The 57,671-nt window shown below is 52.4% G+C and carries 50 protein-coding genes and 1 pseudogene (2 of these 51 only partly in view); 38 read left to right on the top strand and 13 right to left on the bottom strand.

Features of this window, described 5'->3' with window-relative positions; all coding sequences use genetic code 11:
- The 7 genes from METLU_RS0111255 to METLU_RS25190 all read left to right on the top strand — a co-directional run.
- Window positions 1–1,721: the 3' portion of an AAA family ATPase gene (locus METLU_RS0111255; protein WP_027158291.1), read on the top strand. Its footprint begins 2,017 nt before the window's first position; the window shows 1,721 of its 3,738 coding nt (coding positions 2,018–3,738); its start codon lies beyond the left edge, outside the window; its stop codon occupies window positions 1,719–1,721.
- A gap of 207 nt (window positions 1,722–1,928) precedes the next feature.
- The gene (locus METLU_RS0111250) at window positions 1,929–2,366 is read left to right on the top strand and encodes a hypothetical protein (RefSeq protein WP_027158290.1); all 438 of its coding nucleotides are present in this window, start codon (window positions 1,929–1,931) and stop codon (window positions 2,364–2,366) included.
- A gap of 78 nt (window positions 2,367–2,444) precedes the next feature.
- Window positions 2,445–2,858 carry a DUF2147 domain-containing protein gene (locus METLU_RS0111245; RefSeq protein WP_027158289.1) on the top strand — a complete coding sequence of 138 codons (414 nt, stop codon included), beginning with the start codon at window positions 2,445–2,447 and terminating at the stop codon, window positions 2,856–2,858.
- 299 nt (window positions 2,859–3,157) lie between these two features.
- Window positions 3,158–3,628 carry a hypothetical protein gene (locus METLU_RS0111240; protein WP_027158288.1) on the top strand — a complete coding sequence of 157 codons (471 nt, stop codon included), beginning with the start codon at window positions 3,158–3,160 and terminating at the stop codon, window positions 3,626–3,628.
- 259 nt (window positions 3,629–3,887) lie between these two features.
- Window positions 3,888–4,091, top strand: coding sequence for a hypothetical protein (locus METLU_RS27915; protein WP_155920540.1), 204 nt, complete (start codon window positions 3,888–3,890; stop codon window positions 4,089–4,091).
- Between the two features lie 253 nt (window positions 4,092–4,344).
- The gene (locus METLU_RS0111220) at window positions 4,345–4,638 is read left to right on the top strand and encodes a GYD domain-containing protein (protein ID WP_027158285.1); all 294 of its coding nucleotides are present in this window, start codon (window positions 4,345–4,347) and stop codon (window positions 4,636–4,638) included.
- 502 nt (window positions 4,639–5,140) lie between these two features.
- Window positions 5,141–6,319 (top strand): cache domain-containing protein, encoded by a 1,179-nt coding sequence (locus tag METLU_RS25190; protein WP_051299881.1) that lies wholly within the window; start codon window positions 5,141–5,143, stop codon window positions 6,317–6,319.
- A 2-nt stretch (window positions 6,320–6,321) separates the two neighbouring features.
- Here the strand turns inward: METLU_RS25190 and istB are convergent, their stop codons facing one another.
- Window positions 6,322–7,071: an IS21-like element helper ATPase IstB gene (gene istB / locus METLU_RS0111210; protein WP_027157895.1), complete on the bottom strand. Its 750-nt coding sequence runs from the start codon at window positions 7,069–7,071 to the stop codon at window positions 6,322–6,324.
- Entirely contained in the window at window positions 7,061–8,575 is a 1,515-nt protein-coding gene (istA, locus tag METLU_RS0111205; protein ID WP_027158284.1) for an IS21 family transposase, read from the bottom strand. The genes istB and istA overlap by 11 nt, the downstream gene beginning before the upstream one ends.
- 116 nt (window positions 8,576–8,691) lie before the next feature.
- Between istA and METLU_RS25185 the strand changes: the two genes are divergently transcribed.
- Entirely contained in the window at window positions 8,692–8,907 is a 216-nt protein-coding gene (locus tag METLU_RS25185) for a hypothetical protein (RefSeq protein ID WP_036243050.1), read from the top strand.
- A gap of 77 nt (window positions 8,908–8,984) precedes the next feature.
- Complete coding sequence (locus METLU_RS0111195; RefSeq protein ID WP_027156585.1) at window positions 8,985–9,869, top strand: IS982 family transposase; 885 nt, start codon at window positions 8,985–8,987, stop codon at window positions 9,867–9,869.
- Between the two features lie 123 nt (window positions 9,870–9,992).
- Here the strand turns inward: METLU_RS0111195 and METLU_RS0111190 are convergent, their stop codons facing one another.
- The 5 genes from METLU_RS0111190 to putA form a co-directional block, all read right to left on the bottom strand.
- Window positions 9,993–10,466: a hypothetical protein gene (locus tag METLU_RS0111190; protein ID WP_155920539.1), complete on the bottom strand. Its 474-nt coding sequence runs from the start codon at window positions 10,464–10,466 to the stop codon at window positions 9,993–9,995.
- 242 nt (window positions 10,467–10,708) lie between these two features.
- Window positions 10,709–11,371, bottom strand: a complete 663-nt coding sequence (locus METLU_RS0111185; RefSeq protein ID WP_027158282.1) for a peroxiredoxin family protein — start codon at window positions 11,369–11,371, stop codon at window positions 10,709–10,711.
- Window positions 11,372–11,516: 145 nt separating this feature from the next.
- Complete coding sequence (gene bfr, locus METLU_RS0111180) at window positions 11,517–11,981, bottom strand: bacterioferritin (protein WP_027158281.1); 465 nt, start codon at window positions 11,979–11,981, stop codon at window positions 11,517–11,519.
- An 18-nt stretch (window positions 11,982–11,999) separates the two neighbouring features.
- Complete coding sequence (locus METLU_RS0111175) at window positions 12,000–12,215, bottom strand: (2Fe-2S)-binding protein (RefSeq protein WP_027158280.1); 216 nt, start codon at window positions 12,213–12,215, stop codon at window positions 12,000–12,002.
- Window positions 12,216–12,356: 141 nt separating this feature from the next.
- Window positions 12,357–15,467, bottom strand: coding sequence for a bifunctional proline dehydrogenase/L-glutamate gamma-semialdehyde dehydrogenase PutA (putA, locus tag METLU_RS0111170; protein ID WP_027158279.1), 3,111 nt, complete (start codon window positions 15,465–15,467; stop codon window positions 12,357–12,359).
- Window positions 15,468–15,673: 206 nt separating this feature from the next.
- Here putA and METLU_RS0111165 point away from each other — a divergent pair, with 206 nt between their 5' ends.
- The 8 genes and pseudogenes from METLU_RS0111165 (at window position 15,674) to METLU_RS0111125 (ending at window position 26,519) form a co-directional block, all read left to right on the top strand.
- A complete protein-coding gene (locus METLU_RS0111165; protein WP_027158278.1) occupies window positions 15,674–16,012 on the top strand; it encodes an STAS domain-containing protein in 339 nt (112 codons plus the stop codon).
- Between the two features lie 8 nt (window positions 16,013–16,020).
- Window positions 16,021–16,446: an ATP-binding protein gene (locus METLU_RS0111160; protein ID WP_027158277.1), complete on the top strand. Its 426-nt coding sequence runs from the start codon at window positions 16,021–16,023 to the stop codon at window positions 16,444–16,446.
- 10 nt (window positions 16,447–16,456) lie between these two features.
- Window positions 16,457–21,199 (top strand): NAD-glutamate dehydrogenase domain-containing protein, encoded by a 4,743-nt coding sequence (locus METLU_RS0111155; protein WP_027158276.1) that lies wholly within the window; start codon window positions 16,457–16,459, stop codon window positions 21,197–21,199.
- Between the two features lie 172 nt (window positions 21,200–21,371).
- A protein-coding gene (locus METLU_RS27320; protein ID WP_155920432.1) for an IS5 family transposase occupies window positions 21,372–22,161 on the top strand; the annotation gives its coding sequence in 2 pieces (ribosomal slippage) (window positions 21,372–21,634 and window positions 21,633–22,161; 792 coding nt in all).
- A 90-nt stretch (window positions 22,162–22,251) separates the two neighbouring features.
- Window positions 22,252–22,767, top strand: a complete 516-nt coding sequence (locus tag METLU_RS26720; protein ID WP_051299880.1) for a CHRD domain-containing protein — start codon at window positions 22,252–22,254, stop codon at window positions 22,765–22,767.
- Between the two features lie 278 nt (window positions 22,768–23,045).
- Window positions 23,046–23,937 (top strand): annotated as a pseudogene (gene nhaD / locus METLU_RS25175) (sodium:proton antiporter NhaD); the annotation flags it as partial.
- Between the two features lie 26 nt (window positions 23,938–23,963).
- The gene (locus METLU_RS0111130; RefSeq protein WP_027158275.1) at window positions 23,964–25,847 is read left to right on the top strand and encodes a potassium transporter Kup; all 1,884 of its coding nucleotides are present in this window, start codon (window positions 23,964–23,966) and stop codon (window positions 25,845–25,847) included.
- Between the two features lie 138 nt (window positions 25,848–25,985).
- Window positions 25,986–26,519, top strand: a complete 534-nt coding sequence (locus METLU_RS0111125) for a copper resistance protein NlpE (protein ID WP_027158274.1) — start codon at window positions 25,986–25,988, stop codon at window positions 26,517–26,519.
- 212 nt (window positions 26,520–26,731) lie between these two features.
- On the opposite strand, the gene METLU_RS0111120 is transcribed toward METLU_RS0111125, so the two are convergent.
- From METLU_RS0111120 to METLU_RS0111105, 4 genes are all read right to left on the bottom strand, one after another.
- Entirely contained in the window at window positions 26,732–27,844 is a 1,113-nt protein-coding gene (locus METLU_RS0111120; protein ID WP_027158273.1) for an inorganic phosphate transporter, read from the bottom strand.
- A 10-nt stretch (window positions 27,845–27,854) separates the two neighbouring features.
- Window positions 27,855–28,484: a DUF47 domain-containing protein gene (locus METLU_RS0111115; protein WP_027158272.1), complete on the bottom strand. Its 630-nt coding sequence runs from the start codon at window positions 28,482–28,484 to the stop codon at window positions 27,855–27,857.
- Between the two features lie 236 nt (window positions 28,485–28,720).
- Window positions 28,721–31,348 carry an MMPL family transporter gene (locus METLU_RS0111110; RefSeq protein WP_027158271.1) on the bottom strand — a complete coding sequence of 876 codons (2,628 nt, stop codon included), beginning with the start codon at window positions 31,346–31,348 and terminating at the stop codon, window positions 28,721–28,723.
- Window positions 31,349–31,390: 42 nt separating this feature from the next.
- Entirely contained in the window at window positions 31,391–34,213 is a 2,823-nt protein-coding gene (locus tag METLU_RS0111105) for a calcium-translocating P-type ATPase, PMCA-type (RefSeq protein ID WP_231383590.1), read from the bottom strand.
- A 245-nt stretch (window positions 34,214–34,458) separates the two neighbouring features.
- On the opposite strand from METLU_RS0111105, the gene METLU_RS0111095 reads away from it, so the two are divergent.
- The 3 genes from METLU_RS0111095 to METLU_RS0111085 all read left to right on the top strand — a co-directional run bounded on the left by METLU_RS0111095 (window position 34,459) and on the right by METLU_RS0111085 (window position 40,286).
- Entirely contained in the window at window positions 34,459–35,745 is a 1,287-nt protein-coding gene (locus METLU_RS0111095) for a TolC family protein (RefSeq protein ID WP_027158269.1), read from the top strand.
- Between the two features lie 136 nt (window positions 35,746–35,881).
- Window positions 35,882–37,153: an efflux RND transporter periplasmic adaptor subunit gene (locus METLU_RS25170; RefSeq protein WP_196806620.1), complete on the top strand. Its 1,272-nt coding sequence runs from the start codon at window positions 35,882–35,884 to the stop codon at window positions 37,151–37,153.
- A complete protein-coding gene (locus METLU_RS0111085; protein ID WP_027158268.1) occupies window positions 37,146–40,286 on the top strand; it encodes an efflux RND transporter permease subunit in 3,141 nt (1,046 codons plus the stop codon). The genes METLU_RS25170 and METLU_RS0111085 overlap by 8 nt, the downstream gene beginning before the upstream one ends.
- Window positions 40,287–40,437: 151 nt before the next feature.
- Here METLU_RS0111085 and METLU_RS0111080 read toward each other — a convergent pair whose 3' ends face one another.
- On the bottom strand, window positions 40,438–42,003 hold the full coding sequence (locus METLU_RS0111080) for a sigma 54-interacting transcriptional regulator (protein ID WP_027158267.1): 1,566 nt from the start codon (window positions 42,001–42,003) through the stop codon (window positions 40,438–40,440).
- Between the two features lie 174 nt (window positions 42,004–42,177).
- Between METLU_RS0111080 and METLU_RS0111075 the strand changes: the two genes are divergently transcribed.
- From METLU_RS0111075 to METLU_RS0111045, 7 genes are all read left to right on the top strand, one after another.
- Complete coding sequence (locus METLU_RS0111075; protein WP_027158266.1) at window positions 42,178–42,831, top strand: DUF938 domain-containing protein; 654 nt, start codon at window positions 42,178–42,180, stop codon at window positions 42,829–42,831.
- Between the two features lie 18 nt (window positions 42,832–42,849).
- Window positions 42,850–43,422, top strand: a complete 573-nt coding sequence (locus METLU_RS0111070; RefSeq protein WP_027158265.1) for a beta-class carbonic anhydrase — start codon at window positions 42,850–42,852, stop codon at window positions 43,420–43,422.
- On the top strand, window positions 43,423–44,157 hold the full coding sequence (locus tag METLU_RS0111065) for an SDR family NAD(P)-dependent oxidoreductase (protein ID WP_027158264.1): 735 nt from the start codon (window positions 43,423–43,425) through the stop codon (window positions 44,155–44,157).
- 9 nt (window positions 44,158–44,166) lie between these two features.
- Window positions 44,167–44,775: a DUF1326 domain-containing protein gene (locus METLU_RS0111060; protein WP_027158263.1), complete on the top strand. Its 609-nt coding sequence runs from the start codon at window positions 44,167–44,169 to the stop codon at window positions 44,773–44,775.
- A 5-nt stretch (window positions 44,776–44,780) separates the two neighbouring features.
- Window positions 44,781–45,542 carry a DUF2182 domain-containing protein gene (locus tag METLU_RS0111055; protein WP_231383589.1) on the top strand — a complete coding sequence of 254 codons (762 nt, stop codon included), beginning with the start codon at window positions 44,781–44,783 and terminating at the stop codon, window positions 45,540–45,542.
- 108 nt (window positions 45,543–45,650) lie between these two features.
- Window positions 45,651–46,511: a pirin family protein gene (locus tag METLU_RS0111050; protein ID WP_027158261.1), complete on the top strand. Its 861-nt coding sequence runs from the start codon at window positions 45,651–45,653 to the stop codon at window positions 46,509–46,511.
- Between the two features lie 130 nt (window positions 46,512–46,641).
- Window positions 46,642–47,268, top strand: coding sequence for a hypothetical protein (locus METLU_RS0111045; protein ID WP_027158260.1), 627 nt, complete (start codon window positions 46,642–46,644; stop codon window positions 47,266–47,268).
- Window positions 47,269–47,349: 81 nt separating this feature from the next.
- On the opposite strand, the gene METLU_RS27910 is transcribed toward METLU_RS0111045, so the two are convergent.
- On the bottom strand, window positions 47,350–47,523 hold the full coding sequence (locus METLU_RS27910) for a hypothetical protein (protein WP_155920538.1): 174 nt from the start codon (window positions 47,521–47,523) through the stop codon (window positions 47,350–47,352).
- Window positions 47,524–47,789: 266 nt separating this feature from the next.
- Here METLU_RS27910 and METLU_RS0111035 point away from each other — a divergent pair, with 266 nt between their 5' ends.
- The 11 genes from METLU_RS0111035 to METLU_RS25160 form a co-directional block, all read left to right on the top strand.
- Window positions 47,790–48,173, top strand: a complete 384-nt coding sequence (locus tag METLU_RS0111035; RefSeq protein WP_027158259.1) for a 4a-hydroxytetrahydrobiopterin dehydratase — start codon at window positions 47,790–47,792, stop codon at window positions 48,171–48,173.
- A gap of 68 nt (window positions 48,174–48,241) precedes the next feature.
- Window positions 48,242–48,448: a DUF6494 family protein gene (locus METLU_RS0111030; protein WP_027158258.1), complete on the top strand. Its 207-nt coding sequence runs from the start codon at window positions 48,242–48,244 to the stop codon at window positions 48,446–48,448.
- 132 nt (window positions 48,449–48,580) lie between these two features.
- Window positions 48,581–49,216 carry a DUF6781 family protein gene (locus tag METLU_RS0111025; RefSeq protein ID WP_027158257.1) on the top strand — a complete coding sequence of 212 codons (636 nt, stop codon included), beginning with the start codon at window positions 48,581–48,583 and terminating at the stop codon, window positions 49,214–49,216.
- Between the two features lie 15 nt (window positions 49,217–49,231).
- The gene (locus METLU_RS0111020; RefSeq protein ID WP_027158256.1) at window positions 49,232–50,914 is read left to right on the top strand and encodes an ABC1 kinase family protein; all 1,683 of its coding nucleotides are present in this window, start codon (window positions 49,232–49,234) and stop codon (window positions 50,912–50,914) included.
- Window positions 50,915–51,072: 158 nt separating this feature from the next.
- Entirely contained in the window at window positions 51,073–52,392 is a 1,320-nt protein-coding gene (locus tag METLU_RS0111015) for a sulfite oxidase (protein WP_027158255.1), read from the top strand.
- A 12-nt stretch (window positions 52,393–52,404) separates the two neighbouring features.
- The gene (locus METLU_RS0111010) at window positions 52,405–52,764 is read left to right on the top strand and encodes a hypothetical protein (protein ID WP_036243043.1); all 360 of its coding nucleotides are present in this window, start codon (window positions 52,405–52,407) and stop codon (window positions 52,762–52,764) included.
- A gap of 1,466 nt (window positions 52,765–54,230) precedes the next feature.
- Window positions 54,231–54,671 (top strand): hypothetical protein, encoded by a 441-nt coding sequence (locus tag METLU_RS0111000; protein ID WP_027158253.1) that lies wholly within the window; start codon window positions 54,231–54,233, stop codon window positions 54,669–54,671.
- Between the two features lie 155 nt (window positions 54,672–54,826).
- Window positions 54,827–55,111: a hypothetical protein gene (locus tag METLU_RS0110995; protein WP_027158252.1), complete on the top strand. Its 285-nt coding sequence runs from the start codon at window positions 54,827–54,829 to the stop codon at window positions 55,109–55,111.
- Window positions 55,112–55,168: 57 nt separating this feature from the next.
- Window positions 55,169–55,513 carry a hypothetical protein gene (locus tag METLU_RS0110990; protein ID WP_027158251.1) on the top strand — a complete coding sequence of 115 codons (345 nt, stop codon included), beginning with the start codon at window positions 55,169–55,171 and terminating at the stop codon, window positions 55,511–55,513.
- Between the two features lie 392 nt (window positions 55,514–55,905).
- Window positions 55,906–56,700 (top strand): C39 family peptidase, encoded by a 795-nt coding sequence (locus tag METLU_RS25165; RefSeq protein ID WP_196806532.1) that lies wholly within the window; start codon window positions 55,906–55,908, stop codon window positions 56,698–56,700.
- 88 nt (window positions 56,701–56,788) lie between these two features.
- On the top strand, window positions 56,789–57,671 hold the 5' portion of the coding sequence (locus METLU_RS25160; protein WP_231383588.1) for a hypothetical protein. It continues 290 nt past the right edge of the window; only the first 883 of its 1,173 coding nucleotides appear in the window; its start codon is at window positions 56,789–56,791; the stop codon falls past the right edge of the window.

Genomic DNA, 57,671 nt, shown 5'->3' with positions numbered 1-57,671 from the left:
CCGCGCTGGAACAACATATTGCTCAGGTCCAAGAGAAACTGGCAGACTGTCATGCCGAATGGCGCGCTTTGGCTCTGCCAGGCAAGCCCGATCTGACGCTTACCGATGAAGGGCTTTCACCGTTGCTGGAACGGCAGTCCGAACAACTTACGGCCGAGTGGGAGCGCGTCAAACAGCAGGAAAAACAGGCCATAGACCTGCAAAAGCAGATCAAGGCGGCCCAAGATCTGTACGATGCTGCCAGGCAGAAGCTGGAAAGTCTGGTACACCAGCAGTCCGCGCTCGACAGCCGACTGGCCGAAAGCAAAGCCAACCTGAACCATCTTTCCGACCAGCTTCAGGAGCTGGAAACTCAACTGAACGCACTGGCCGGACTGTTGCGAATGCCGTTCGGCCAAATCAGCAATTGGCAGTCTGATATGGCGCGCGATGCGGAACAGTTCAAACAAAACCTGACAGCCAAGGTAAGCCAATGGCAGCAGGCGGAACAGGATGTACAGGCCATCACCCAGGTCCTGGCCGATATCAACTACAAAGAAAAACTCGCTGCCCAGACCCTCGACCAATGCCGGCAATATTGCCAAGACAAGCAGAACGACATCACACAGAAGACGGGGGAAAAGCAGAAGCTGTCGGAAGAACGCAACGCCCTGCTTCCCGAAGCCAATGGGGGAACAGCCGACAGCTACGAGCAGGCGCTGAACCGCAAGGTGCAGGACGCCAGAGCCGCTTATGAACAGGCAGTCAACGTTGCCGGTCAGGCCGAAACCGATCTGGCAGCCCAGCAACAAAACCGGCGGCACTGGCAGGCCGAGACCGACCGTCGCTCAGGTAATCTGGACAAGGCCCAGGCCATGCTGAACGAGGCGCTGACCAAACAGGGCATTGATCTGGACGGCCTGAAACAACTGCTCGAAAAGGACGAAGCCTGGCTGAGCGAGCAGAAAGCCAGCCGGGCGGCGCTGGAGCACGCGCTGCGCGAAGCGGCCGCACTATTGAAAGTCAAAGCGGACGACAGACAGCGGCATGAAACCCATGCGCCGCTGGAGACCGAGGAACTCGCCAGTCAGATCGCCCAGGAATTGCGGCAAAAGCGGCAGATCCTGAATTCGCAGAAGGAAGAAAAACTGATACTGCTGCGCGAGGACGACAAAAAAATCGTCGCCGGCAGCCATCTGAAAACGGAGCTGGACAAGCAGCAGGCGCGCTGGCAGCAGTGGGAAAGCCTGAACGAACTGATCGGCTCGAAATCCGGCGCCAAATTCCGCAGCTTCGCCCAGAGCCTGACTCTGGAAGCCCTGCTGGCGCACAGCAACCGCCACCTCGAAGACTTCGCCAGGCGTTATCGGTTGCAGCGCGTGCCGGGCAGCGAACTGGAACTGCAGATCATAGACCGCGACATGGCCGACGACGTGCGCAGCGTGCACAGCCTGTCCGGCGGCGAAAGCTTCCTGGTCTCGCTGGCGCTGGCGTTGGGCCTGGCCTCGCTGTCATCGAACAAGACCCAGGTTGAATCGCTGTTCATCGACGAAGGCTTCGGCAGCCTGGACCCGGAAACCCTGGACATCGCCATCGCCAGTCTGGACACGCTGCAAGCCCTGGGCCGGAAAGTCGGCGTCATCTCGCATGTGCCGATACTGGTCGAAAGGATCGGCGCCAGGGTCGTGGTTGAAAAGCAGGGCGGGGGAAAGAGCCGTGTTTCTGTTGAAGGAAATGGTTGAACGTGCGGAAGGCACGATCTCAGGGTTTAAGGCGGCAGATCGGCTAAGCCATCGTACGAATAGCCATCGTCTTTAAAAAATGTGAACATTTTGAATTACAAGATTGTTTTTTTTCTGTTTTGCGGCAGACAGGGTTGTTTCTCTCCTTGAACTATCCGGCGGCTATCTGCGCCGGCCAATCATCAGTTTCACTTAGGAGGACAGTCTATGAAAAACATGCTCATTATGGCAGTTGCTTTGCTCATGCTCTCGGCCGCCACGACCAGTCCTGCAGACTCGGAAAATACCAATGGCTCAGAGCCGGGAAATGGCAATAGCTTCATTGGCTTATGGGAGGCGGTTGATCCCCGGGACGGGTCTCATCTGATCCTTTCGATTACGAGCAATGATGACGGCACAGTCAAACTGCTTGTTTATGATACGTTCTGGACTTTGTGTAATGGGGACAGAGGGATTGCCCAGGGCACGAGTGAAGTTTCGGCAGAGCAATCTTTAAAATCTGATGATTACGCCATTACCTGTTTTGAAACTGGCGATACCACGGTCGTGCCCATCGCTTTAACCAGAAATTCAGACGGCACTTTAGCACGGGTTGGCCCTGCGCCACTGACTCCGCTGATTATTTATCATCGAACCAGCAAATAACATTATCCGTAATTTGGTACTCGCCCATGCTTCATGTATATGAGGCATGGGGATTAGTCTGTCTCAGGAGGGCTAGCTATGAAAAACATAATCGTTATGGCTGTTGCTTTATTCATGCTCGCAGCCTCCATCATCAGTCGGGCGCAGGCGGGAGATGCCAGTAACTTCGTCGGCTTATGGGAGACAATTGATCCCGATGATGGCTCTCATCAGGTTCTCTCGATTACGCACAACGGTGACGGCGCATTCAAACTGCTCATTTATGACACATACTTCAATTCGTGTAATGGTGGCAGAGGTCTTGTTCAAGGCACAGGTAAAGTTTCGGCTGAAGGGACTTTAAAATCGGATGATTTCACCATTACCTGTTTTGAAAACGAGGATACCGAGACAGCATCCGTCATTTTTTCCAGAAATTCAGACGGCACTTTAACGCGGACCAGCACAGCGTCATTCTTTCCTTTGAAGATTTATCATCAAACCAGTAAGTGACAGCCTCTATAGTCGGAATTCTCCAAGCTATATAAACGCAGTACAGATAAGTAATGATGTGTCTCTCTCATTAGCGCTTCACTATAAAAACAGAACCCGAAATTGCTGTTTTCTGTTGAATTTCAGCAAGTTGAATAAGCCGTCGTACGAATAGTAATTGTCTTTAAAAAATGTAAATATTTTCAATTGCAAGGTTGTTTTTTATCTGTTTGAGACATACAGGATCGTGTCTGTCGTTGAAATCATGCAGCGCTATTGGAGCGCTGTTCAATCATCAGTTTCAATCAGGAGAACAGTCTATGAAAAACATACTTCTTATAGCGACAACCTTATTCATGCTTGCTACCTCCGTAATCAGTCGGGCCGAGATAGAAGATACCAGTACCTCAGGGTCAGGAAGTACCGATACCTCAACATCGGGAACTACCAATAGCTTCATTGGCTTATGGGAAGGGGTTGATCCCGAGGACGGGGCTCACATTATGATTTCGATTACAAACAATAATGGCGGCGCAGTAAAACTGCTCCTTTATGCCACATACATCACTATATGTAATGGCGGCAGAGGCATTACCCAAGGCACGGGCAATGTTTCGGCAGAAGGAGGATTAAAAGTGGATGAATTTGTCGTTACCTGTTTTGAAACCGACAAGACAGAGACACTTCCCGCCACTTTTACCCTAAATCCAGATGGCACTTTAACATGGGATCGCTCTGCAGAGCCCGCACCGCCTCCTCCGTCGATAATTTTTCATAAAACCAGCAGTTAATGTCGCTGTAGTCTTGTACCTGCCAGCGCTCCATGGATGCAGTGCTGGCAACAATCTCACTCAGGAGAACAGGCTATGAAAAACATACTTCTTAATGTACTGATGTTGCTCATGCTCGCAGCCTCCATGGCCGGTCGGGCACGGGCGGGAGAAGCCAATAGCTTCGTTGGTCTATGGGAGAGGGTCGAAACCACTGACGGGTCTCACGATATACTTTCGATTACGGATAATAGCGACGGCACATTCAAAGTGCTCCAGTATGCCACCTACTTCACTGTATGTAATGGCGGCAGAGGGGACTTTAACAGTGGATGATTTCACCGGTACCTGTTTTGAAACCGGCAAGACCGTGGCTGAGCCGCTTTTCACTTTTACCCTAAATTCAGACGGCACTGTAACGGAAGAGGAGTCCAATGATCCATCTGCTCCAAAGTCAGTTTGGCACCGCACCAGCAGCAAATAATGGCATCTGTTTTTGTGATCTATCCGTGCTTCGCGGACGCAACACGAAATGATGTAGCGAAAATGATGCTGACTTTGCTGAATAACGCGCGGAATAGAGCAAGCGCTCACATTTCAACATTGGTCAACTCTGCGCTCCACCCGATCCATGCAAGTAAGTTCGTTGACTTCTTCTGGCTTTCTGTCGGACACGGTCAAGTTAGTTTGTGCGTTAAGTTGTTATCCTGAATGCAATCATTCTCTGGAGGTTCATCATGGCTACTTACATTGTTCTCCTTAATTTCACCGAGCAGGGCATTCACAACATCAAAGACACTACCAAGCGGGCTGATTCCGTAAGAGAAATGGCGAAGAAGTTTGGAATCACTGCGAAGGATTTCTACTGGACGTTAGGGAGTTACGATGTCGTTAACGTATTCGAAGCGCCCGACGATACATCCATGGCGGCTCTTCTGGCAAGCCTCGGCACTTTGGGCAATGTTCGAACCCTGACATTACGGGCTTTTACCGAAGAAGACATGAATGGAATAATCGCAAAGCTGGGATAGGGCAAGCATACGGTGTGGGATCAGTTTCCATTCCGACTGGCTAATCCAGCGCTCCATCCTATCCGCGCCTGCAAGATTGCTCGGTTTTTTCAGGCTCCCGTCGGGCGCGGTTGGGTGAGCCTGCGCACCATCAATGTTTCAGCCGCTCCGGGTCCTGCTGAAACAAACCTGTCATTGTCTCGCCCCAGAATTCCTTTCAGAGGAAAGCAACAAGTGAACCCATGTCCCCGCGCCCGTTGCTTTCCTGACCTTTCATAGGAATCCGGACAGAATACGCCCTGGCATAAGCAGACCTTTGTCCCGAGATTCAGGCAGTTGAAAATATCTATATTGCCGGGCCTGGTCTCTGCCTGGAAAACCAAGCCGTCAAATCCATAGAACATGATCCACCGCAGGTAACAATACGCCACCAATTTTTGTTGAAACCTTTTAGCGACAGAGAAGTTCCAAAATAACAAGAAATGGCGGTGCGAACGCGTCATTAAAAGCAGAGGATTTTCAAATGTTCACACACTCCGAACAGTCTTACGAATATGAGGAGACACGCGAACTTGTCGCACTGGTGACTGACGCGGCAGAGTTGGTCCGCAGCAAAGGTGAAACGGCGTTTAGCGATTTCAGCGTCTCCGGCAGCCGCTGGCGACAGGAAGAAATCTACATCTTTGTGCTGGATCCTGAAGGGAACATGTTGGTTCATCCCGATCCAGAGTTGGAAGGCAAGAACGTGCTGGAATTGAAGGATATTAATGGAAAGCCGATCATCCGCGGACTTATCGATGCGGCAATGATGGTTCCCGACAAACCAACAGGCTGGTATCACTACCAATGGCCGGTGCCGGGCGGGATTCTGCCCCGCTGGAAAAGCACTTACGTGCGGCTGGTGACGGCGCCGTACGGTAAAGACTATGTGGTCGGCAGCGGCATGTACAACGACCGTATGGAACGGCCCTTTGTCGTGGATGCGGTGAAAAACGCCGTCGGACAGATCGAGCAGCATGGCACCGCGGCTTTTCCGCTCTTCTATGATCCGACCGGTCCTTTCATCGCCAAGGACGAGTATATTTTTGTGTACGACATGAATGGGTTCAATATCGTCCTCCCGGCATTTCCGAACCTGGAAGGGCGCGACCTTCTGGACCTGAAGGATACCCAGGGCAAGCAGTTGATCCGCGAGATGCTCGAGGTGATACAAACCAGTGGTTCCGGCTGGGTTGATTATATGTGGCCCAAGCCGGGGGAAAGCGTCTCTATGCAAAAGTCGGCTTATGTAACCAAGGCAAAGATGGGCGATCGATGGCTGCTGGTAGGCAGCGGCGTCTATTTGGCCGATGCGCCCAAGGCAGCCCCGGCCGCCAATACCATGACCGCGCCGGAACTGATGACACTGGTCCGGGACGGAGCGGCCGTCTTCGAAAAGCAGGGCGAGCAGGCTTATCCCGAGTTCCGCAAGCAGGGATCGAAGTGGTTCCATGATAATACCTATTTCTTTGTCTGGACGATGGACGGGACGCGGGTGTTTCATGCAGCGAACCCGGCCGGCGAAGGAGAAAATATGCGCGGCATGAAGGATATTCTGGGAAGACCCATCGACCAGATGGTTTTCAGTGCGATTGGTGGTTTGTCAAAGAGCGTTGAAAATTTTCCAGTAAAGAGCGTCGAAAAGTTTCCAGTCGTGTTGTAGGGTTATCGGCCTTCAGCCGCCTTTTTTCGCTGCTTGAACCGATAGGAATCATTACCTGTTTCCAGAATATCGCAGTGATGAGTAATTCGATCCAACAGGGCCGTGGTCATCTTGGCATCACCGAACACCTGCACCCATTCGGCGAAGTTCAGATTAGTGGTGATGATCAGCGAGGTTTTCTCGTACAGCTGACTGATCAGATGAAACAGCAAAGCGCCACCCGATGCCGGGAACGGCAGATAGCCCAGTTCATCGAGAATGACTGCATCACTATGCGTTAACCGCTTGGCCAGAGTGCCGGCCTTGCCCAACTGCTTTTCCTTGTCCAGTTGATTGACCAGATCGACAGCGTTGTAAAAACGCACGCGTTTGCCCTGGTGAATGGCTGCTACGCCCAGGGCGGTCGCCAGATGGGTTTTACCGGTGCCGGTTCCGCCCACCAGTATCAGGTTGGTGACCTGCTCCATGAAGCCGGCCGTTGCCAACTGCTCAATCCGCGCTTGCTCCAAAGGCGTTTCCTGCCAATCAAAGCTCATCAGATCACGGTGATGAGGAAAGCGCGCGGCTTTAAGCTGATAACTTAGGCTGCGGGCCTGTCGGTCAGCCTGTTCCGCTTCAATCAGGCGATCCAGCCAAACTTCCGGCATGACGGGCTTTTGCTGACCACTGTATTCGGCTTGCCACTCGCTCCAGGCCGCAGCCATGCCATAGAGATGAAGATCCTTTAGGCGCATTGCACGATCAATGGACATGGCGTGAACTCCGCAAGGTATCGTAGCGGCTGCAATCAGCTACCGGCTCCAGGGCCAATGTCGGCGTGGATGGCGATGTGTCAGTCAACGGTTTAGGCCTAGCTGCATCAGTTAACCGGCGCATTTCATTGAGCACAATCGCGGCGCTGATGATCCCGGTTTGCAAGGTCAGGTCGCACGCCACTTCCAGTGTCTCCAGGCCATCATCGCCTAATGACCTGGCCATCAGCAACAGATCGACAAACGCGCGATCACCTTGGTCTTGTTTGAGAATGCGGTCCCGGACCACTTTAACCGGTGCCGGCAGATCCCAGGCCTGAAACGGCGCACCATGCCGCAGTGCTCCCGGCTTTTTCTCTAATACCGGCAGGTAATGCCAGGGATCACAGACCAGCTGATCACGGCCAAAACGACGGATATGTTCGGCAATGACCTGACCTTCGGCCACCAGGCGCACACGATCGGCCGTTAAGCGCACTGACACCACCGCATTAGCCCATTGGGCCGGCACGCTGTAGCGATTACGGTCAATACGTATCAGGCACAACTGTGAGACCCGCCGTACCTCTTCCACGTAGCCATCAAAGCTGGCCTTGACTGGCATTAACAGCGGCTGTTCTTCGGCAAAGCAATCGGCGATAGTGCGTGAAGGTTGTTCGGGATGGGGCCGTCCCGCCAATTCCCGACAGCGTAGCGCCAGCCAGGCATTCAGGCTGGTAAAATCGGCGAATTTGGCCAAGGGCGTAAACAGCCACTCCCGGATATTACCCACCTGATTTTCCACTTGGCCTTTTTCCCAGCCCGATGCCGGCGTGCAGGCCACCGGCTCAAACAGATAGTGATTGGCCAAGGCCAGAAAACGGCGATTAAAGCGACGCTCCTTGCCGACAAAGATCGCGTCAACAACAGCCTTCAGATTATCGTAGATCATGCGTTTTGGTACGCCACCGAAGTAAGCGAACGCCTGGCGGTGTGCATCCAGCACCATCTCCTGGGTTTCTCGCGGATAGGCGACCACGAACATCTGCCGGCTGTAGGCCAGGCGAAAGTGAGCCACTTTAATGGTCTGCGTCACACCGCCGAGCTCGACGGTTTCCTGGCTCCAATCAAACTGGCAGGTCTCGCCCGCCGGAAAGGCTAACGGTACAAAGGCTTGTTTGACGGCGGGACTGCTGACTTGCTGTTTCTTCCAACGCCTTACATGGCGTTGTACGGCCGTATAAGAGCCGCGGTACCCCTCAACCTGGAGACACTCATACAGTCGGCGGGCAGTCCGTCTCTGTTTACGCGGCAAAACCGCTTCCTGCTCCAACCAGGTGTCCAGTTGGTCATGGAATGAGCCCAGCTTGGGATAAGGCTGATGTTGGCGCTGATAAACCGGCGCTTCAAGCGTCTTGAGATGCTTGCGGATGGTGGGGCGGGAGAGCTTAAAGGTCTTCGCCAGAGAACTGATGCTTTCTTTACCTACATGATGACGCCGTCTGAGTTCGGCAATAAGGTCCATTTCTAACACTCCAGGATGCTCCGGTCAAAAACCGGTCATTAAATAACCTGGGGTGGAAACTTTTCAACGCTCTTTTCCCCAGGGCCCTGGAAAGTTTTGCACGCTTTTTAACAAGCGTGGATAGCATAACTACTGAGACAATTGAAAAAATAGCCGCCTATTTTAAAATCGAACCCTACCGTTTGCTGATCCCTAATATGCCTATTGAAGAATTGCTGGATAACAAGATTGAACAGATTATCAAGTGTTATACAAAATCTGTAGAAGAAGGGCGAGAGAATATCAAGCGTATAGCTGAAATGGAAGCTAGATATAACCTGAGTTCGGGATAAAAAAGGGAGCAGGTTCTTGTTATAAAAGAGAAAATAAGTTTTCGACGCTAACTTTCTCCGAACAAAAACCTGCCTTTATGAAATTAACACACTTATTCTGCGATGTGGACGATTTTTGCCAAACCTTTATAGCGGACTGGCAAAAAAATCAATTAACCCAAGGTAAGAAGAAACGCCATCGTCTCCATCGGATGAGTGATAGCGAGATGATCACGATTTTAGTGGCTTACCATCAAGCCGGTTTTCGAACCTTCAAATGGTTTTATCTGAGGCATGTGCAGCGCTATTGGCGAGCTGAGTTTCCTAATCTGCTAAGCTATAATCGCTTTATCGAGCTGATGCCAAAACTGTTGGCGCCGCTCACCGCCTTTATGGCCAGTCGCCGAGGCGCTTCGGCAGGTATTGCCTTTATTGATTCAACACCGCTGGGCGTGTGCGAGAATATCCGTATTCCCCGGCACAAAACCTTCACCCAGGAAGCCGGGCGCGGCAAATCGTCGACCGGCTGGTTTTATGGCTTCAAATTGCATCTGATCGTCAATGACCAGGGCGAGATTCTGTCATTTTGCATCACACCGGGCAATGTCGATGATCGCAAACCAGTCCCCGATCTGGTGAAATCATTGACGGGAAAGCTGTTTGGCGACCGGGGCTATATTTCCAGGAAGTTAACTGACTTATTGGCCCATCAGAATGTCACGCTGATTACTACGCTGAAGAAAAACATGAAGCCGCAAGTGATGGATGTGTTTGACAAATGTTTGCTGCGCAAGCGTAGCATCATTGAAACGATCAATGATCAACTCAAGAATATTGGCGATCTTGAACACTCGCGGCATCGTTCTTTGAGCAACTATTTGTCCAATATCATCGCTTGTCTGGTGGCCTATACCTATCAGGAGAAAAAGCCGGCTCTCAATTTGCGCGATGTCGATTGGTTGCCTTTTATTTCGAATGCTTAAACCGAACTGAGGTTAGATATAGTGATCTATAGCAACGTTGAAATGTAAAATTTTGAACTTGATCTGATGTTTTCATTTTGCTGCCCAACTAGTGATTAAATAACTTTTTTAGATCATCTTTGTTTAGAAATAAAAATGAAATTGAAACTCCACTTCTAATATCGGAGCGTTCGACATGTCTTGTACGTTCCATATTATTTGATCCCCATCAGGCAGCGCGCCATATTCTAATTCCTTAACCGTAAAAAGCATTTGACTAGGTAGCCGTTTTGATTGCAAATTTACTAGCAGTTGGTTAAAAACTTCTGTTTTCAAAGCTACTGATGCAATGCAAGTCTCTTCTCTATACTCAGATTCTTGATAATATTTGAGAAATCCAATGGCTCCTTGCTGAACAGCGTTTTCGTTGTAGGACTCAGTATGATAAAAGCAAACTTCCCATTTTGATTTTTTTAGGCTTTCATTGCTGTGGGTAAGAACATCGTCATTTAATTTTACATCCATGCTTATTGTTCCAACTGATACGATTGACTGTTGCTGCTGACGGAAGCTATGTATGGCAGAAATCGGAACGAGAGAAATGATCGTAGAATTCATGTTCTTATTATTAGTAATGATGGGCGTAAATTTAGGTGCATAGTGAAGCGGCAGCCAGACAAAATCAAGCAATCGAAACTTAAAATTATATAACTACTTTTCGCCTTAGTTTTTAAACTATAAACACACGATCAATCAAGGCTGGCTATATGGTGGCCTTTTTTGTGTATGGGGATCAAGAAAAGCAGAGCCACAACAGAAAAATGCAGTAAGTTTTACAGTAACTTTTAATTATTATTTTTTTATTCCTCTGATAATAAGGCTTTCAATAGCACTTCCAGCTCCGGATAGGCGCCAAAGGCGCAATCCCTTAACACGCCGTGTTTGTCGACCAGAATATGCGAGGGCGTGCCTTTCAGGTCGAAACGCTCAAACGTCTCCGCCCGGTAGGTCAGGGATTGAAAATAGTGCTGTGCTCGCTTGCGGATTTGCTGTTGATGCGCTTCCGGCTGCTGATCGAAGTCGGGCACGCGCGCCCTGATAAAGGACAGGATGTCATCGTCGGTCATATTGTCCCCGCGCTTGTTCAGACGATCCATGGCCAGCGGGAAAGGGATGCGATAGGGCAGGCGACCGTCGATCAGCTCGCCGCGCTGGCTTAGCGCGAGCAGCGTCTCGCCGACAACTTCGCCTTTTTCGGCCAACCGAACCAGATTGTTCAGATTGTTTTTATCGAAGTCCTCAAACGCCGTCGCCACGCCCAGGACCGACAACCCTTGGTCCGCATAGCGTTGATGCAGGGAGATAGCTTGCGGCAGGGCATATAAAAAACAGCCCGGACAGTTGACCTGAAAGACTTCCACCAGCACGACCCGGCCCGGTAACAGATCGAAATTGGCCGGCTCGCCCTGAACCCAGTCGGAAACCGATAACAGCGGCGCTGGCTGGCCTATTTGTGCGGTCATTTTCGCTCTCCCGTAAAACTGAATAGTTTGTAGGGGCGATTTTAGTCGCCCTCATACATGAAGCTGGAGTAAATGAAATATTATACTGCCGCCAGGGTTTGCGGCATAAGAACGCTTCAGTATTAGACGATCGGGGAGAGCCGTTTTACATTTGCGATTGCAGGTAATTCTGCAACCCGACCTTGCCGATCAGTTCAAGCTGGGTTTCCAGCCAGTCGACATGCTCTTCCTCGCTTTCGAGGATGTGTTCGAAAATTTCCCTGGAGATATAGTCTTTAACGCTTTCGCAGTAGGCAATTGCTTCCCGGAGCAAGGGTATGGCGTTGTGTTCCAGTTTCAAGTCGCATTCAAGCATTTCCTGGGGATTCTCGCCGATCAATATCTTGTCGAGACTTTGCAGGTTGGGCAGGCCTTCCAGAAACAGGATGCGTTCGATCAATCGGTCGGCGTGCTTCATTTCGTCGATGGACTCGTGATAGACCTTCTCGTTCAGTTTTTGAAAACCCCAGTTTTTATACATGCGGGCATGTAAAAAATACTGATTAATGGCGGTCAGCTCATTAGTCAATGCCTTATTGAGAAACTCGATAACCTGGCTATCTCCTTGCATGCTACACCTCTGGTTTTTCTAATACGCGTTAAGAATGGGTTCGTTTGATGCTGCTTGCATTATAGATTGCTGCCGACGGTTTCCGTCAAGCAGTTCCTTGATCTGTTTATTGCATTTTCCGCAATTTCTGCCGACACCGAGGCAATCGAATATCTGTTTGCGCGTGCAAACGCCATTATCAATCGCGTTTTTTATCTGGGAATCAGTAACTGCTTTGCAAACACATACGTACATAAAGGGATCTCCTGTAGAGTAATCTTTTGCAAATGATAACAATTCTCATTTGAAACATAAAGCAGTTTTTGCAATAATTATTCGTAAGGCCGTTTTCGTCTGCAGTTTCGAAGCTCCTCATGCCGGGTTTATCAACCCGGCCTACCGCAAATCCTGAGTCAGCAAAGTCGCGTTGCCGCCGATCGCGGCGGTATTGGTCGTCACGGTCTGTTCCACAACAAAGCGGCGCAAATAATCGGGGCCGCCGGCCTTGGGACCTGTGCCGGAAAGGCGCATGCCGCCGAAAGGCTGCACGCCGACAACCGCGCCGATCATGTTGCGGTTGACATAAATATTGCCGACCTTAACGCCTTGCCGGATTTTTTCGGCCGTCGTTTCAATCCGGCTGTGTATGCCCAGCGTCAGGCCGTAACCGGTGGCATTGACGGCGGCGATCACCTGGTCGAGATCGGCGGCCCGGTAACGGATCAGGTGCAGGATCGGGCCGAAGACCTCCTGGGTCAGCTGCGACAGCGATTCGATCTCAAACAGGCTGGGCGCGAAAAAGCTGCCGTGCTTTAACTCATCATTCATGGGCAGTTGATAGAGCAGTTTCGCCTGTTGCTTCATCATTTCAAGATGCGCCGTCAGCGGCGCCAGCGCGGCATGGTCGATCACGGGGCCGATGTCGGTCGAGGTCAGACCGGGGTTGCCCAGCGACAATTCCTGCATGGCGCCGGTTAGCATGGCGATGGTTTTATCGGCAATTTCCTCTTGCACAAACAGCGCGCGCAGGGCCGAGCAGCGCTGGCCGGCGCTGTTGAATGCAGACAGCATGGCGTCCTGCACCAATTGCTCCGGCAGGGCCGAGCTGTCGGCGATCAGGACATTCTGGCCGCCGGTTTCGGCGATAATCGGCACGATGGCCTGATGGTGCTCGGCCAACTGCTGGTTGATAAACCGCGCCGTGGCCGTCGAGCCCGTGAAGGCGATGCCGGCCACCTGCGGATTGGGCAGGACATGTTGGCCGGTCGTGCGCCCATCGGCCGGCAGGAATTGCAGTACCGATTCGGGAACGCCGGCCTGATGCAGCAGGCGCACGCAGTGCATGGCCGTCAGTGCGGTCTGGCTGGCCGGTTTGGCGATGACGGTATTGCCGGCCGCGAGCGCGGCAACGACCTGGCCGGTAAAAATAGCAATCGGAAAATTCCACGGGCTGATGCAGACATAAACGCCTCGGCCATAGTAATGAAGCCGGTTGTCTTCGCCGACAGGGCCGGGCAGGCGGATAGGTTCGCCAAATAATTCGAGCGCCGATTGCGCATAATAGCGGCAGAAATCGACCGCCTCCCTGACTTCTGACAGGGCATCCCTGATCGTGCGGCCGCCTTCGCGGATACACAGCGAAACCAGTTCCAGGCGGTGCTGTTCGAACAGATCGGCGGCCCGCTTCAGGCAGGCGGCGCGCGTTTCGACAGGACAAAGACGCCAATCATTAAAGGCTTCGGCGGCGCCTGCCAGGGCCTGTTCGATCGTCTCCTGCCCGGCATGGCTGACCGTGCCTACCGCCTGCCGATTGTCCCACGGATTGACGATGATCTGTTCCTGGCCCGGGCAAGGCTGGCCGTCGACCAGCGGCACGGCTGTCCATTGCCGGTCGGCCAGGGCGTTCAGATCCTGCTGCAATTGATTCAACACCTCGGGATCGGCCAGATTGACGCCGCTCGAATTAAGCCGTTTTTCGCCATAAATATCGCGCGGCAGGACTATCGGTGATTTCAGTTCAGTCGCCTTTACCGTTGCCACGGGATCACAGATCAATTCCGTCACGCTGATGTCGGGGTGATCGATCTGGTTGACGAAAGAGGTATTGGCGCCGTTCTCCAGCAGGCGTCTGACCAGATAAGGCAGCAGTTCATGATAATGCCCGACCGGCGCATAGATGCGGCAGGGGATTTGCCAGCCCTGATGTTCCATGATTTCGTCATAAAGCGCCTCGCCCATGCCGTGCAGGCGCTGGAATTCATAGCCCGGATGTTGCCTGCCCATCTGATGGACGGCGGCGAGCGTGTGCGCGTTATGGCTGGCGAACTGAGGATAAAACGCCTCGGGCCGCGACAGCATGAATTGCGCGCAGGCCAGATAAGAGACGTCGGTCGCCGATTTATGGGTGAACACGGGGTAATCGCTGAGGCCGTTTTCCTGAGCCCGTTTGATCTCACTGTCCCAGTAGGCGCCTTTGACGAGCCGCAACGGAATCTTGCACTGCCGGGATTCGGCCAGCGCAGCCAGCCAGCGGATGACGGGCAGAGCGCGTTTTTGGTACGCCTGCACGGCCAGACCCAGGCCCGGCCAGCCGTTCAGTTGCGCCAGCACGGCGGCAAAGATCGTCAGGGACATATCCAGGCGCTCGGATTCCTCGGCATCCACGGTCAGAGAAATATTGGCCGCGCGCGCATGATTGGCCAGATGCAGCAGCCTGTCCGTGAGCTCCTTGACGGCGCGCACCTGTTGCAGCGGCTCATAGCGCGGGCACAGCGCCGATAATTTGACCGAAATGCCCGGATTGGCATAAATATCATCATTATGGGCATGCCCGGCCAGCGTGGCGATAGCCTTGGCGTATGACTGGAAATAACGCTCGGCATCGGCCGCCGTCAGCGCCGCCTCGCCCAGCATGTCGAACGAATAGCGGTAGGCGGGCTGCTGCTCGCCGCGCACAACGGCTTGTTCGATCGAATCGGCAATCACGAATTGCAGGGCCATATACTGCATGGCCTGATTCAGCGCGCTGCGAATGAGCGGCGCGCCCATTCTGGACAGCAATTGTTCGAAGACCGGAAACCAGTGCTGCGGCGATGGCGCCGCCAATTCTTCAAATTGCCGCGTAAGCAGCAAGGCGCGCGTCGATAGATTGACCCAGAAAGAGTCGCTGTGCTGGACATGGCGCTGCCAATCGGCTACGGTCAGCTTTTCCTGCAAAAACAGGTCCTGCGTCTGGCGGTCAGGAATGCGCAGCAGGGCTTCGGCGATGCCCATCAGCACAATGCCTTCCTGGGAGTTGAGCTGGTATTCGTGCAGGAAGGCTTCGATCGCGCTGTGCCGCTGCGCCCGGGTCCTGACCGCGGTCACCAGTGTTTCGGCGGATGCGCCGGCGGCAGCTGCATCATAGGTCAAAAGATCGGTCGACAGCGCCGCGATGATGTCTTTCTCATCGGTCAGATAAGCCTGACTGATCGCCGTGCGTAAGGTAGTTGTTGATGTTTCTGCCATGCGGGTTCCACCCATAAAATCATGAACTTTTTGCCGAATTTTAGACTAAATACATAAGTGATATTTCAAAATATATTGAATGAAAGGTTTTCGACAGCTAAATCAATTATCCTGATAACAGGGCAGGAACAGAGACGGCGTTGTTGACAGTGCCGGGCTTATGAGCCGGCAAATCCGCTGATTAAACCAAACTAAAAGAAAAACTGATGAAATTGAATCTGGAAAAACTAAATGGCTATAGCGTGCTGTTCATTCAAGTTGAAAGGATAGATGCGCATAACTCAGGGGACCTGAAGGAATATATTCTGGATATGATAGAGCAGGGAGAGGTAAATATTATCGTTCAGCTGGAGCGCGTGCGCTTTATCGACAGCTCCGGTCTGGGCGCCTTATTGTCCGGCTATAAAAACACGGCCGCCCGGTCCGGCAAGCTGGCTTTGTCCAATTTGCAGCCGCAAGTGCTGTCGATGTTTGAACTGACCCGCTTAAACCGGGTTTTTGAAATTTATGCCGATTTAGATGAGGCATTTGCAAGTGAGTCGTAGAGGGCCGTATGTGCAGTTCGGATATTCAGGTTGACTTAATCATTCCGACAAAGACCAAATATCTGGATTTGATCGGCAGTATAGGCGAGCGTATAGGCAAGGATCTGGAAACTTTTACCGGTGACCGAGAGGCGCTGGCCTACCACTTGAACCTGGTGCTGACAGAGGCGACCATCAATGCGATCAAGCATGCCAATTACGATAATCCTGAAGATACTGTCCGCATAGTGATTCAAATTCAGGAAAACGCCGTCATTATCAAGGTTTACGATCACGGCCAGGGGTTTGATCTCGAATCCGTTCCGTTGCCGGACTTTGAGCACCTCAAGGAAAACGGCATGGGCCTCTTTTTTATCAAGTCCTTGATGGATTCGGTGACCTACACCAGGCAAAATGGTTGCAACGTGCTAGAGATTATTAAATACCTGAAATGAGAGTGAACCTTTGGATATATTGCTGACCCGTGATGAACGTGCGGTTAAAGGGACGCGACAACGCCAGCAATTGGTAGCCGTCCAGTGTCTTCTTGACTCCCATCAAGACCATCAAAGTCGCCGGTTTTTAAGAAAGCTGGCCGATTATCTGCTGTTCCCCGACGGCTATTTGATCTCCCTTCCGGCTCCGCTGCTGGCCTGGCTGATAGATCAGACGCTGGACTTTATCGAAACGAAGTCCGAAGCCGTCGCGCTAAAAATCGTCCCGCTGGATAACAGCGACAATCGGCTGCTGCTGGTCAGTTGTCCGAATGTCCCGCATATCGTGGACTCGATCATGGCTTTGCAGACCAAGCTGGACATTGCCGTCGAGTTGCTGGCGCATCCGGTTTTAAGCGTCAGGCGCCGCGAAGGGCAGGTGGTTTATCTGGAGACCGACGTGCTGTCGGGCGGTACTGAACTGTTAATTGTGATCCGGCTGGATTATAGGGATGAATACAGTGATGCCCTGCTTTTACAGGGCATTACCAGAGCCATTGCCGCCGCGTTAAAGGTCGACCGCAGCCGCGCCGAGATTCACGGCAAGCTGAACGGACTGAAACAAATCGCCAGCCTGGAAAAGTTTGCCGCCTTTATCGACTGGCTCAGGAATGATGCGTTCGTCTTTGTCGCCTGGCAGCGGTTTTCTTCCGATTTATCGGCACAGCAAATGATAAGTCTGGCTGAGGACGCCTTAACCGATATCGCGTCTTACGCCTGCTATGACGCGGATTTCCCATGCGGTCTGAAAAACATACTGGCCCGGCAAACCGAAGTCATCGTTGAAACCATTCCGGTCATCAGCCCGATTATCCAGGCCCGTCCGCTGGTCTATCTGGGCTTCAGGCAGACCGGGCCGGACGGCGCATGGGTCGAGCACAGCTTTTTCGGCCTGTTCGACGAAGTGGAACTGAACGGAACTCCCAGCACAATTCCGGCGCTGAACGAAAAAATCGACCATATGCTGCATGCCATAAAGGTCTACCGCGACAGCCATGAATATTTCCAGCTCAAGGAAATCTTCAACCTGTTTCCCAAAATCGAAGTGTTTCTGTCCGATGATATTCAGCTGCACCTGATCGCGCAGTCGCTGAAACGCTATCTTTACCGTCCTGAAGTCATTAAGCTGCTGATACTGGCCAGCGCCAGCCCGAACAGGATTTCAGCCCTGATCATCGTGCCGATCGCGCTTGACAGGGAAGGCATAGAGGCGGTTCTGTTTGACTTGTTGTGCCGGGAACTGGCCTGCACCGTGGAAAACAGCCGTAAAACCATTCCGGGCGGCAGTTATGTCGGCCTGCAAGTGGTGCTGGTTCCCGAACGGGAACGGACCACGATCAATGTCGAAAGACTGGATAGCCAGCTGAACCGTCTGGCCCGGCCCTGGTCCGTGTCCTTCATGCAACTGGCGGAAAGAGCCTTCGGACGCAAAATCGACAGCCGGTTGTGGCAGAAATACCCGTCGCTGTTTTCGGCCGAATATCAGGCCCGGGTGTCGCCGCGTTATGCGATCAAGGATATCGTGGAACTGAAGCAGGTGCTGGCGTCAGGCGCTCAACGCGTCAATCTGCTGAGCCCTTATCGGGAAATCGAGCACTACCGGCTGCATTTTTACAGCCGGCAGGAACGTTTTCTCGATGAATATATTCCAATGCTGGAAAACATGAGCCTGAGAGTCATCGACCAGATGCAGTTTTGCGTCACGCTTGACGGCACCACGCTGTTTATCAAAAGCTTCACCATCAAGGCGGCCAAAAGCCAATACGCCAGTTTCAATCGCCTGAAATGCTGCATGCTGGAGATGGCTCAGGCCATACTGGACGGCAAGGCCGAAAATGATGCGCTCAACAGCCTGCTTATCACCACCGGCATGAGCTGGCAGGATATCGACGTGCTCAGGGCTTACCGCAATTACTATCTGCAACTGGGCTATCAGACTACGCTCGCCAGCTTGCATCGCGCCTTGCTGAATAATCCGCACGTCGCGCATTTTTTGTTTAAGTATTTTGAAGCCCGCTTCAGGCCGGACCCGGCCTGGCAAGATTTCATGGTCAGGGAAGACCAGGTGTTGTTTCCGCTGCGCCTGCAGCTGCTCGAAAGCTTTGCATCAGTGACCGATATCAACAGCGACCGGATCCTGCGCACGCTGTTCAATCTGATCGATGCCACCATGCGCAGCAATTTTCATCGGCGCCGCAGCCAGCCTGATTATTTTATCGCCTTCAAGATCAACAGCCTCGGCATCATCGATCTGCAGCCTCCCAGGCCGCAGCATGAGATTTATGTGCATGCGTACGATATGGAAGGCATCCATCTGCGCGCCGGCAGGATTTCACGCGGCGGCATACGCTGGTCCGACCGCCCCGACGATTTCAGGACCGAGATTCTGGGCCTCATGCAAACCCAGATCAGCAAAAACGCGCTGATCATTCCTACCGGCGCGAAAGGCGGTTTTGTCCTCAAAAAAAATGGCGTCCCGCTTGATCTAAAAGCGGCCGGCAAAAAAGCCTACATCACGCTGATAAAGGGGCTGCTTGATCTGACCGACAATTATGATGGGGATCAGGTCGTGAAGCCCGAAGGCCTCGTGACTTATGATGATGCGGACCCGTATCTGGTCGTGGCCGCCGACAAGGGCACGGCCCAGTTTTCGGATATCGCCAATGCGATCTCGGAAGATTACCGGTTCTGGCTGGGCGATGCATTCGCGAGCGGCGGCTCCAGAGGCTATAACCACAAGGCTTTGGGCATTACCGCCCGCGGCGCCTGGGAATGCGTAAAACGCCATTTCCGCGAGCTGGGCAAGGATATCCAGAAAGAGCCGTTCACGGTCGTCGGCATCGGCAGCATGGATGGCGACGTGTTCGGCAACGGCATGCTGCTGTCGCCGTGCATCCGCCTGCTGGCCACCTTCAGCGGGCAGCATATCTTTATCGATCCCGATCCGATGCCGGGCGACGCGCCGTTCAACGAGCGCAAGCGCCTGTTTGAATTGCCCGGATCGAGCTGGGACGACTACGACCGCAGTCTCATTTCCGAAGGCGGCGGCGTCTATCTTCGATCGGCCAAGGATATCCCGGTTTCGGCCAAACTCAGGAAATGGCTGGGCGTGCGCTACCAGACCCTGGATGGTGAATCACTGATCCGCTATCTGCTGGCCGCGCCGGTCGAGCTGTTGTGGCTGGGCGGTATCGGCACTTACGTGAAAGCCGCCATGGAAAAGCACGAAGAGGTCGGCGACCGCAGTAATGACTCCGTGCGCGTGAACGCGGTCGAGCTCGGTGCGCGAGTGGTCGGCGAGGGCGCCAATCTGGGCTTCACGCAGAAGGCGCGCGTTGAATACAGCCTGAAAGGCGGCCGCATCAACACCGATGCGGTCGACAATTCGGCAGGCGTTGATACCTCCGACCATGAAGTCAATCTGAAAATCCTGCTGACCGGCCTGCAAAAGAAAAACGTCATCAGTGACTATCAGCAGCTCTTCGTCAGCATGACTGATGAAGTCTGCCAATTGGTGCTGGCCGATAATTACGCCCAGAGCCTTTGCCTGTCGCTCGATGTCCGGCGTTGCGCCGACAACCCGGAGGTCTTCCTGCATCTGGCCGAGCGCCTGGAGGCCGCCGGCATTTTCGACCGCGTGGTCGAATCCTTTCCGCTGACCAAGCAGGTGCTGGCCAGACCGGGGCAAACCTTGACCCGGCCGGAACTGGCCGTATTGATGGCGGCCGCCAAAATGCAGCTGACCCAGCAGATACAGGAGCAGATCGCCTTGCTGGAGGAGGGCTGTTGCGAGCGTTATCTGCAAGCCTATTTTCCCGGGCAGGTCAATGAGCGCTACAAGGATTACCTGCCCGGCCATGCGCTGTCCAATGAAATCAGAGCCACCGTCGTCAGCAACAAGATCATCAATCAGGCCGGCTGCGGTTTTCTAAGCCTGGACATCGACAGGCAAAACATCAATACCATGGATAACGTCACCTGCTATCTGACCTTTGACCAGGTGCTGGATGGCGATACCTTCAGGCAGACCGTTTACGCGCTGGACAACCGGCTGGCCGCCGACAGGCAGTACTCGCTATTGCTTGAGCTTGAAAGCATCCTGGCCGGTTTCTGCCGGTGGGCTTTGATTCATGGCCGAAAAATCCGCCCGAACGAGCAGACCGTCAGCGGCTACCAGCGTTATCTAGCGGCATACAAAGCGCATTTCGACGAAACCGGCCTCACCGAAACCGAGCCGTTTCAGGCGCGGTTCGACGCCTGCCGGCAGCAGGGCGTTCCCGATGCGCTGGCTCGCCGAATCGTATTTATCACCAGCCTTCAGGATTTCCCTCAGATCGTGTCATTGGCTGCCGAAACGGCAAAGGACTTTATCGGTGTCCTGAAACTGTTCAACGACACCAGCGCTTATTTGGGCCTCTATGCCATCTATGAACAATTGGCGGCCATGCCGCTGCATGATCATTGGGAAAGAAGAGTCGCCAATGATTTGCAGGAGGGCATGAAGCAGACGGTAGGCAGGCTGATCAAGACGATGGCGCTCAAAAATGCCGAAACCTGCGCCGCCTATTTTGAGCAATCCCGCGAAAAGCAAAAGCTCAACCGCTACCGGCGCATTTATAAGGACATCGATATGACCTTACCGACCAGTTTATTGCCTTATATCGCCTTGAACAGGGAACTGGAAGGTTTGGTCAACCAGAATGGCTCATCATGACATGACAACGATGCTCGTTACTGCCAATTTTAGCTCGACAGATGGATGCGGCTTGCCATAAAAACAGTTTAAGCGATTAACTTCCAAACCCGGCAAGAAGCCCTGAGTGCGGCGCGTCGGGAGGAACTTAGAGCCTGTTCAATATCTGCTGAGTATGATAGATAATGAGGGCATGAGAAAAGTGTACCCCAGCGACATCAGTCGCGAACAATTTGAACCGATCAGAGCTCTGCTAGAAAATGCTCGCAAGAAAACCCGACCTCGTACAGTGGACTTGTATGAAGTGTTCTGTGCCATTCTGTACTTGCTGAAGAGCGGCTGCCAGTGGCGCATGCTGCCGAGCGACTTTCCGAAATGGCGCACGGTCCATCATTATTTTTCGTTATGGAGCGAGAAACCTGAAGGTGGAACCAGCCTGCTGGAGCAGGCATTAAAAAAATCAGGTTGGCGAGGCCCGTACCAGACAGGGGCGCAACGCCAGGACGAGTTTCTGCATCGTTGATGCACAGAGTGTCAAAAACACCGACTGCGCACGCAGCAAAGGTTATGATGCCGGCAAAAAGGTTTCAGGTATCAAGCGACATATTTTTGTCGACACGCAAGGGTTACCCCATGCAATTGCCATCACCACGGCGGACGTCAGTGATCGCCAAGGGGCGCTAAAAACCATTGAACAGAACTGGAAAGACTTAACTGAGGTCACTTCGCTGCTGGTCGATGGCGGCTATAGTGGCCAACCCTTCGCCGAAGCTGTTCAGAGTCTGCTTGGCGCTTCGGTGCAGGTGGCCAAACGCCATGAGCTTCATACCTTCGCTGTCATTCCGCAACGCTGGGTAGTAGAGCGTTCGTTTGCCTGGCTGGAGAAGTGCCGAAGATTATGGAAGAACACTGAGCGCTTGCTCAATACCAGCTTACAGTTCGTTAATCTGGCCTTCCTGGCGCTGTTGCTACGGAGATATTGAACAAGCTCTTAGGCCTTAATATTCAATCACAAAATTCAGGGGGTTTTTTCCATTCCACATATTGCAACGCATGTCAGGAGGAACTTAAAGATGAAAAAGATCTATATGAAAGTATCTCTGATAGTCGTTTTGTTCTTGCCCATCCTTGATACGCCGGCGACGGAATTATCGGGCGAGAGAAGCTTTGAGGCGACCCTAAGCGGGTTTGAGGAAGTCCCTGCCAATTCCACTACCGGAACAGGCGAGTTCAGCGCGCAACTCGATGATGCGGAAACGACACTGACGTATGAGCTCGAGTATTCGGGGATCGAAGGCACAACTACTGTCGCCCACGTTCACCTCGGCCAGAGAGACGTGAATGGTGGAGTCAGCTTCTTCCTTTGCGGTGGGGGCGGCAAACCGGCATGCCCTGAAACGCAGGGTACAGTGACCGGTACGGTAGTCGCCGCTGATGTCGTCGGGCCTGCGGGACAGGGCATCGAGCCCGGCGAATTCGCCGAGATCATCGCAGCCATGATGAGTGGCGTCACCTATGCGAATGTCCACACAGACAAGCACCCGGGCGGCGAGATCCGGGGGCAAGTCAATGTCCCAGGCAGCGAATGAAGCATCGTTGCATTTTGTTAAGGAAACCGCACGGGGTGCCATGCGATGCAGGCCGAGGTGCTTGACAGCCGAACCGAAAAACGGCTGAACGCTGATTGCAAGTAAATAACAAACCGTTCAATTCGTAAGGCGGATTCGCGCCAGCAATCCGCCACTATCGAAGCGGTTAATCCGAATTTCTCTCGAATCTTTCCGAACAGATGCTTTTCCGGCTTTCGGATCGTTGCTTTGTTCGGGCGGCAATGGCGGTTTGCTGGCGCGAAACCGCCCTACGTCGCTGCATCAATATCGTTATTGCCACTAATGCCGGCGGATCTTTCAGCCCGTTGGGCGGCATATCGACTCTGTTCGTCTGGCAACACGGCATGCTGGAGTTTCTTCAGTTTTTCAAGCTATTCGCGCCTTGTCTGGTGAATTTTTTAGTTCCCGCCATGGCAATGTATTTTGCTTTGCCCAAAGACAAACCGGTTGTCGAAAACGATCGAGTGAATTTGCCGTACGGTGCAAAACGCATCATTTTTCTGTTCGGGACGACCATCGGCCTGGCTGTGGTTTTTGACATGAAGCTTCATTTGCCGGCGGCGGCAGGCATGATGGCAGGCTTGTCATTGCTGCAGTTTTTCTATTTCTATCTGCACAAAACCTCGAAGTCGCGTGGCTTAAAACAGTTGGATTTTGACTTGTTTTCGGGCGCCGATGTGAGCGACATCGACATTGCCAGCGCGCAGGCCAGAAAACTCGATGTGTTTGAAAAAGTCGGCCGTCTGGAATGGGATACGCTGCTGTTTTTCTATGGCGCGATGATGGGCATTGGCGGCCTGGGCTATATTGGTTATCTGGATGCCGTTTCTCACATGCTGTACGGCCAATTAAGCCCCGGCCAATATCCTGATTGGCCTGTGCTCGGCATTCGTTGATAATGGCACTTTAATGTTTGCCGTTCTCACCATGAACCCCGACATTCCCCAAGGCCAATGGCTGCTGCCGACTTTGACGCTGGGCGTGGGCGGCAGTTTGCTGGCGATTGGCTCGGCGCCGGGCATAGGCTTGATGGGGCAAGCCAAAGGCCAATATACTTTCCTGAGCCATATGAAGTGGTTTCCGGCGATTTTGCTGGGGTACTTTGCAGCTGTCGGCGTGCATTTTCTGGTCAATGCCGATTCCTTTTAATTTTATCCAAATCCTGGAATCCATCCATGTCCCAGCAACAAAGTCATTCCAAACAGCAACTGGCCGGCTTGGCATTAGGCGCGATAGGCGTGGTGTTCGGCGACATCGGCACCAGTCCTTTGTATGCGCTCAAGGAAGTCTTCCACGGCGGCGTGCCGATCGATAAGATCCATGTGCTCGGCGTGCTGTCGCTGGTTTTCTGGTCCTTGACGCTGATAGTCACGACCAAATACGCGATCTTCATCATGCGTGCCGACAACAAAGGCGAAGGCGGCATCATGGCGCTGATGGCGCTGGCGTTGCACGGCTCCCGGGATAATCCGGGCAGTGCGCGCTTCATCGTCCCCATCGGCTTGCTTGGCGCGGCGCTATTTTACGGCGACGGCATGATCACGCCGGCCATTTCCGTGCTCAGTGCGGTCGAAGGACTGAGTATTGTTGCTCCGCCATTAGCGCAGTACGTGGTGCCGATCGCCATTGCCGTGCTGGGCGGGCTGTTTGTCATACAGGCCAAAGGCACCGGCCAGGTCGGCAAGCTGTTTGCGCCGATCATGTGTTTCTGGTTTGCGACACTGGCGGTTTTGGGCGTCATCAATATCGTTCATGTGCCCAGCGTGCTGGTTGCGATTAATCCTTATTTTGCGGTGCACTTGCTGATGGAACTGGGCTGGCATGGCTTTCTGATCATGGGGGCCATTGTCCTGACGATCACGGGCGCCGAAGCGCTGTATGCCGACATGGGGCATTTCGGCCTGAAACCGATACGTTATGCCTGGTTCAGTTTTGTATTTCCGGCCTTGCTGCTCAATTATTTCGGCCAGGGCGCGCTGCTGATCGGTCATCCCGAGGCGATACAAAATCCATTCTATCTGCTCGCACCGACCTGGGCGTTGTATCCGCTGTTGCTGCTTTCGACGCTGGCCACCGTCATCGCCTCGCAGGCGGTCATTTCCGGCGCCTTTTCGGTGACCCGGCAGGCCATACAGCTGGGTTACTGCCCGCGCATGCAGATCCGGCACACCTCGGGCGAGGAGATGGGGCAAGTCTATATTTCAGTCGTCAACTGGCTGCTGATGATCTCGGTATTCGTGCTGGTACTGAGCTTTCAGTCTTCATCGGCGCTGGCTTCGGCCTATGGCATTGCCGTCACGGGCACCATGATTGTTGATACCGTCCTGGCATTCATCGTGATTTCAAAATTGTGGCAGTGGCAAAAATCCACCAGCATCACCTTTTTATCGGTTTTTCTTATTATCGATTTCCTGTTCCTCTCGTCCAACAGCCTGAAAATTCCGACCGGCGGCTGGTTGCCGTTGATCGTTGGCGCCGTATTGTTTCTGACGATGACCACCTGGATCAAAGGGCGCGAGCTATTGGCGGCTTATATGGATGAAAAGCGGGTATTGTTCGAAGAACTGGAAGAGAAAATACAGGATCAGTCCCTGGCGACGGTGCCAGGTTCGGCCATGTATTTAGCCAAGAACCTGCATGGCGTGCCGCAGGTCATGGCGCACAATCTTGAGCATAACCACGTTCTGCACGAGCAAATCATCGTGTTGACGGTCGTGACCAAGGAAGAGCCTTACGTGGATGAAGCGCACCGCGTCAAACTTCGGACCTTTGGGCAAGACCGTAATTTCCACCGCGTGAAGCTTTACTTCGGTTTTCAGCAAAGGCCCGATGTGCGCCGTGCTCTGGAATTATGCGTACAGCAGGGTTTGGCGATTGATCCCAAACAGGTTTCATTTTTCATCGGCAGAGAGCGGGTTTCTTTTCGGCGAAAAAGCCCGATGCCTCAATGGCGCCGGCCTCTGTTCAGCTTTTTATTCCATAACTCATCCAGCGCGATAGAATTTTTTAAAATTCCTGTCGATCAGGTCATTGAGTTGGGCATCCGGATTGAACTTTAAGGGAAAAGACGTTATAGCCGCATTGTATAGCTAAACCATTCGTAATACTTTTCCAGGGCCGGTTTGCTGACAAATTTAGAAGCTCTTTTGGGGTAAATCTGGTAAATTTTCCACTTGTTACTTTTCCGGGAGGTCATCATGCAACCATTAAAAATACAATTAAAACACAATCTGGCCTTGTTTCTTTTTAGCAGTCTGCTTTCCGCTGTTCCTGCCATGGCGGTAACGGACCTCGAAGCTCAGGAAGGTTTCGCCAGGGCCCGTGCGAAAATCCACCAGGAGGAAACAGATCATTCGGCACATGAAAACCACGCCGATAAAAGCCAGGAGTTTCGCGGCGTTTTTTACGGCTATCTCCCTTGCAACGATTGCGCAGGGGTTAAAACGACGCTGTCTTTGAAACAAAAGAACAATTATCTGTTGGTGACTCAGCCCGCAAGAGAGTCTTCAAGGGAGTTTTATGAAAAAGGAAAATATAGCTGGGATGATGAAAATCAGACCGTTGTTTTAACTCCCAAAAAGGGCGGAACGAAAACACGGCGCTATCATATTGAAGATGAAGGGACGCTCATTCAGCTTAATGACGATGGCACGAGGATAACCGATGAGGCGGATCGCTATGCCTTGCGAAGAAGCGATACGGTAAAATCGCGGGAAGTACATATTCACTAACGCATGACAAGCTCGAAAACCTAAAGCGCATCCCGCTAACCTGCTTAACAAAAAACCGCCTCCTGCAAAAGCAAGGGCGGTTTTTTATTGCCAACACAGGATGTCGAACACGGTATGGATCTGTCGCAAAGTTAGTTAAGGCGCTTTGGCGACGCTATCATTATAGGGGATTTTAAATAGCTGTTCCTGACAGAGCGCGCGGATTCCCGCTGCTAATGCAGCATGGACAACAAGCTAACCATGCCCCAGGCCAAACCGCCCGCTGCCGGAATCGTCAAAACCCAGGCCCAGACAATCCGTTCAATGACGGTAAGCTTAAGCGCATGAGGATTTTTGGCGAAACCTACGCCCATAATCGCGGTTGAAATGCTGTGCGTGGTGGAAACCGGCATACCGAAGTGGGCTGCGGCTACCAGAATTGTCGCCGAGCTGGTTTCCGCCGCGAAACCGTTTATCGGGTGCAATTTCACCATTTTATGGCCGAGCGTTTTAATGATACGCCAGCCGCCGACTGCGGTGCCCAGCGCCATGATCAGCGCACAGGTAAAAATAATCCAGGTATCGATGTCTTTTTCTCCCCCATCCGGCCGCAGGAATTCAGCCCAGGCGGGCAATTGATCGAGCGTACCGGCGTTATTGGCGGCCAAAATCGCGAGGGCGATAATGCCCATGGTTTTCTGGGCGTCATTGGTACCGTGGGCGAATCCCATGTAACCGGCTGACAGAAGCTGGGCTTTGCCGAACACAACATTAATCCATTTCGGACGCACCATGCGCGCCATGACCCCTCCCACGGAACTCATGCCGCTGATGATGGCCATCAGGCCGCCCATGATGATGACGCCCAAACCAAAACCGGCAATCGGCGAACTGATCATGGGGACCACGACTTTCCAAAGCAAGCCTTTGTTTTCTGTCCAGACCGCCGCGGTTTTTGACCAGATCAACACATCGAAGTTATTGTGTCCTGCCGCAACCGCCGCACCGCATAAGCCGCCGATCAAGGCATGGCTGGAGGAGGAGGGCAATCCCAGTGCCCAGGTGATCAGGTTCCAGATGATCGCGCCGGTCAGCGCGCAGATCAGGACTTCGGAGGTGATATTCACCATACCGGTATCCACTAATCCTGATGAAATGGTTTTGGCCACCGCCGTACCTGAAAACGCACCGACCAGATTGGTGGCGGCGGCGAGGATGACCGCTTGTGTCGGCGTCAATACTTTGGTGGCAACAACCGTGGCAATCGAGTTCGCGGTGTCGTGGAACCCGTTGATGAATTCAAAAACAAGCGCTGCCAGGATGACAAGCAAGAGCAGAGTCAGCATAGCAACCTTTTTATGAATTTTTCAGGACGATGTGATAGATGACATTGCCGGCGTCCCGGCAGCGGTCAATCGCTTTTTCCAGGATTTGAAACAAATCCTTTTTTACCAGATAACGGATCGGGTCAGATTCATTGGTATAAATATCCCGATACAAATCAAGGATTTGGCGGTCGGCTTCAGCTTCAATGGCTTGCAGCTTATCATTTAATTTTTTGGTTTGATCCAGATCCATTCCGCTACGCAACCGTCTGACCATTTGTTCCAGGACTTCGCAGGCTTGTTCCAGCATGACGGCGCGGGTAGTGAAATCCACATCGCCAATACGAGCCAAGGCTAATGTATAGCGCTCCGCGAACTTTTCCACGACTTTAGGGATTTTGTAAAGTGCGCCGTTAAGGGCTTCAATATCTTCACGATCGAGCACGGTCACAAAAGTATTGACCAGTTCTTCGCTGATTTGCGCGAACAAATCCTTTTCGCGGCGGCGAGCCTGTTTAAACTTTTCCAAAGACTGTTGCGACGCCGGCGTACTCAGAAGCTCGATCAACGCCCTGGTCGACAAAAGCGCGGATTCCGCACTGGCTTCGAGAAGGCCATAGAATTTATCACCTTTGCCGAAGATGGTTTGCAATGAAAACATGTATTTTGTTCCTACTTTTTAAAAGCCATAAGGCATTTGTTATGTATTTATCAGTCAATTATCGCATAGCTTCTGCATTAAAACTTAGAAGTTTTGAGCCGGAATTCCTGGCGGCGAATTGAATAAATTTGCCGATACAGGCTATGTTTCGTTGTGTTGGAGCAGGTTTTTGCAGCTGATCCAGAGTCCGGCATACCTTAGCTCATGGTTCGGTTATCGCCGTATCGGTGGGTCACTCAGCCATGTGCCCTATAAGCAAACGCCGGCAATACAAGCAGTGTGCAGATAATCGTCAGGAACAATCCGATGGACAGCAGTTGCCCCATGCTCGCAAGGCCCAGATGCGGCGTGAACGCCATGCTGACCAGGCTGCACATTGTGGTCAGTTCGCTGAAGACCACACCTCTTGCGGTGCTGGTTCTCAGTACGCTGTCCTCCTGGTCGGGATTGCGCAGGCGATTCATGATATTGATGCCGGCATCGACGCCCAGTCCGAACAGTATCGGAATGACGATGATATTGGCGAAATTGAACGGATTGTCCATGAGCACCGTTGAAGCGCCGGTCAGGATGGCCGTCATCGTCAGCGGCAGCAGAATCAGCAGCGCATCCTTGGCATTGCGCTGCGTCAACAGCAAAACCAGGATGATAGCCGCTACCGCGCTGGCCAGCGCCTGTTGAAAGGCACGCACTATCGCGTTGCCCGATTCCAGATAAATGACCGGCAAATCCGTGGCATTGGGCGCCACCCGACGGACTTCGGTGATGAACTCCTTCAGATTTTTTTCATCGTTGAGGTCCTTGCTCGGCGATGCCATGATCCGGTAAATGCCGTCTTTACTGAGCCAGCGTTCGGCCAGGTCGCGGGGTAGCGTATCGATCGTGACCGGGTCCGGGTTCAGTCCTTTCAGCAAGGTGTTCATGGTGTCCGGCAGCGTGTCCAGCAGGCTGGCTTGCAATTTGTCCAGCCTGGCCTTTTTTTCCGGTTCGGATTCGGATTGCAACAGGGCAATAAGCGACTCCACTTCCTGGAGCAACAGGCGCAGGGTGGCCGATAATTCGTTGTCCGGCTTTTCCGTCAAATGCCGGTTGATGGCTTGTCTGAATTTTTCCAGCGCCGCCATGTTGTTCTCGACGCTATCCTGATGCGGGGCCGGGAACGTCGTCAACTGGAGCCCCATGACCAGGGACAAGTCTTCGATGATGGACAGCTTGGCTTCCTGGTCCGCGGGAATATAGTCATAAATCGTGATCGCGTTTTCGACCGATTCCAGCTTTTTCAGCTTTTGTGCGGCGGCCAGCGCTTCGTCTTTACTTTTCGCCAGCACGGTTAGCGTCATGGGCGACGTATCCTTGGTTTTCAGCAATTCCCTGAACGTGGCGACGGACTCGCTGTCGGGGTTGCGCAAATTGAGCGGGTTGATATCGAACCGGGCCTGGGTCAGCAAGCCCAGCCCCACCAGTATCAGCGCGGCAGTCGTCCACTTGACCAGCGTCGCATGCCGGATCGGAAAGAGGTAAACCCAGTCCGGGAACAAGTGGTCGGATTTTTCTGCCGGCCCCGAATTCAGCGGGAACAGTCTCAACAGCGCCGGCAGCACCGTCAATGTGATCAGCAACGAGATGAAAATGCCCGCGCCGGCGATGAGGCCCAGCTCGGAAACGCCGGTATACTTGGTCGGGACGAAAGCAAAAAAGCCCGTCGCCCCTGTGATCGCGCACAGGGTAATGGGGGGCGCGACTTTTCGCACGGCCTCGATCAGCGCCTGCCACCGGGACATGTTTTTCCGCGACAGTTCCCGATAGCGCATGCAAACCTGAACCGCGTAGTCATCGCCGATACCGATATACAATGCCGCGAATGACACGGAAATAATGTTCAGATGCCCGATGGCAAGTGAGGCGAAGCCGAAAGTCAGCAGCAGGCCCATAGTCAGGACGCCTAGCGTGGCCAGCGTCAGTCTGAACGACCTGAAGCCGATCAGCAAGGACAGGAAGACCAGGATAAACGAAAACGCCGAAGCCATCTCGGCGCTGTAAGTCACCGTGGCCAGTTCGTCGTGTTCCAGCACGACTTCGCCGGTCAGCCGGATGTTGAGGCCGGGAAACGTTCGCTCGGCCTCTGCCACAGTAGCCCTTACTGCCGCCAGCGGTTTCTCGGCCGGCATCAGTTCGTTATAGTCCAGATGCGGCTTGAGCAGTATAAAACGCCGGGTACTCAACAGATCATGGTCTTCTCCCATCATCATCTGCTGCCAGGACAACTGATAGCTTTTGCCGTCCAGCACGGCCCGGATCGCCGTGCGTATTTTATCCAGCAGGGGGTTCAGATCGACCGGCAGTTCATGCTCGTCCGTGGTTATGGCCTGTCCGAGAATGGACAGCAGACTTTTCAGGCTGTTGTCCCGAGACAGCGTGCCGATAAAGGGCTGGGCCTCCGCCAGTTTGGCGGCCAGTTCCTCAACGTCGTCAAGATCGGGGTAGAGCAGGCCGTGCCGCTCGAAAAAATCCCCCGCGCCGGGGATGTAGACCGATTGTATCTGCTGTTTTTCACGGCTGAACCGTGCGCCGAGATAATCCAGCGCGTGCGCGGCCTGTTCCGGCGTCCGGCCGTCGACGACAACCAGGATCGCCTGGTCATCCTGTGGAAAGGCCTCGATGAAGCGCTCCCGATCCTTTTGGAAAGGCAGGTCCTCCGACAATATCTTGGTCGTGTCGGCGTCAATGCCCAGATGCCCGGCCGTATAATACAGACTGAGTCCGCAGGCCAGCAGGGTCAGCAGAATCAGTGTCTTCGGATAACGTAACAGTCTGTTGTCCAACTTGGCGATGAATTGACCGTAAACTTCGGTAACTTTTTTCATACGGCACCTTTGTTTTTTTGTTGGCCGGGCAGAATCAAGAGACTACATTCGGTGTTTGAGCCATTTACCTATAGACTGCAAAAGTTTGCGTAATTCCTCAAGCACCAGCACGGACGAGGCAACACCGACCGCAATAAACCAGTCCGTTGGCGTCAGCGCCGTGGTGTGGAAGACAGCTTGAGCCGGCGGCCAGTGCACGGCCAGTATCTGCAGCAGCACGACGCTGGAAATGGCGAGCCAGAGCATGCGGTTGGAGAAGAAATGCCGGTTGAATGCTGTGACTCGTTCGGCGCGCGCGTTGAACACATTGAACGCCTGGAACAGCACAAACGTCGTAAAAGCCAGCGTAGCCGCGCGTTCCGCCTGGCCGTTTTGCCAGTCGTAATAAAGAACGGCCAGCGTGCCGACCGCCATGGTCAGTCCATACGTGAACAAATTGCCCAGGCGCCGCCAGGAGAGGATGCGCGCCTTGGGATCGCGCGGCGGCTCCGACATGCTGCCCGGCCGCGCGGGATCGACGCCGAGGGCCATGGCCGGCGGCCCGTCCATGATGATATTGATCCACAGCAGTTGCACGGCCGTGAACGGAGCCGGCAGGCCCAGCAGCGGGGCGCTGGCCACGGCCAGAATGGCGCCGATATTGGTCGAAAGCTGGAAGCGGATGAATTTGATCATGTTGTCGTAAATGCCGCGTCCTTCCTTGACCGCCCTGACGATGGTCGCGAAATTGTCATCGGTCAGCACCATCGTGGCCGCTTCCTTGGCGACATCGGTGCCGGTGATGCCCATGGCGATGCCGATATCGGCGCTTTTCAGGGCCGGCGTATCGTTGACGCCGTCGCCGGTCATCGCGACGATATGGCCGTCGGTTTTCAAAGCCTTGACGATGCGGACTTTCTGTTCCGGCGCCGTGCGCGCGAAAACGGCGATATTATTGATGCGGCCGGCCAGCGCTTCATCCTCCATATCGGCCAGTTCCCGGCCCTCGACCACATCGCCTGTCAGGCCCAGTTCCCGCGCGATGGCATTGGCCGTCACTTTCTGGTCGCCTGTGATCATCTTGACTTCGATGCCGGCCAGCCGGCACAGTTCGATCGCGTCGCGGGCTTCGGGCCGGGGCGGGTCCATCAGGCCGATCAGCGCCACAAAGGTCAGTTCCGCCATGTACTGGAACAGATCGCTGTCCGCCGCAAACTGGTCGGCCGGCACCGTTCTTTCGGCCACGGCCAGTATGCGCAAACCGGTGCCGGCCATCGCTTTGTTGGCAGCCAGCAGTTCGTCTTTATGGAGCGGGGCGGGCTTGCCTTCGGTATCGAGTATCGTGGTGCAGCGGTTCAGGATGACTTCGGGAGCGCCTTTAACAAACACCTTGACGTGGTCGCCGTCGCGATGAAATGTCGCCATGAATTTATGCTCGGCGTCGAAAGGCAGTTCGGCCAGACGCGGCAATTGCGCGAGCGCCTCGTTTTTGTCGATGCCGCCCTTGGCGGCCAGCACCAGCAGGGCGCCTTCCATCGGATCGCCGACGACCTGACCGTCATGCAGGTGGCTGTTATTGCACAGCGCCAGCGGCAGCAGCAGGTCCGACAAATTCCCGTTATCGCCGGATTCGGCCGAAATAGCGCCGGCAAGGTCATAGCCTTCGCCGCTAATATGATAATTTCGGCCCTGATAAAAGACCGACCGCGCCGTCATCTGGTTGACGGTCAGCGTGCCGGTTTTATCGGTGCAGATGACGGTCGTGCAGCCCAGCGTTTCGACGGCGGCCAGGCGCTTGACGATCGCGCGCTGCCGGGCCAGGCGGTGCATGCCTAGCGCCAGCGTGACCGTGACGACAGCCGGCAGGCCTTCCGGTATGGCGGCCACGGCCAGTGCAATGGCCGTGAATGCGGTCTCTATCAGCGGTTCGCCGCGCCATAGCGAGCTCATGAACAGGCCGATAATCACGATCAAAGCGATCAGCGCCAGTCGTTTGCCTAGACTGTCGAGCTGTATTTGCAGCGGCGTCTCGCCGTCTTCGGCCTGCGCGAGCAGTCCCGCCAGCCGGCCGATTTCGGTGTCCATGCCGGTCGCGGTCACGACCATTTCAGCACGGCCGCGCGTGACGGCATTGTTCATGTAAACCATGTTGTTGCGATCGGCGAGCGACGATTTCCGGGGCAACGTCTGAATCTGTTTGGCGACCGGTATCGATTCGCCGGTCAGTGATGATTCATCGATCTCCAGCGCGTGCGCGGCGATGATGCGGCCATCGGCCGGGATTTTATCGCCGGCATCGAGAATCACGATATCGCCCGGCACGAGCTGCTCAACCGGCAGATTCCGGTTATGGCCGTCGCGGCGGACTTCGGCATATAGTGCCAGCATTTTTTTCAGCGCCGCCAGCGATTGCTCGGCCTGAAATTCCTGATAAAAGCCCAGTAAGGCATTGATGATCACGACCACCAGAATCACGGCGCCATCCTTGACATCGCCGATGGCTGCAGCCAGCAGCGCGGCGGCGATCAGCACGATGATCAGAAAGCTCTTGAACTGCGACAACAGCAGCAGCCAGGCGGGTTTGGGCGGTTTCTCGGCCAGCTTGTTGGGTCCGTAACGCTTCAGTCGTTCCGTCGCCTCTGTCTGACTGAGACCTTCGGATTGAATGGAAGCCAGTTCCTGTAGCACCTGTTCGGCACTCATGCCGTGCCAGGCGGCTGCTTCGCTCTCGATCGAAGCAGGTGCCACGGCCCGATGACGCCGCCGACTGTAAATGAATAAAATTCCGGCGATCAGTATAAGTAAGGCGGCCGCCATGGCCCAGGCCGGCATCGGTTGACTCAACACATCGCTGAGCAAGAACATTAATTTATCAGTTGTGATCATTCAGACCCTTGTTGTTCTTTTTGGTAAAGGTGATTTTTAAGCAATATTAAATTGGATGATGGCTTTCCGCGAAACGTTTCCAAGCCGTGCCGGGAGTTGCATCAGGCTGGCGGCGGCTGGTAAACCCGGCATTTCGAAGCTGCTCATGCCGGATTTGCGCTAAAGCTTCAACCCGGCCTACAAGCGCTTGCGTAACATCAGTTAAACTAGGTACATTGGCTTAACGGATTTACTATGAGGATATCATGCCGCCGCCCACTCTATTCAAGCATATTGCCTTAGCCTCGCTTTTATTGGCCGGCGGAACTGTCTGTGCGGAAGAGCCGACCGTTTTGACGCTGCAAGCCGCAGCCGAACTGGCCGTCCAGGATAACCCCGATCTGGCGCAGATGCTGGCCCGGGCCAAGGCGATGGCGGATATTCCCTCGCAGGCCGGCACCTTGCCGGACCCCGAAATCAGCTTTAGCGCCATGAGCCTGCCCGTGGACAACTTCGATACCCGCCAGGAGGATATGACCCAGCTTCTGGTCGGCATTACGCAGGCGATTCCTTTTCCGGGCAAGCTGGCTCTGCGCGAGCAGGCGGCCGCCTATGAAGCGGCCGCGGCAACGCACAACGCGCAGGAAGTGCGCCGGCGTCTGCTCAGCGACGTCAAGACCACCTGGTGGCTGATCTTTTATCTGGACCGCGCGCTTGGCATTGTCGATAACAACCAGTCTCTGCTGCATCAGTTCGTCGATATCGCCCGGACCAAATACGAAGTCGGCGAAGGCCTGCAGCAGGACGTGCTATTGGCCCAGCTTGAATTATCAAAGCTGCTCGATCAGAAAATAAACCTGACCGCATTGCGGCGCAATGCCGCCGCCAGGCTGAATGCGTTACTGGACAGGCCGGCCAATAGCGAACTTAAACTGCCGGCCGATGCATCGATGCAACTGCCGGCCGTGCTGCCGGAAGACCGGCTTTATGAGCAGGCTGAAGCGTCGAGGGCTGTGCTGGAGGGCGGACGCCAGGATATCAATGCCGCGCAGTCGCGGCTGGAGTTGGCGAAAAAAGACTATCTGCCCGACTTTATGGTCGATGCTTCTTATGGTGCGCGCGACGATATGCCAACGGGTGACAGGCGCTCGGATCTGCTGAGTCTGGGCGTGCGCGTGAACGTGCCGATTTTCGCGGGCCAGAAACAGGCCAGGGCGGTAGATCAGCGTACCAGCGAACTGATGCAGCAGAAATATGCATTGCAGGATCAATGGAACAATGTCCGCTCGCAGATTTCGCAAAGCTACAGCGATTACCGGCGCGCCAGGGAGCAGTTTGTGCTGTTTGAAACCGGCATCGTGCCGCAGGCGCAGCAGACCGTCGCTTCGATGCTGAGCGGCTATCAGGTCAACAAGGTCGATTTTCTCAACCTGGTGCGCAGCCAGATCACGCTGTTCGATTATGAAACCCAATACTGGAAGGCTTTCACTGAGGCTAATCAGTCATTGGCGCAATTAAGCGCCGCCGTCGGCAGCGATGAGATTTATGAATAATCGGGTTTATAGGGGCAGTGTAGGCTGGGTTGATAAACCCAGCTTTGGGCGCCGCCCATGCCGGGTTTCCGCTAAAGCTCCAACCCAGCCTACACAGGCTTAAGCCAATATGGATTCAACTAACCGCGTAGCATCAGTGACTAAACAAGCAATAATAGCTATTTTAATGCTGGCATTGGGATTAGGTGCCGGCTACTGGCTGGCAAGCCGGCAAATGGTTCATGAACAGCCGGTCAGTACACCGGCAGAACCCAGAAAACCGCTGTTTTACCGCAACCCGATGAATCCGGACGTGACCTCGCCGGTGCCGGCCAAGGACAGCATGGGCATGGACTATATTCCGGTCTATGCCGACGAAGAGCAGGCCGAAGAAAAAGCCGGCACCGTCAAAATCGACCCGATGACGACGCAGAATATCGGCGTGCGCACCGCCAGGGCGAGCCGGCAAACGCTGTCGCAGGGAATCCGCGCGGTAGGGCGCGTGGCTTACGACGAGGAGCGCATCGTGCGCCTGCATCCGAAAACGGAAGGCTGGATCGAGGCGATGTCGGTCGACAAAACCGGCCAGTGGGTCAAGAAGAACACCGATTTGCTGAGCGTTTATTCGCCGCAACTGGTGGCCAGCCAGCAGGAATACGTGCTGGCCCTGAAGAATCTCGAAGTACTCAAGAAAAGCCCGATAGAGGAGATCCGGCGCGGCGCCGAGGAACTGGTCAACAGCTCGCGCGAACGCCTGAAACTGCTGGACGTGCCGGAGCATCAGCTGCATGACCTGACCCATACGCATGAAATCAAGAAGAGCCTGCACATTCACACGCCGGCGGCCGGCATCGTGATCGAGATTGGCGCACGTGAAGGGCAGTACGTCACGCCGGCCACGCAATTGTATATGATCGCCGACCTCAGCAAGGTCTGGGTATACGCCGATATTTACGAGTATGAACTGCCCTGGGTCAGGGAGGGCGATCCGGTGGAAATGCGGCTGGCCGGCGTGCCCGGCAAGGTTTTCAAGGGGCATCTGGCGTTCATCTATCCGTATGCCGAGGCCAAAACGCGCACGATCAAGGTGCGGCTGGTCTTTGATAATACCGAGCTGCTGTTGAAGCCTGACATGTTCGCCGAAGTCACGATTCAGGCCGGCAGGCGGCAGGAAGCCTTGGTGATTCCGGCCGAGGCCGTGGTTCGTTCCAGCGCCGGCGACCGGGTTTTCGTCGTGCAGGGCGATGGCCGGTTTGAGCCTCGCACGGTCAGGCTGGGGCTGGCTTCCAATGGTCACATCGAAATACGCGAGGGCCTGGCCGAGGGCGAGGAAGTCGTGACATCGGCGCAGTTCCTGATCGATTCCGAGTCCAATCTGCGCGAAGCGACAAAAAAAATGATGGCGCCTGAGCCGCATCAGCATGATTAGTCGCATTATCAGCCTGTCGCTGGCCAACCGCTTCATGGTGCTGATAGCGGCTCTGATCCTGGCTGTTGCGGGGATCTGGTCGTATCAGCGCATGCCGCTCGATGCGATCCCTGATTTATCCGATGTCCAGGTCATCGTGTTCACGGATTACGCCGATCAGGCGCCGCAGGTCGTCGAGGACCAGGTCACGTACCCGCTGACGACGGCCATGCTGGCCGTACCGCATGCCAAGGTCGTGCGCGGCTATTCCTTCTTCGGTCTGTCGTTCGTCTATATCATTTTCGAGGATGGCACGGACATTTACTGGGCAAGGTCGCGCGTGCTGGAATACCTGAATTACGTACGGGAGCGGCTGCCGCAGGGCGTGACGCCCACATTAGGTCCTGATGCCACTGGCGTCGGCTGGATTTACGAATACGCGCTGGTCGACAGGAGCGGCCGCCATGACCTGGCGCAACTGCGCTCGATTCAGGACTGGTATCTGCGCTATCCGCTGCAGACCGTGCCCGGCGTCGCCGAGGTGGCGTCGGTCGGCGGCTTCGTCAAGCAGTATCAGGTCGAAGTCGACCCGAACGCGCTGCAGGCTTATGAAATTCCGCTGTCGACCGTCATTACGGCCATCAAGCGTTCCAACAACGACGTCGGCGGCCGTCTGCTGGAGATGGGCGAGACCGAATACATGGTCAGGGGACTGGGCTACATCAAATCGATCGCCGACCTGAAAACCATCCCGGTCGGCGTCGACGCCAACGGCACGCCCGTGCGCCTGCAGGATGTCGCGCGCGTCCAGATCGGCCCGGAATTGCGGCGCGGCCTCGTGGAACTGAACGGCGAGGGCGAAGTCGCGGCCGGCGTCGTCATCATGCGTTTCGGCGAGAACGCGCTGGCAACCATTGAAGGCGTGCGCGCCAAGCTCGAGGAACTCAAGAAAGGCCTGCCCGAAGGCGTGGAAATCGTGACCGTTTACGATCGCGGCAACCTGATCGAACGGGCCGTCGATACGCTCAATGAAGCCTTGACCCAGGAGTTGATCATCGTCTGCCTCGTGATCGCGCTGTTCCTGCTGCACCTGCGTTCGTCGCTGGTCATCATTGTCAGCCTGCCGCTCGGGATTCTGGCCGCGTTCATCATCATGCGCTGGCAGGGCCTGAATGCCAATATCATGTCGCTGGGCGGCATCGCGATCGCGATAGGCGATATGGTCGACGGCGCGATTGTCATGGTCGAAAATGCGCATAAGCATCTGGCCGACGCGGCCCACAGGAAACAGGCCGAACTGACCGCTCGCGAGCGCTGGCAGGCTATCGGCAACGCCTCGCGCGAGGTCGGCCCGGCGCTGTTTTTCTCGCTGCTGATCATTACCGTCTCGTTCATACCGATTTTCGCGATGGAGGCGCAGGAAGGGCGGCTGTTCAGTCCGCTGGCCTTTACCAAATCCTATGCGATGGCTGCGGCAGCCATTCTGACCGTCACGGTCGTGCCGGTGCTGATGGGCTATTTCATTCGCGGCCGGATCATCCCCGAGCACCGGAACCCGGCCAACCGCTTTCTGCATTTTCTGCACGGGCCGGTTTTGAGAGTGGCGATGCGCTGGCGCGGTCTGACCATACTGCTGGCCGTGCTGTTGATGGCGACGACGCTGTACCCGTTGTCACGGATCGGCAGCGAGTTCATGCCGCCGCTCGATGAAGGCGACATCCTGTACATGCCGACCACCTTTCCGGGCATTTCGATCACCAAGGCGCGTGAACTGCTGCAACAGACCGACAAGATTCTGAAAACCTTTCCCGAAGTCGAACGGGTGTTCGGCAAGGTCGGGCGCGCCGAGACCGCTACCGATGCGGCGCCGCTCATGATGATCGAGACGACGATCCAGTTGAAGCCCAAAAACCAGTGGCCTGATCCCGACAAAACATCCAGACAGCTGATGGACGAGATGAACGGGGCGATCACGTTTCCGGGCATGGCCAATGCCTGGACCATGCCGATCAAGAACCGCATCGACATGCTGTCGACCGGTATCAAGACGCCGGTCGGCATCAAGGTGTCGGGGCCTGACCTGAATGTTCTGCAATCCCTGTCCCAGCAGATCGAGCAGATCATGAAGACGCTGCCTGAAACCTTGTCGGCCTATGGCGATCGCGTGGTCGGCGGCTATTTCCTGGATTTCGATATCAATCGCGAGGCGGCGGCCCGTTACGGCCTGACTGTCGGCGATGTGCAGGATGTCATCCAGAGCGCGATCGGCGGCATGAACATCACCGAAACCGTGGAGGGCTTGGAGCGCTATCCGGTCAACCTGCGCTATCCGCGCGATCTGCGCGATAACATCGGCGCCTTGCGGCGCGTGCTGGTGCCGACGCCTACGGGCGCCCAGATACCGCTGACGCTGGTGGCCGATCTGACACTCAGGCGCGGCACCGATGTCATTAAAAGCGAGGGTTCAAGGCCCAATGCCTGGGTTTATGTCGATATCACGACGTCCGATATCGGCGGCTTCGTCAGTCGCGCCAGGCAGACGCTGGCCGAAAATCTGGAGATCCCGGCCGGCTATACCGTCACCTGGTCCGGCCAGTTCGAGTATATGGAGCGCGCCGCGGAGCGTCTGCGGGTTGTCGTGCCGGTCACGCTGCTGCTGATTTTCCTGTTGCTGTATTTCACGTTCCGTAATTTTGTCGAGCCCCTGCTGGTCATGTTGACTATCCCGTTCGGCCTGATCGGCGGCATCTGGCTGATTTACGCTTACGGGTTCAATCTATCCGTTGCCGTCTATGTCGGTTTTATCGCGTTGGCCGGCACGGCCGCCGAAACCGGCATCATGGTGCTGAGTTTTATCGACATGGAAATGGAGCGCCTGCGCGCGCTGAAAAAAGCCCCGCTGACGGCCGAAGAAATCAAGAATGCCGCCGAAGCCGCGACAGCTTTGCGCGTGCGGCCCGTGGCCATTACCGCGATCTGTAATATCGTCGGCCTGATTCCCATCATGTGGGCGACGGGCAGCGGCGCCGATGTCACGCAACGCATCGCCGCGCCGGTGCTGGGCGGCATGCTGAGCGTGCTGATGCTGAGTCTTCTGGTGTTTCCGGTGCTGTACAGTCTGGTGTTGCAGTATCAGGAAAGGCGCGCCGCATAAAAACCACGAAATATGTGTAGGCTGGGTTGGAGCTTTAGCGGAAACCCGGCATGGGCGGCGCCCAAAGCTGGGTTTATCAACCCAGCCTACAGCGCTACAACTTCGTGTTCTTCGTGATCTTCGTGGTGAAAAATTCAGAGTCTAACAACGGTTAAGTTTTCAGACTCCGGTACTCAGCCAGATTAATCTCATATTTCTTCAGTTTGCCGTAGACGGCGCGTGAAGTGATGCCCATGCTCTCGGCGATTCTGTTGACGTCGCCCTGATGGGCTTTTAGCGCCGTTTCCAGATAGGCTTGCTCGACTCTGGCCAGGGCGCTTTCCTTGATATCTTTCCAGTCGTTGCCGGAGTTTGCCGAAGCCGGAAGCGCCAGATCCAGTTCGGTGATTTCCGTGCCCCGGGCGAACAATAGACTGCGTTCGAGGATGTTTTCCAGTTCGCGGACGTTGCCGGGCCAGGGATAGGCGCGTATCTTCTGCATGACTTCGCGGCTGACCGATTCAATCTGTCTGTTGTACTTCTTGTTCAGACGCTGAATGATCAGTTGCACCAGATAGGGCAGGTCTTCGGGGCGTTCGGCCAGAGGCGGAATGCCGAGCCGGACCACGTTGATGCGGTAGTACAGGTCATGGCGGAACCGACCCTGCCTGACCAGTTCTTCCAGGTCCTGGTTGGTTGCGGAGATGATGCGCAGGTCGACCGACAGGGTTTGCTTGCCGCCGACCCGTTCCAGTTCTCCTTCCTGAAGCACGCGCAACAGACGGGTTTGCGCGGCCGGCGACAGGGAATCGACTTCGTCGAGAAACAGCGTGCCGCCTTCGGCGCGCTCAAAATAGCCTTGATGCACTTCCACGGCGCCAGTAAAGGCGCCTTTTTCATGCCCGAACAGGGCGCTTTCGATCAGGCTTTCAGGGATGGCGCCGCAGTTGATCGGAATGAACGGTTTCTGGCAGCGCTCGCTCATGGCATGAATGGCGCGCGCGACCAGTTCCTTGCCGACGCCGGTCTGACCCTCGATCAATACCGTGGCCAGCGTCGGCGCAATCACTTCGATGGATTGCAGGACTTTCTGCATGGCCGGCGATTTCGCGATGATGGCCGGCGGCTGGTGCTTTTTGGCGGGCGCCTTGGCCTGCTTGCGCCAGATTTGCTGCATGCTTTCCTCGATGCGCTCCTGCAGGTTGTCGATGTCCTGTTTTTCCTTGATCGGCGTCGTATCGGTGTATTCAATGCCGGAACGGTCCTTGCCGGCATCGTGGTTGGTGTAGACGCAAACTTCGCAGCTGCCGTGATTGCGGGCGATGCTCTTTTTGATTTCAACCTTGGCGTAACCGAAGTTTCTGGCCGCGATGCCGCCAAACACGCTCGAGGTCATGCCGCATAATTCAGGAAAATTGGTCACGCGGTCGCCGAAAGGGCAGCTGGAACTGGTCACGGTAATACAGTCCTGGTTGCTCGAAGCCAGCGAAAATTTGCCGCCGATATTGTTCTTGAGCCCCAGAATAAGCTCTATGTAGCTTTCCCGATCGAGCAGGCCGTTTTTGCCGGTATCGCTGCGATAGGTTTCCTCAAAGAAGCAGCCGGCCGTTCTGGCGATGTGTTCGATCAGTTGCTCGCAGTGCTTTTGGCCCTGTTGCTCGCTGGCATGCATCAATTCAAGGATGAAAGTCTGCAGAAAAAACACGGGGGTTAAATCGGAAAGAGAGTTATTACTCATTGCTTGACCGCTTTGTGAAATGAATTTTCACTCATTGAAGCATGACTTCACTAATTGGGTAAAGTAAAAATTTAAGTCATTGTATCTAAAAGTAAATATTATATAAATTAACTGGCATGGCATTTGCTGATTATTGAATCGCACCTTAAAACTAAAACAAATGAGAGATTAACCATGAATCAGCAAAAACCGCCTTTAGATCCGCATCCTTTAAGTGAATATGTCGCCTGGGCCGGCAGTCGTAACCGCGAACCGCTTTTAGGCGTACTAAAAGACAAGCTGCCTAAAGATCCAAGCCGCGTACTGGAACTGGCCAGCGGCAGCGGCATGCATATCAATTATTTTGCGCCGCATTTCGAGCATTTGCATTTTCAGCCGTCCGATAAAGACCAAAGCGTTTTCGACAACATCAAGCAACTGTCGGTCGATCACAGCAACGACAATATCGCCGATCCGGTCCATCTGGATTTGACCGACCCAACTACTTGGTTCAATCCCGGCAAAGCGGGTTCGTTCTCGGCCATTTTCTGCATCAATATTTTTCAGGTCGCGCCGATTTCGATAGCCGACGGTATGATGGAATGCGCTTCCTATCTGCTCGATGACAACGGTTTTCTACTGATCTACGGGCCTTTCCGGGTCGAAGGTCAATTCACGACCGATTCCAACAAGGAGTTCCATGAAACGCTGAGTTCCGCCGGCGTCTCGGAATGGGGGCTGAAGGATGTAGCCGACCTGAAAAAGGCAGCCGAAAAGCATGGCCTGGAGTTAAAGGAACAAATCGATATGCCGTCCAATAATTTCTCGCTGATATTCGGCAGAAAGTAAGCAGGAGCGAGGTAGCTTATGAGCAAAATATTAAACGAAGTGATTGCCGCGAACCGCGACTATGCGGCCGGATTCGACAAAGGCGATCTGCCGATGCCTCCAGGCCGCCATTTCGCGATCCTGACCTGCATGGATGCGCGCCTGGACCCGGCTAAATATGCGGGACTTTCCGAAGGCGATGCGCATGTGATCCGCAATGCAGGCGGCCGCGCCAGCGACGATGCGATCCGCTCGCTGGTCATTTCGTATAAACTGCTCGGCACGCGCGAATGGTTCGTCATTCATCATACCGATTGCGGCATGGAGACGTTTAACGACGAGATCATGCGTGATCTGCTGAGCAGCAGCTTGAAAACCGCCTCCATCGACGAAAACGGCTGGCACGACTGCTGCGAAGGTCCGGGCTCGGTGGAAGGCAAATATATCGACTGGCTGACGATTAAAGATCAGGCACAAAGCGTGCTCGAAGATGTCATACGTATTAAGTCGCATCCCCTGGTGCCGTCCGATATTCCGGTTTACGGTTATATTTATGACGTCAAATCAGGGAAATTAATCGAAGTGCCTGAGGCAACCAAAGCGGGAAAGTAAATAGTGCAGCCATGTTCAGCCGTTATTATTGGTGTTGGTCCAGAGCAAGGACTCGGCGCGACACTCGCCAAGTATTTTGCTTCAAAAGGGTTACACGTTTTCATCGCCGGCCGCAGTGAAGATAAGCTGCGGCGCGTTGCCGACGTGATCCGGCAAAAGGGCGGCGCGGTCACCTCCGTAATTGCCGATGCCACCGTCGAGCGCGATGTCGAGCATTTGTTCAAAATGGCGCAGCTTGGCGGATTTCAGGTCGATATTGCTGCCTATAACGTGGACAGCAATATTCCGGGGCCTTTGCTGGAAACCGATGAGGAGACTTTTACCAAGCTCTGGCAACAGAATTGCCTGGGGGCGTTCCTGTTCGGCAAAGCCGCCGTAAATGCCATGAAGGACCGGCACCAGGGCACGCTGTTCTTTACCGGTGCGACGGCCTCGTTACGGGCTAAACCGCCGTTTACGGCCTTTGCCTGCGCAAAGGCCGGTGTGCGGGCCTTGGCCCAGGGCATGGCTCGGGAATTCTCGCCGCATGGCATTCATGTCGTGCATGCGGTGATAGACGGCGTCATAGACGGCGATCGCGCCCGACAGCAATTTCCCGATTACGTCAAGGCCAAGGGCAAGGAGGGTCTGTTGAAACTGAATGCGATAGCCCGGACTTATTGGGCTGTACATAAGCAGCATCCGAGCGCGTGGACGCACGAACTGGATCTGCGACCGTTCAAAGAACCGTTTTAGGAGAGCGTTATGCCGCAAATAAAGAACTGGTCCTTGCAAGGCGATTATTTTGAAACCTGTAACTGCGAAACGGCGTGTCCATGTGTCTGGCTGCAACCGCCGACCGAGGGCGATTGCAAGCTGCTGGTGGCCTGGCATATCGACCAGGGGCATCTGGACGGTCAATCTCTGGATGGCTTGAATGTCGTCTTGGCCTGTTATGCGCCGGGACTGATGATAGACGGCGGCTGGCAGGCGGCTTTGTATGTCGATGAGCGCGCGACCGAAAGCCAGCTTGATGCGATTGTGCAGATTTTCAGCGGCCAGCAAGGCGGGCATCCGGCTGTTCTGACGAGCTTCGTCGGCGAGATGCTGGGCGTTAAAAAAGTAAAAATCGATTACCAGGGGCAGGGCATCAGCCGGCAACTGACCATTCCCGGCATAGCCCAGGCCGAGATAGAAAGCATCGCGGGCATTACTGGCGGGCCGGCAACGATCAACAATCCGCCTTTGTGCGTGGTGACGAGCCATCCGGCCATTGTCAGCCGGTCGAAGCATTACCGCTATCAGGATTATGACAAGGACTGGACGTTTTCCGAACGTAACGGCTTTTTCTCGGCATTTACCTACGGGCCTTAATCATTTTGTTTAAAGCGCAAACGCGTGTTCTGGGCACGTTACTGGCGGTCATTCTTGTTGCCTGGGGCTGGCTTTTCCATCAGCACTGGCAGCAAGAATCACTGCCGATGTCGCAGATGTGGATGCCGCCATCCGAGACGGCGGCCTGGCGTTTTACGGATTTCGCGCTGGTTTACAACATGTGGGCGGTCATGATGGCGGCTATGATGCTGCCGTCCGCCATTCCTATGATTCTGGCTTTTCATCGCGTCTGCCAACGACGCGCAAAAGCGCCTTATCGGCTCAGTTACCTGTTCAGTCTGGCCTACTTGTTAGTTTGGTTCCTGTTCAGCAGTGTTTTGACATTGCTGCAATGGCAGTTTCATGGCTGGTCCTGGCTGTCGCCGATGATGGATAATCAGAGTACGGCCTTGGCCGTCGGCGTATTATTCCTGGCTGGTATTTATCAATTTCTGCCGGTAAAAAACGCCTGTCTGACGCATTGCAAGTCCCCTATGGGCTTTCTGCTCAATGAATGGCGCGAAGGTGTCGCGGGCGTGCTGATCATGGGGCTCAGACATGGGGCGACCTGTTTGGGTTGCTGCTGGGCGCAGATGCTGATCATGTTTGCCGTCGGGGTGATGAATCTGCCGGCCATGGCGCTGATTACCCTGCTGGTTATTGTCGAAAAATGGTTGCCTGTTAAGGCAGCGATTATTTGTAAAGCGGGCGGTGTCATTTTTTTGGTCTGGGGCGCCTTGCTGTGGGCATTTCAAGGCTCATCATGATTAGCCCGGCTGCCGGAACAAACGTTTAGGCCTACAGTCTACGCGTAAATAGCGGCAATCCCTTGCCGTCTTGCCCGTAGACTGGTAATTACTGAAAAGGCCAATGTCATGACCTCAAAGACGCGACAACTTGCAGATACTATTACCGCATTCGACACATCCGATGGCAGTGGTGTCAAGCTCAAACGCTGCTTAAGCCGTGCGCGGCAGGATTTGCTCGATCCGTTCATCTTGCTGGATGAATTCGCCACCGACAACGTCGCCGATTACATCGGCGGATTTCCCGAACATCCGCATCGAGGCTTTGAAACGGTCACCTATATGCTGGCGGGCTCGATGCGTCATCGCGATCATCTGGGCAATGAAGGGCATTTGAAACCCGGATCAGTACAGTGGATGACGGCGGCCCATGGCATTATCCACTCGGAAATGCCCGAGCAGGAGCAGGGCTTGCTGCACGGCTTTCAGCTATGGATCAATCTGCCGGCCAGTGAAAAAATGAAACCGCCGCACTATCAGGAATTCGGCGCTGAAATGATTCCTATCGTCCCGCTTGCCAATGATGGCTATGTGAAAGTGATTGCAGGGGAATTTGTGTCGGACGCCGGAAAAGTATCAGGGCCGGTAATGGGCGTTGCCACTCAACCGCTTTATTTCGATGTCCTGCTGACTAAAGGGCAAGGTATTCATATTCCCGTGGACGCACAGCAGACCGTCTTGACTTATGTTTATGAGGGGGATCTCAATGTCGGCGGCCCCGGCAATTCATTAATGACAGGTCAACTGGGATTGTTAACGCCAGGCACTGACATTGAGCTGAAGACACGCGATTACGATAGCCGGTTTTTAGTGCTGGCCGCCAGGCCGATACGGGAGCCTGTCGTTCAATCCGGCCCTTTTGTCATGAATACCCATGAAGAAATTGAACAGGCTTTTCGCGACTATCGCAATGGCACGCTAACGCTCTAAAAAGCCAGCCAATCTATCCGAAGCTATTTGGCTAAATAGCTCAATCTATATCTTATCTTGAAGGTTTCTTAACGATTATAATAGGACGGATGACACGTCTCGGCCGCTAACAATCACAAAAGGAGTAATTATGAAGGCAAGCGTAAAATTTTTGACAGGTATGCTATTTATTATGCTGGCGGCGTGCGCGACTCAAGAAGTCAAAGAGGAGGAAGGCGCAGAGGTGTCTGCAACCACAGAGACGCCAGTTATGCCTGAAGGCACAGTGGACATGTCCGGTCAAAATCCGCCGCTTACCATCACCAAAGGCGATAAATCCCTGAAGCTGGTCAGAATAATGGACGGCGGCGTCTGCAAAAATGACTTTCAAGGCGCTAAAGGCGTGTTCCTGGTCTATGCCGATGCTGACGACATAGAACGGATCAAGACCGAGAAAGGCCCGCAAATCTTCGCCGAATTCGAGAATAAAATACAGGCTTTCTCAATCGATGCCCTGGAGGAAGCTGTTGAAGCCACTAATCTTGCCGAAGACCCTTTTGTCTTGGGAGAGGATGAGGCACAGCAGAAACTGGCCAAACAGTTGACTATAAATTTCCGTAATGCCGTAGCGGATCCTGCTGATACGTTTCAAAAAGAAACAACCTTGACCATTGATATCGTGCCATTCCCGCCGTCGCTTATTTTTTATCAGAAAGGTTGCGGAGCCGCTCAACTCGAGCCTGAAACGGAAGGTCCGGGAGGTTCGGAAGGTCAATGAGGCTTAAGATTTGTTTCTTAGCCCCATCGGATTATCTCGGTATCAGGCTGGCTGCCTGATTATTAGAAGTCGACCTGTTTTTTATATGCCTTCATCCTGCTTTTCGGGCAGAGGCAAACGGTTAAGATGTCGAATTTTGGTATGTTTTTTGGTATGTTTTAAGGATACAGACAATTCTTTGATCAGAAAATGCAGTACCAGTGTGCTGAGACTGATCAGGAAGTTGATAAAATTTATCAATTTATTATTAAACATAAAGCCGTCCTTTTCATTGTTTAAACGGAAGTTAACTTATATTTACCTTTTAACACTGGACAGGATGGCATTGTTTCCGATAACTCAAGATGGCGCAATTGGGCTAATTACCTAGGGTATTGTTAACGCAACAAAAATATATAAAATCATTTTAATTGTTTCACGATTCGCACGGTCCGATAGTTTTCAGGATTTAATTGCTGGTTTGTTTTTTAACTTTAGTTTATAAACTGAAATTAGTAATCAAATATGAGAGGAGGTCATTTATGGGCTGGAGAGAGCGCAAACAAGAAGAAACCTATACCGATACCGAAGTAGAAGCGCGACTGAAAGAAGAGTTGCCGCACTGGTATCTCGAAAACGGCTGGATCCGCCGCAAATACAAAACCAGCGGCTGGAAAGCCACGCTGATGGTCGTAAACACTATCGGGCATCTGGCCGAGGCAGCTTTTCATCATCCCGATCTCAGCATTTCATATGCCTTTGTGATCGTTAAATTGATGAATCATGAGGCCAAGGGCATTACCAATAAGGATTTTGAACTGGCTAAAAAAATCGAGGAAGTGATTTGCTGGCAACCCGGCAAGGAAGGCGGTGCTTTACAAGGCACACCTGACGATCCGCGGTTTAAATATATCAAATACGATTAAACGCCAGAATCGCCGTATAAACAATTACAAAAGTACATAATTTCGAAGTTTGATCCACGGAGGTCGATATGAATGAAGATACTTTTAACATGGAAATCAGAAAATATCTCAAGAAAGTCGGCGTGACATCGCAGCGGGAAATTGAGCACGCTGTTGCCCAGGCGATTGAATCGGGAAAACTGGACGGTTCCGAGACACTTGATGTCTCAATGACGCTTGATATTCCCGCTATAAACCTGACTTATAGCATTAAGGGAGGGATAGAACTGGAATAGCTGTATTTTGCCAGTATTAGCAGGCATAGAACTTGTATGACTTGAATATAAACCACTATGAACCCTACCGCGTCTTTACTTTCTAAAAAATAAAAAGGGTATTTTAATTTTACAGGCGTTTGGAGAACGGCGATGACTGAATCAAACCAACATGAAGATGTACAGGAAGCAGTCCGCGACGCGGTCGATTCGGGTTCGGATATCTATCAGCGAGTTAAGGATATTACCCTCAAAGCGCTGACGGAACGGCAACTGGATATGGAAAATATCACCAAGGTGGCGGATGCCGTCGCTAAAGGCATCGGCGATGCGATGGGAGACCGGGGCGAATATTCCAGGGAAGCTTTTACACAGGCAGTCTCGGCATTGGATGACGCCTTGGCGAAGGCTGCGGAAGCATCGAAACTGGCTATCCAGGAGGCGGCTTCCAAGGTCAGCGACTATTCTCAATATGATTTGAACAAGGCCACTGACGATATACAGCGGCTGGAAGAACTGTTTCTGGATACGGTAAAGAGAATTGCCAAAGACGGTAATCAAATCGTTACCGACATTGTCAATGATTTTAGTACGCACGCACGGCAAAGCGGTACGGCTGTTGGCGAGCAGGCTTCCATCGCCATGGATGCGCTGAAGGATCTGCCGAAGATTAGTACAGGCACGCTTATATCGAGCACGGTGGCGGCCACTACCGCATTAGCCGAGATTGGCAGCGGCATTTTAGCGGGCATTGCTGAAAGTCTGCGGTCATCTCAGGCCAAAAAATAAACATCGGCGGAATACATGCTGTGGCAAATGTTAAACGCAGCCAGGGATCTGGGCCGCGCTCAAGATATAGCTACCATACTGATACGTTATGGGTTTGGCAGCTTTGTGCGTGTCCTGGGCATGGGTCAGGCGCTGGAACGAGCGGGAAGAGTGCTGCATTGGCAGCATGTGGAAGAATATGTGAGGCTCGAAACCCCGCAACGCATCAGGCGCGTGCTCGAGGATTTGGGGCCCACGTATATCAAGTTGGGGCAAATTATGGCCACCCGCGTCGACGTATTCCCGCCAGCCTATATTACTGAATTCGAGAAACTTCAGGATCAGGCGCCTCCCATCCCATTTGAAGAATTGCTTCCACAGATTGAAGAAGACATCGGTGGCCGCATTGATGATATTTTTTCATATGTCGACAGACAACCATTGGCGGCTGCGTCCATCGCTCAGGTTCATAAAGCCTTTCTCAAGGATGGAACACCGGTTATTTTGAAGGTCCGCCGGCCCGGCCTGCGCAAAATCATTGAAGCCGATTTGCGGCTTTTGCAACGTATTGTGGATATCGCCGAATCCGAAGAGCCGGAGCTTCGACGTTTTCATCCACGGAACATACTGCGTCAGTTCAACCAATCCTTGCGCCGGGAACTCGATCTTGCCAGTGAGGGCAGGAATTCGGAACAGGTCGCTCTCAATTTAAGCGGCGATGTCAATATCAGAGTTCCTAAAATTTACTGGCAGTGGACCGGTGAAAGACTGAATGTTCAGGAGTACATTGAAGGCATACCTGGCAGGGACCTGGAGTCCGTCGAAAGTGAAGGGCTGGATAGAAAGCTGCTGGCTGATCGAGGCGCCAGGGCCGTCATGCAGATGATCATGGAAGACGGTTTCTTTCATGCCGATCCGCATCCGGGAAATGTGTTTTATCTGCACGGTAATAAACTGGCCTTCATCGATTTCGGCATGATCGGTCGCTTAACCGAAGAGCGCCGGGAGCAGGTAGTCAGTTTATTGTACGGCATGGTCAACCATGCGCCTGCCAGAGTGGTTGAGATTCTTGAAGACTGGTCGGACAATCCGACGGTGGACGAACAGGCGCTTACCGTGGAGATAGAAGCATTTGTTGACCAGTACAGTTCGCTTGCGGTCAAGGATTTGAGCCTGACGGATATGATGACTGACCTGATGGCGTTGTTAAGGGATCATAATCTGATTCTGCCGGCGGATCTGGCCTTGCTGATCAAGGCTTATATTACCCTGGACGGCCTTGGCAGACATCTTAATCCTGAATTTAATACACTGGTTTTCGCGGCGCCTTATCTTGAGCAAATCATGATGGAACGCTACAGGCCGGAAGCTATCACCCGGCGCGGCTGGCGTAATTTGATCAGTGTTGCCGATATGGTATCCAATTTACCGAAAGATATGCGCAAGCTGCTGCATGCTTCGCGTAAAGGCGCTCTCCAGGTCGATATCAACGTCAGGCATTTCGATTATTACGTCAATAAGAACGATAATGCCATGAGTAGGCTAACCATGGGCATTATAACCGCCGCGCTCATTATCGGTTCCTCCATTATCACGACGATAGAAAGGGGGCCTTACATATTCGGCATTCAAGCCTTCGCGTTTCTCGGCTTTACATGCGCAACCCTGGGGTTTTTCTGGGTATTGGTTTCTATCTGGCAAAGCAATCATAAACGCTGACGCCTAATTCATATTAGCCAAAAGAATGTAAGTGTTCGAACCTATTCTTCATTAGCTAATATAGGTCAATAATGTCTGTTCAAGCTTGCCTTGTAAGAATCTACGCTCAAACTCCATGAATTAGCTCCAGCTTCATTAACAGGCTGGAAGGATCGGTCGTGAAAAACAGTAACTTCCACAAAGGTATTCATGAACTGTATAAAGAGGATCCTGAGAAGGCTGATCAGTTGATCTGGGGACGGGAAGCCCATCCAATTTCCCGAAGAGGGTTTCTGAAGAAAAGCGGATTGTGGGCGATGAGCGCGGCGTTGGGCGCCAATATTCCTTTTGCCGATAACATGCCCGGCGGACTGATACCGGCCGCTTTTGCCGATACCTCTGACTCTTTTAATATTGCCGGCAAACATCCCGGACTGATTGTGGTGAACGACAGGCCCGTCAGTGCAGAAACGCCAGCCCACCTACTGGATGATTTTGTTACGCCGGCCGATAAGTTATTCATCCGCAATAACGGCATCCCGCCTCAAAATATTGACCTTGCCGCCTGGATGCTGCGCATCGAAGGCGAATCCATCAAATCCCACGCCCAGTTCAGCCTTGAGGACTTGAAACGTAAATTCAAGCATTACACATATCAATTAACGATCGAATGCGCCGGTAATGGCAGAAGCGAGTTTAATCCACCGGTTCCCGAAGGGCAATGGACTGTCGGCGCTGTCGGATGTCCGGAATGGACCGGCGTGCGTCTTCGGGATGTGCTGGAATCGATTGGCATTAAGGATGATGCCGTTTATATAGGCTATTACGGGCGCGATGCGCACATCAGCGGCAAACCCGGCCATGAGCCGATTTCAAGAGGCGTGCCGATGAGCAAGGCGCTTGAAGATGAAACGCTGATCGCCTGGGCCATGAATGGCGCGGATATACCCATTATGAATGGCCATCCACTGAGGCTGGTCTGCGGCGGCTGGTCGGGTTCCACGTCCGGAAAATGGCTCAATAAAATTGTCGTTCGTAATAAAGTTCATGACGGCGAGAAAATGACCGGACTGTCTTATAAGCTGCCCTGCCATCCCGTCGAGCCTGGAGACAAGGTTACGGAAAAGGATATGTGTATTATCGAATCCATGCCGGTCAAATCGCTGATTACGTATCCAAAAACGGGAGCAATGATCAAGGTTGGCCAGAAACTGCCTCTGCGAGGTCATGCCTGGGCCGGAGATTTGAGTGTATCTGCTGTGGATATTTCCAACGATTTCGGCATAACCTGGCAGCGCTGCAATTTACAGGAGCCTAAAAACAGGCTGGCCTGGCAGCATTGGCAGGCGGAACTTGATTTTCCCGGTCCGGGTTATTACGAGGTCTGGGCCAGGGCGACCAACAGCGCCGGAAAAATGCAGCCTATGGTTGTACCCGGCTGGAACCCGAAAGGCTATCTGAATAATGCCTGTCATCGTATTGCCGTCAAAGTGGTCTAGGTGGAGCAGGGCATGGGTGTAACTGTTAGAATTAAAATCTGCTTCCTACTGCTATTTTTTACCCAGCAATTGATGGCGCAACAGAACATAGATGCTAAAACAGGTTTAATCATTGATCAGGGATTTGACACGGTAAAATCAGAATGCACTGTTTGCCATTCGGCAAAACTGATCATACAAAATAAAGCGACCCGTCAGGGCTGGCTGGAAACGATTCGCTGGATGCAAAAAACGCAAGGATTACGTCAACTGACTGCGGAAACCGAACAGGAAATACTGGCTTATCTGGCAAAAAATTATCCTCCCGAGCAAAAAGGACGTCGTACGAATCCAGTTGTCGAGAACTGGTATTGGTTAAACAGGGATCAATAATCCTCATTGGTTTATTAATCACATCAACTCTTCTTTCTGTTTAATGCCATTCCCTCACTAACCCTCCCATTTCATAAGAAAAATGATTTTTTACGTTGTTTTTCTTGAAAGAAGGCGCATAAAAATAATGTTGTAAGTATTGTACTATCCAAATTATCAAGCTATTTAATAGCTGGAAATAAAAATTTCTAATATTTTCATTATGTTAATTCGTCATATATTGATTAGTCTGCTCCTCTTTTATTAAGTATTGGCCATGAAATGTCTGTACCAATCCTTTTTTATGTCTATATCAAAGGCTTAAAAAATAATAGGTATGCCGGTGCTTTAACGTGGTATTGAGAGCTTCCAAGCAACAGAATAAGCAAATACTAAATTAAGCTGTTATTCGGTATTCTGAAGTGATTCAGAATGTAGTAATGAAATCATCGACAGAGCGCAAGATGGTTGTCATGGTATTTTTATTTTATTTTTCATATGGTTGAGCTTGTCTTTTCTGTTTTGATATCAAGATACCCGCTTCACAATGGTATAAAAACTCCTTTCTGAGCTTGAAACATGAAGCTGGATTCAGCTTCATGACTATGCGGATAAGGAAATTATTCGCTATGAGAGCGAACTGTATCGTTAGTATTGATCTTGCCCTGCATTCCAAATTGCATGGAATTTTGCTCAAAAGTTTGGGTGAAAAAGCAGCGGTTAAACGGCCTGTTTCAGTTCCTGAAAAAAACTAGGTCATTACAATAGTCAATACTAAATAAAGCGTTAACAAAAACTAAATTAACACTTTTGAGCTTTTAAGCGTTTTTTGAAATTATATCTATGGCTTTTTAGGCTCTTATCTATGGTTTTTTGGGCTTTTATCTATGGCTTTTTGGAGTGGATTAATTAATACTGTAGCTGTGCAAATAATTTAATAAAAAATTAATAAAAGGGCTGAAGTTAATATAAATGTGTTAATAAAAAAATAAAGTTAACATTATGATTTTTTAAGTAGTTTTTTAAATTTCATCTATGTGTTTTTGGGATTTCATCTATTTATTTTTAAGACGTTTTAACTGATACTGTAACTGAGCCTATAGTTAATTGGCTCAATATAAGGGTTGAAGTTAATAATAAGTTGTATTACTAGCTAGTAATATTACTAATAGTAATAGAGTTAAAAATAAGTATTATAAGTTCAAACTCGAATATAGAGACTGATTAATACAGTTGCCGTATTAATAATTTAATATAAGCTTTAGAGAAGGGTTGAATTTAATAATAAGTTGTATTACTAGCTAGTAGTCTTACTAATAGTAATAAAGTTAAAAACAAGTATTATAAATTCCAACTCGAATATTTAAGTAAGTAGTTAATGAATCGAATCAGTATATATTTAAATATATACTTAATATGAAAGCATTAAGTTAACTGCTGATTAGTCGGGATGTTTCTAAGCTGATCATAAAATTGAGGATTAACTAATGATTAAGAAAATTGCTTATATATTAATACCAGCTTGCGCGGCAACTATTTCAGTTGCAGGAGCTGAAACAATGCCATCAAATCCTACATTGCTTACAGTAGGTGAAATGGACCAGGTGACTGCCGGTGCTGCCAATGCTGATGCGGCGGCTGTGGCTTACTCCCCTATTCTAGCTTTCGCAAAAACCTATACTACAGCTTTGGTAGTGGCCCCTGGCAGTAGACTGCCGGGTGTTGGTGCTGCTGCTGCTGGAGGTATAGCTGTAGCGGGTGGTGTGGGTGAGGGATCAACGGCGGGTACATCCACCACATCAAATACGGGGCTGACGGGGCCAAATGTTCATGGCATCCAATTGGATATTAATAGGCCTGGTCAACTGGTTAGCCTAAGCGGAAGTGTTGGTGTTGCAGTCAGTGCACCGACCGCCATTCCGTTTTAAGACAGTATTTTAATCACCAGTATCAGCCTGGTTTGTTCAGATTTCAAGAATTTAGAATGTCCCCCTGAATTATGCCTGGGGACGTGCTAAAAAACCCCCTTAAGTGTTAGAGCGCTTAAGGTATTTGTTAGATAAATTTAACGAGGTGTTTTGCTATGAAATTAACAAAAACAATTATTGCAAGTGTACTGGTTTTAGGTATGGGTTCTGCATTCGCTGATGAGCCGGTAGCACTGACAGAAACACAAATGGACAACGTCACCGCAGCTGGTCTTGCAGTAGCTGACGCAGGAGCTATTGCAGCTGGTCTGCTGTCTGCCGCAACTACAACTCAAACAAGTACAGGTGTTATCGTGCTTAATACATATCCGACACAAGGTGGCCAGATCACCAAGGATTTCGCATTCTCTATATCGAAGTCGGCAGGTGCTGCTTTATAAGCGCTGTCCAGTTGTAGGACCAATTAAAGACGTTACTCAATATTTTGGAGAAATAAGATGAATAAATTTACTTGTATGTTAGCAGGTGCTTCAATGTTGGTAATCGCAGGCGGCGTAAGTGCGGAGCCTATGACTTTGTCCGCTGCCGAAATGGATGGCATTAATGCCGGTGCCGTAGTCATTCCTCAAGGCGCCGCTGAAAGCATTGGCGCTGCAGGCGCTTTTTCTAATCTGCTCGGCATTACTGCTACAAAATCCAATGTTCTTGTTCTTCCCCAAGGCGGAATTGTTCTTTCATCTGGAGAAGGCACAGCCGTAGCGGTTTCTTCATTTAGCCCAGGTCTTTCCACTAATGGCGCAGTGGCAGCCAGTTTATCTAACTCAGCAGCCACATTGTTTTAAAAAAGAAAAAGCAGGAAACGCCTCTTTTGTCTAGGGAAGAGGCGATTCCCACTCATAGCGCACTATACGTTTGAATCACGCTCCGCATTATATTAGTGCGGGGCGTTTTCTTTTTCCACAACTCTATTGACAAAGAAAGAAAATATTGACTAATGTCAGGTAACTATCGTTTTCATGCTCTGCTTGGGAACTAACGAGTTATATTGATGTGTATTTATATCTTATAGGGCATAAACGTTACAGATGAGTGGCGCATGCCATTCCTCTAGCGATCTCTTTACCTACAGCGCATTTGATGAATGTGCCAATTAACAGCGTAACATCAGATATTGAGAAACAGTTTCTCCCTACTCCATTATGAACCCAATGGAATAACTCAACAGGAGATGAAAATGTTTTTATTTTTTTATATAAAAAATATTTATTGTTTAATTATTCGCAAGTTTTTTCCTGCATCAATTTTTGCGGTAATAATGAAGAGTTTTCATTCAAGCCTCAACAGACCTAAAAAAAATATTATCTCCGGCATAAACCAATGTATTCAAAAGTTACTGACACTGCCTTATGCGGGTTTTTTAACAGCTAAAAAACTGGGATTGTTGATATGTCTGATAGGAAGCTTTTCGGAAGTTTCCGAAGCCCGCACCGTGAAGTCGCTTATAGAAATGCGACACGAAAATGTCGTTATACAACAATGGGATCTAAGCTGTGGGGCGGCAACTTTAACGACGCTTTTAAATTATCAGCATGGCGATTTTGTAACAGAAAAGGATGTTGCAACTGTTCTTATGAAAAGGGAAGAATATATTAAATATCCGGGGTTGGTTAATATCAGACAGGGTTTTTCGTTGCTGGATCTTAAGCGTTATGCAGATGGTCATGGTTATAAGGGGATTGGCTATGGTAAACTCACGCTCGATGATCTTATAAAAAAAGCTCCAGTCATTGTTCCGATAAATATCATGGGTTATAACCATTTTGTCATCTTTCGAGGGATACAGGGCAACCGCGTACTGCTAGCCGATCCTGCGTGGGGCAACCGGACAATGCTTATTGACATGTTTGAAAAGATGAGAATCGATTTTCCTAAAATAGGCAAGGTCGGTTTTGTAATTACTAGGCTTGATGGAGCTGAGCCGCCCAATCGCTTGCAGCCTAGATCACGCGAGTTTGTTATGACACGATAGGTAAGTTATGGCCGTAAAAAATAATAATAATCGAATAAATGCGTCGAAATGTTCCTTTCCACCCTGGAGAATTTCACCAGGACTTATCTTGATGATTGGCACAGGAATGCTGGTATCGAGTTGGAGTTATGCGTCAGGGAAAACAGTAGATGAAATATCGGAATCAAGCTTACAAAATACACTGATACAAAAAATTGCTGAAAGGGATCAGGTAATTGCTGATCTTCAGCGCAGGGTACAACTTTTGGAACAACGTGCCACAGCCCCTGAGGCCGGTCGGTATCCTGGTGCCAGCAGTCCTGCCATCTTGGCAAAGTCGCCTGCTAATCAGGCGCAAGTTCAAAAGGCACCGGTCAAGACACAACAAGCCAGTTCGGCACCCGGTAGTTTTGAAATCGATGAAGATGCGGCTCAACGCGCACTAGAACGTACATTAGTTCAAACCGGTGCTTTGCTTTTGCCCTTTGGTCAGGCAGAAGTTCAGCCATTCGCTACTTATATAAGAAGAGAATCCGAAACACCTGTTTTGGTGGCGAACGCTACAGGAGGATTTCTGGTAGGAAGTCAACGCGTCAGCCGGGATGAAATCGATGCCGGTGCAAATTTACTGTTTGGCCTGCCTTTTGAATCTCAGTTTGAAGTACGCGTTCCTAGTCGATTTATCGATCAATCTGTCACCACTTCAGCACTGGGAGCATTTCCTAGTGAGACAAGAAGTAATACTGAAACATTCGGCGATGTCAGTGTCGGCATTGCCAAAACCTTGATGCATGAAAGCGATTGGCTTCCGGATGTGATAGCCCGATTTACATGGGATTCGGCAAGTGGCAATATGGTTCAGGACAATATTGCAACGGGAATCGGATTTAACGATTTCATTGGATCATTGACGTTTTTAAAACGTCAGGATCCGTTGGCTTTTACCGGAACAGTCGCCTATAAAACAACTTTAGAGGAAGATGGCATAGAGC

The organism is Methylobacter luteus IMV-B-3098 (genome assembly GCF_000427625.1).
GTDB classification, from domain to species: domain Bacteria; phylum Pseudomonadota; class Gammaproteobacteria; order Methylococcales; family Methylomonadaceae; genus Methylobacter; species Methylobacter luteus.
This window is presented reverse-complemented; position numbering and strand designations above follow the sequence as displayed.

Bases quoted from the DNA above. Each gene is read 5' to 3' on its own strand.
- METLU_RS0111250 (WP_027158290.1), top strand. From the start codon at position 1,929: ATGAAAAACATGCTCATTATGGCAGTTGCTTTGCTCATGCTCTCGGCC.
- METLU_RS0111245 (WP_027158289.1), top strand. From the start codon at position 2,445: ATGAAAAACATAATCGTTATGGCTGTTGCTTTATTCATGCTCGCAGCC.
- METLU_RS0111240 (WP_027158288.1), top strand. From the start codon at position 3,158: ATGAAAAACATACTTCTTATAGCGACAACCTTATTCATGCTTGCTACC.
- METLU_RS27915 (WP_155920540.1), top strand. From the start codon at position 3,888: ATGCCACCTACTTCACTGTATGTAATGGCGGCAGAGGGGACTTTAACA.
- METLU_RS0111220 (WP_027158285.1), top strand. From the start codon at position 4,345: ATGGCTACTTACATTGTTCTCCTTAATTTCACCGAGCAGGGCATTCAC.
- METLU_RS25190 (WP_051299881.1), top strand. From the start codon at position 5,141: ATGTTCACACACTCCGAACAGTCTTACGAATATGAGGAGACACGCGAA.
- istB (WP_027157895.1), bottom strand. From the start codon at position 7,071: ATGTCCATTGATCGTGCAATGCGCCTAAAGGATCTTCATCTCTATGGC.
- istA (WP_027158284.1), bottom strand. From the start codon at position 8,575: ATGGACCTTATTGCCGAACTCAGACGGCGTCATCATGTAGGTAAAGAA.
- METLU_RS0111195 (WP_027156585.1), top strand. From the start codon at position 8,985: ATGAAATTAACACACTTATTCTGCGATGTGGACGATTTTTGCCAAACC.
- METLU_RS0111190 (WP_155920539.1), bottom strand. From the start codon at position 10,466: ATGAATTCTACGATCATTTCTCTCGTTCCGATTTCTGCCATACATAGC.
- METLU_RS0111185 (WP_027158282.1), bottom strand. From the start codon at position 11,371: ATGACCGCACAAATAGGCCAGCCAGCGCCGCTGTTATCGGTTTCCGAC.
- bfr (WP_027158281.1), bottom strand. From the start codon at position 11,981: ATGCAAGGAGATAGCCAGGTTATCGAGTTTCTCAATAAGGCATTGACT.
- METLU_RS0111175 (WP_027158280.1), bottom strand. From the start codon at position 12,215: ATGTACGTATGTGTTTGCAAAGCAGTTACTGATTCCCAGATAAAAAAC.
- putA (WP_027158279.1), bottom strand. From the start codon at position 15,467: ATGGCAGAAACATCAACAACTACCTTACGCACGGCGATCAGTCAGGCT.
- METLU_RS0111165 (WP_027158278.1), top strand. From the start codon at position 15,674: ATGAAATTGAATCTGGAAAAACTAAATGGCTATAGCGTGCTGTTCATT.
- METLU_RS0111160 (WP_027158277.1), top strand. From the start codon at position 16,021: ATGTGCAGTTCGGATATTCAGGTTGACTTAATCATTCCGACAAAGACC.
- METLU_RS26720 (WP_051299880.1), top strand. From the start codon at position 22,252: ATGAAAAAGATCTATATGAAAGTATCTCTGATAGTCGTTTTGTTCTTG.
- METLU_RS0111130 (WP_027158275.1), top strand. From the start codon at position 23,964: ATGTCCCAGCAACAAAGTCATTCCAAACAGCAACTGGCCGGCTTGGCA.
- METLU_RS0111125 (WP_027158274.1), top strand. From the start codon at position 25,986: ATGCAACCATTAAAAATACAATTAAAACACAATCTGGCCTTGTTTCTT.
- METLU_RS0111120 (WP_027158273.1), bottom strand. From the start codon at position 27,844: ATGCTGACTCTGCTCTTGCTTGTCATCCTGGCAGCGCTTGTTTTTGAA.
- METLU_RS0111115 (WP_027158272.1), bottom strand. From the start codon at position 28,484: ATGTTTTCATTGCAAACCATCTTCGGCAAAGGTGATAAATTCTATGGC.
- METLU_RS0111110 (WP_027158271.1), bottom strand. From the start codon at position 31,348: ATGAAAAAAGTTACCGAAGTTTACGGTCAATTCATCGCCAAGTTGGAC.
- METLU_RS0111105 (WP_231383590.1), bottom strand. From the start codon at position 34,213: ATGATCACAACTGATAAATTAATGTTCTTGCTCAGCGATGTGTTGAGT.
- METLU_RS0111095 (WP_027158269.1), top strand. From the start codon at position 34,459: ATGCCGCCGCCCACTCTATTCAAGCATATTGCCTTAGCCTCGCTTTTA.
- METLU_RS0111085 (WP_027158268.1), top strand. From the start codon at position 37,146: ATGATTAGTCGCATTATCAGCCTGTCGCTGGCCAACCGCTTCATGGTG.
- METLU_RS0111080 (WP_027158267.1), bottom strand. From the start codon at position 42,003: ATGAGTAATAACTCTCTTTCCGATTTAACCCCCGTGTTTTTTCTGCAG.
- METLU_RS0111075 (WP_027158266.1), top strand. From the start codon at position 42,178: ATGAATCAGCAAAAACCGCCTTTAGATCCGCATCCTTTAAGTGAATAT.
- METLU_RS0111070 (WP_027158265.1), top strand. From the start codon at position 42,850: ATGAGCAAAATATTAAACGAAGTGATTGCCGCGAACCGCGACTATGCG.
- METLU_RS0111060 (WP_027158263.1), top strand. From the start codon at position 44,167: ATGCCGCAAATAAAGAACTGGTCCTTGCAAGGCGATTATTTTGAAACC.
- METLU_RS0111050 (WP_027158261.1), top strand. From the start codon at position 45,651: ATGACCTCAAAGACGCGACAACTTGCAGATACTATTACCGCATTCGAC.
- METLU_RS0111045 (WP_027158260.1), top strand. From the start codon at position 46,642: ATGAAGGCAAGCGTAAAATTTTTGACAGGTATGCTATTTATTATGCTG.
- METLU_RS27910 (WP_155920538.1), bottom strand. From the start codon at position 47,523: ATGTTTAATAATAAATTGATAAATTTTATCAACTTCCTGATCAGTCTC.
- METLU_RS0111035 (WP_027158259.1), top strand. From the start codon at position 47,790: ATGGGCTGGAGAGAGCGCAAACAAGAAGAAACCTATACCGATACCGAA.
- METLU_RS0111030 (WP_027158258.1), top strand. From the start codon at position 48,242: ATGAATGAAGATACTTTTAACATGGAAATCAGAAAATATCTCAAGAAA.
- METLU_RS0111025 (WP_027158257.1), top strand. From the start codon at position 48,581: ATGACTGAATCAAACCAACATGAAGATGTACAGGAAGCAGTCCGCGAC.
- METLU_RS0111020 (WP_027158256.1), top strand. From the start codon at position 49,232: ATGCTGTGGCAAATGTTAAACGCAGCCAGGGATCTGGGCCGCGCTCAA.
- METLU_RS0111010 (WP_036243043.1), top strand. From the start codon at position 52,405: ATGGGTGTAACTGTTAGAATTAAAATCTGCTTCCTACTGCTATTTTTT.
- METLU_RS0111000 (WP_027158253.1), top strand. From the start codon at position 54,231: ATGATTAAGAAAATTGCTTATATATTAATACCAGCTTGCGCGGCAACT.
- METLU_RS0110995 (WP_027158252.1), top strand. From the start codon at position 54,827: ATGAAATTAACAAAAACAATTATTGCAAGTGTACTGGTTTTAGGTATG.
- METLU_RS0110990 (WP_027158251.1), top strand. From the start codon at position 55,169: ATGAATAAATTTACTTGTATGTTAGCAGGTGCTTCAATGTTGGTAATC.
- METLU_RS25165 (WP_196806532.1), top strand. From the start codon at position 55,906: ATGTTTTTATTTTTTTATATAAAAAATATTTATTGTTTAATTATTCGC.